The sequence below is a fragment of the Pseudomonas vlassakiae genome, from assembly GCF_014269035.2.
In the GTDB taxonomy this organism is placed as follows: domain Bacteria; phylum Pseudomonadota; class Gammaproteobacteria; order Pseudomonadales; family Pseudomonadaceae; genus Aquipseudomonas; species Aquipseudomonas vlassakiae.
Map to the genome: position 1 here is coordinate 1 of NZ_JABWRP020000023.1, position 57,671 is coordinate 57,671.

The following is a 57,671-nucleotide window of genomic DNA, read 5'->3' on the forward strand; positions in this document are numbered from 1 at the left end:
GTCAGGCCCGCACATACCGCTGGCGCAGCACGTCACTGAAAGCATCCACCAGCAACACCAATACCAGCATTGCCATGATCACCGTACTGGCCTGGGCCTCCTGGAACAGACTCAGGGTGGTATAGAGCATCTGCCCCAGCCCCCCCGCCCCGACAAAGCCCAGCACACTGGCCATGCGAATGTTGTTCTCCCAGCGGTACAGGCTGTAAGCGAGCAACTGCGGCCACAGGTTCGGTAAGGTCCCGAAACAGAACGCTGCCACCTGCCCACCGCCCTGCAGGCGAATGGCCGCAGCGGGCTCTACCGGGGCATTTTCCAGCGCCTCGGCGAACAGGCGCCCCAATACCCCGGACGTGTGCAATGCCAGCGCCAAGGTACCGGCATTAGGCCCCAGGCCCGCCGCCAGTACCGTCAAGGCAGCCCACACAAGCTCCGGAATGGCCCGCAAGGCATTGAGCAGCAGGCGCGCCAGCGAGTGCAGCGGCCAGCCAAAGCGCCCAGCCGCCGGTAACGCCAACAGCATGCCAAGGGCCATCGCCAACAACGTACCCAGCCCAGACATGGCCAGGGTCTCCATGGCGCCCCGCCCTACCGCCTGCAGGTGCTCGATGGACAAGTCCGGATGCAGGAAGCGGCTGGCATACTCGCCCATCTGCCCCAGGCCGCCATCGCCCACCAACGCATGCAAGTCCAGCTGCAGATAACCGAACGACGCCACCACCGCCGCGACGATGGCAACGATCACCAGCAGATTGATCGCCCGGTTCATGCCAGCCTCCCGCGCAGGAAGCGGCTGAGCAGGTCAGCCAGCAGCACCAGGCCGAGGAACGCCAGCAGCATGCTCGCCACCTCGCCCCCGGCGAACATGCGCATCGACAGGTCGATCTGCTGACCCAGCCCGCCAGCACCGACAAAGCCCATCACCACCGAGGCGCGCACGGCACATTCCCAGCGGTAGACGGTGTACGACACCACTTCCGCCGACGCACTGGGCAGAATGCCGTAGAAAAACGCCATCAACCGGCCACTGCCAGCCTGCAGCAAGGCATGCGCCGGGCGCTGGTCGACCGATTCGAAAATTTCCGCATAGACCTTGCCGAGCATGCCGCTGTAGGTGATCGCGATGGCCAGCACCCCGGCCGTCGGCCCCAGGCCAACGGCCCGCACGAACAGCAGCGCCCAGACGATCTCCGGAACGCTACGCAGGAAAATCAACAAACCGCGCACAGGCAAGCGCAGCAGGCGCGACCATGGCCCTGCCCGGCCACCCCGTGATGCCGCGCGCAGTGACAGCGCGCGGCTCGCCAGCAGGCTGGTCGGCACTGCCAGCAACAGCGCCAAGGCCATACCGGCTGTCGCCACGGCCAAGGTCTGCAAGGTTGACTCGTACAGCAACGCGAGGAATTCGGCACTGTGCGCCGGCGGCCAGAAAGCGCTGGTGAAACTGGCGATCTGCTGCCGGTTCTCTGCCTGCAGCAAAACGCCAGGGTTCAGTTCGCTCAATTGCAGCCCAGGCCACAGCACGGCCAACGCCAGCAAGGTCAGCAACAGACGCGGCAACGCAGCCGGGTCACGGGCGTCGGCCTTCAGCATCGTGGAATCTGCACGGTCAGGGTCGGCCCCTGGGCTTGCGCTGGAGAGCCCAGTTGCTCGTTGGCGTACAGCGCATCCAGCAATTGCTCGGTCACCGCTTCGGCCGGGCAGTCGAACGCCACCTGCCCTTCACGAATACCGATCACCCGCGGAAAGTGCGCCAGCGCCAGGTCCACCGCATGCAGGCTGGCCACCAGGGTCACGCCATTGGCCACGGCATGGCGATTGAGCAGTGCCAGGCTGTGGTCGGCCAGCACCGGGTCCATGGCCGACACCGGTTCGTCGGTCAACAGCACTTCCGGGCGCTGATACAACGCCCGGGCAATGCCGACCCGCTGCAACTGCCCGCCAGACAACTGCCCGCACTGGACGAACAGCTTGTCGGCCAGGCCCAGCTCGGCCAACGCCTGACGCGCCCCCGGCACATCGGTCGGATACACCAGGTTGAGCAGCCCACGCAGCAGGCCCCACTGCCCCAGGCGCCCCGCCAGTACGGCCGTTACCACACGCTGGCGGGGTGGCAGCGGCGGTGCCTGGTGCACCAGGCCAATCCGTGCCCGCAGGCGCTGACGCGCCCCGGCAGACAGCGCCCAGGGCTGCTCACCAAACAGTTCCAGATGCCCGCTGCTAGGCTGCACGGCCGTGGCCATCAGGTGCAGCAGGCTGGACTTGCCGGCCCCCGAGGGGCCGATGATCGCTACCCGCTCACCTTTGGCGATGCTCAGGCTGACAGCCTCGAGCGCGCGCACCTGGCCATGGCGCAGGCAGGCGCCGTGTACATGAATAGTCACTTGAGCAGGCCGGCCTCACGTGCGGCTTGCTCGGTGCCTGCGTAGTTTTCAGGCTTGGTCTCGATGAAGCGGCTGGCCGCCTGCAGGTCGAGGATCGCCTTGTGTTCCGGATTGGCCGGGTCGAGGTCGAGGAACGCCTGCTTGATCTTCTCTTTCAGCGCCGGGTCCATGTTGCCGCGCACGGTCCAGTTGTAGTCGTAGTAGGCCGGCGTGGTGGCAAATACCTTGACCTTGCTGGTATCGACCTTGCCGGCATCGACCAGTTTCTGCCAGACGCTGGCGTTGAGCACGCCGCCGTCGACCTTGCCAGCCTGCACCCAGGCCACGGTCGCGTCGTGGGCACCAGAATAGGCCACCCGGCTGAAGTAGCTCTCAGGCTTGATGTTGTCTTCCTTGAGCATGAAGTAGCGCGGCATCAGGCTGCCCGAGGTAGACGAGATCGAACCGAAGGCGAACGACTTGCCCTTGAGGTCGGCCAGGCTTTTCACGGCCGGGTTGGCGGTAATGAACTTGGAGGTGAACTGGGCGTCCTGCTCACGCTGCACCAGCGGCGTGGCGGTCGGGTCCTTCAGGTGGACCTGGACGAAGGTGAAACCACCCAGCCAGGCCATGTCCAGACGGTTGCTGGCCAGCGACTCGACCACCGCCGGGTAGTCCGCCACCGGTACGAACTTCACCTCCATGCCCAGCTGCTTGGACAGGTACTTGCCCAGTGGCTCGAATTTGCGCAGCAGTTCGGTTGGCGCTTCGTCGGGGATGGCACTGACCCGCAGGGTGTCGGCGGCCTGAGCGACGACGGCACAGCAGGACAGCACGAGGCCGGCGGCGAGCGCCAGGGGGCGTTTGAGCATGGGAGTTCTCCGGTTCAATAGCGGGGAAAGAGCCGGCAACGCGCCGACGTTGGGAATTATAAGAGGCACAGGCGCAAAGGCCAGCTTTGCTACAATCGCGCAACAAATTGATCCCCTGAGGTGCATATGAGCGAGCCGATTCGCCTGACCCAGTACAGCCACGGTGCCGGCTGTGGCTGCAAGATCTCCCCCAAGGTGCTGGACGTGATCCTCGCCGAAAGCGGCGCCCAGGCCCTGGACCCGAAGCTGTGGGTTGGCAATGCCTCGCGTGATGACGCCGCCGTGTATGCCCTGGACGATGAGCGCGGGGTGGTCTCGACCACCGACTTCTTCATGCCGATCGTCGACGACCCGTACGACTTCGGCCGCATCGCCGCGACCAACGCGATCAGCGATATCTACGCCATGGGTGGTGACCCGCTGATGGCCATCGCCATCCTCGGCTGGCCGGTCAATGTACTGCCCCCGGAGGTCGCCCGCGAAGTGATCCGCGGCGGCCGCGCCGTGTGCGCCGAAGCCGGCATCCCGCTGGCCGGCGGCCACTCCATCGACGCGCCGGAGCCGATCTTCGGCCTGGCGGTCACCGGCGTGGTCAGCAAGCGCCATCTCAAGCGCAACGACACCGCCACCGCCGGCTGCCGCCTGTATCTGACCAAGCCACTGGGCATCGGCATCCTCACCACCGCCGAGAAGAAGGCCAAGCTGCGCGAGCAGGACCAGGGCCTGGCGCGTGACTGGATGTGCACGCTGAACACCCCGGGCAGCCGCTTCGGCAAGCTCGATGGGGTCAAGGCGATGACCGATGTCACCGGCTTCGGCCTGCTTGGCCACCTGGTGGAGCTGGCCGAAGGCAGCGGCCTGACTGCGCAACTGGACTACGCCGCCGTGCCACGCCTGCCGAGCGTCGACCACTATCTGGCCGAAGGCTGCATACCTGGCGGCACACTGCGCAATTACGACAGCTATGGGCACAAGCTCGGCGCCTTGAGCGACGAGCAGAAGCACCTGCTGTGCGACCCGCAGACCAGCGGCGGCCTGCTGGTCGCCGTGGCCCCGGAGGGCGAAGCCGAGTTCCTCGCAGTGGCGGGCGAACTGGGCCTGAGCCTGTCGCCGATCGGCCGACTGGTCGAGCGACAGAGCCACGCGGTCGAGGTGAACTGATGCGCCCCGACTGCACCGACTTCCGTCAACTGTTCCTCGCCGACGCGCCGATGATGGACATGCGCGCGCCAGTCGAATTCGCCAAGGGTGCCTTCCCCGGCACCGTCAACCTGCCATTGATGACTGACCAGGAGCGACAGAAGGTCGGCACCTGCTACAAGCAGCAGGGCCAGGCCGCCGCCATCACCCTCGGCCACCAACTGGTCAGCGGCGCGACCAAGCGCGAGCGCCTGCATGCCTGGGCCAGCTTTGCCAAAGCCCACCCGGATGGCTACCTGTACTGCGCCCGCGGCGGCCTGCGCTCGCTGATCGTGCAGCAGTGGCTGCGTGACGAGGCCGGCATCGACTACCCACGTATCAAGGGTGGCTACAAGGCCATGCGCACCTTCCTGCTGGAAACTACCCAGCAGGCCGTCGAGCAATGCGACTTCGTGCTGGTCGGCGGCCTCACCGGCACCGGCAAGACCGATGTGCTGCAGCAGCTGAACAACGTGCTCGACCTTGAAGGCCATGCCAACCACCGCGGTTCCAGCTTCGGCAAGCGCGCCACCGCCCAGCCGGCGCAGATCGACTTCGAGAACAAGCTGGCCATCGACGTGCTGAAGAAGCGCGCCCGTGGCATCGAACAGTTCGTGCTCGAAGATGAGGGCCGCATCGTCGGCAGTTGTTCGGTGCCGCTGGAGCTGTACCAGGGCATGCAGCAATACCCGATGGTGTGGCTGGAGGACAGTTTCGAGAATCGCGTGGAGCGCATCCTGCGCGATTACGTGATCAACCTGTGCGCCGAGTTCGTCGACGTGCATGGCGAGGAAGACGGCCGCCTGAAATTTGCCGGGCGGATGATGCAAAGCATGAGCAACATCCATAAGCGGCTTGGCGGAGAACGCTTCCAGCGATTGTCAGCCATCCTGAGCGAGGCGCTGGACGAGCAGCTGCGCAGTGGCGCGGTGGACCTGCATCGGGGCTGGATCGAAGGGCTGCTCAAGGAATACTACGACCCGATGTACGCCTACCAGCGTGAAGCCAAGGCCGAGCGAATCGAGTTTGCCGGGGATGGGGTGCAAGTGCGCGAATACCTCAAGGCCCGCGCCCTGGGTAAACACCGGCATTGAGTCTCACCCTGTGGGAGCGGGCTTGCCCGCGAATGGGCCAGCCCAGGCAAACTCACTGCCCGGGGCTGAGCACCCGCTCCAGCTCCGCCGCCCGCTCGCGGGTCATGTCCAGCACGCACATGCCGCCCTCCAGCTGCGCCATGGTTCCGCCACTGGCTTGCACATGGAACTTGCAGTTGGCGTCTCGATAGGCGATCCACTGGCGCTGCACATCCCGCAGGCTCTTCTGCGGCCCGGCGTCGAGCTTGGTCGCGAGTTGCTTGTAGACCCGGTTCAGGCGCTGATCCTGCAGTTGGGTTTCAGCCTGAATGCAACTGCTCATGGCGACTGTGCTGGAAGCGTTGTCCATGCATTGGCTGTAGGCCGGCGAGTTGTCGTCGGCCTGCGCCAGCGGCGCGAAAAAGGCCATGAGCAGCAGATAACGCGTGTTCATCGCAAATCCCCTCAAAGCGTTTGCACCGGCTCAGGCGGCATCAGCACCTTGCCCGGCTCGAATTGCAGCGCTGGCATCTGGGTGGCCGCATAAGCGGTTACGGCCAGCGCCGCGATCAGGCCGACATCCAGCCAGTGCCACCCCGGCACATCGTCACGGCTGCGCGCCGTGCAGCACTGCCATAGCTGGCCCAGACAAAACACGGCGATCGCTGCCAGCCACAGGTAGAAGCCCGCACCGAAACCGGTGCGCTGGGTGAATTCATAGCTGATGTTGTCCGGCAGGCGTTCGATGCCAAAGCTGCTGGCCGCCAGGTACAACGCACCCAGCCCAAGCAGCAGCGCCAGCCTGCGAAAGCGTCGATGACAAAGAATGGCCACCGCCAGCAGCGGGTTGGCGAACCACTGGAACATGCCAAAGGGGATGCCCCAGGGGCCGTACAGGAACATCTGCAGCGCCGGCATGTGCCGGCCGGCGCTCATCAGGGCGCCGTCGAAGGCCAGGCTGAGCAGGTACAGGGCCAGGCTCAGGGTTAGGTAGCAGGCCGGCAAACGGGCGCCAAGGGTCATGCGACTGGCGGCTCCAGCAGCAGGCCGTAGATACCTGAGTCGGTCAGCTCGCCCGCCACGCACCAGCGCGCCCGCAGCGTACCTTCGAGGACGAAGCCCTGGCGTTCGAGGGTGCGGGCCGAGCCCTGGTTACGTGGGTCGATCTCGCCTTCGAGGCGGCGCATGTGCAGGGTGTGGGCGATGTAGTCGATAAAGCAGGTCAGCGCTTCGTCCATGTAACCCCTGCCCTGCACCGCACTGGCCAGGCAATAGCCGATCTCGCCCCTGCGCGAGACTTCGTCGATGTTGAACAGCTGGACCATGCCAATCAGTTCGCCATTGTCCCGGCGATACATGCCCAGCTTGAGTTGCTCGCCGTTGGTATAGGCTTCGCGGTCGGCGGCCAGGGCGCTTTCGGCTTCAGCCAGGTCCTGCCAGGGGGCATGGTGCCAGTAACGCATGACCTCGGGGTCAGCCATGATCTTCAGCCACTGTGCGGCATCGGCGTGGCGCATCGGGCGCAGCTGCAGGCGCGGGCTGTCGAGGCAGAGGTCGGTGGGGAAACTGCGGGGTGGGGTCACGCCGGATCTCCTGTCCATTGCTGGGGAGATGACAGTTTAACGTTATGTGGGAGGCTGCGGGTGTATGTCTTGGGAAGTGTGGTGGGGCGGAAACCGAGCGCCGCACGCGCGGCGCTCGATCTCAAGAGCGCTGCAACTCTACCGGCGACCCCACCAAAGGGCCGCCACAAGCAGGCGAAAATGGCTCAGGCCACCTCCGCCCCATCATCCGGCCAATGCGGCTCGTTGGCCCCCGGCGGCGTCAACGGCGGCAGCCCATAGGCCGCCCGCGCATCGTCACAGCTGGGGTTATGCACCCCATCCACCCACGACGCCTCGAACTCGCGGCACGGGCTGGAACGGTTGGCGTAGATGGTGCACGCCACCTGTTGGCCAATCTCACCCTGCAGGCTCACGCAGCGGCACGGCTTGGCGTCGGTGCCGATCATCGCAACACGGGTGGGGTTGATCTGTACCACCAGGTCATCCGGCACAACACCGCCGGCAGACTGGCATTCGCCCCAGAAGAAGGACACACGGAAGTACCCGCAGCAGGCGCCGCAGTCAAGGCAAGGGTTGTATTCGGACATGATGGCACGGAAGGAAGGTTGTTGTTATCGGGGCTGGGCCCGCGCGCCATTTGTAATCGAAGCCAGGTCGGCTGAGAAGAGGGGCAATGCAAAAATAGTTTGCCGTTGATCCGCCAGGCCCGAGCCCGCCGAAGCGGGCCCGGGTGGCGCGTTACTTCTGGGTCAATCCGTCAGCTCGGAACATCTGGCGGATGCCGCGGATCGCCTGGCGAATGCGGTCCTGGTTCTCGATCAGGGCGAAGCGCACGTGGTCGTCACCATAGTCACCGAAACCGATGCCCGGCGAGACACAGACCTTGGCTTCAGCCAGCAGCTTCTTGGCAAACTCCAGCGAACCCAGGTGCGCATACTGCTCTGGAATCTTCGCCCACACGTACATCGACGCCTTGGGGTTCTCGACCATCCAGCCCAGTTCGTGCAGGCCCTTGACCAGCAGGTTGCGGCGCTGGCGGTATTGCTCGGCGATATCACGCACACACTGTTGGTCACCTTCCAGGGCCGCGATGGCCGCCACCTGCAGCGGGGTGAAGGTGCCGTAGTCGTGGTAGCTCTTGATTCGCGCCAGGGCGCTGACCAGCTCGGGATTGCCCACCATGAAACCGATTCGCCAGCCGGCCATGTTGTAGCTCTTGGACAGCGTGAAGAACTCCACCGCGATGTCCTTGGCGCCCGGCACCTGCATGATCGACGGTGCTTTCCAGCCGTCATAGACGATGTCGGCGTAGGCCAGGTCGTGCACCACCAGCACATCGTACTGCTTGGCCAGGGCCACCACGCGCTCGAAGAAGTCCAGTTCCACGCACTGGGCAGTGGGGTTGGACGGGAAGCCGAGGATCATCATCTTCGGTTTGGGGATCGACTCGCGAATCGCCCGCTCCAGTTCGTTGAAGAAATCCACTCCCGGCACCAGTGGCACCGAACGCACCTGGGCACCGGCGATCACGGCGCCGTAGATGTGGATCGGGTAGCTCGGGTTAGGCACCAGCACCGTGTCACCATGATCGAGGGTGCCGAGCATCAGGTGCGCCAGGCCCTCTTTCGAGCCAATGGTGACGATGGCTTCACTTTCCGGGTCGATATCGACCTCGTAGCGCTCCTTGTACCAGTTGGAGATAGCCCGGCGCAGGCGTGGAATGCCGCGGGAAGTGGAATAACCATGGGTGTCATCACGCTGGGCGACCTGTACCAGCTTCTCGACGATGTGCGGCGGGGTCGCGCCATCGGGGTTGCCCATGCTCAGGTCGATGATGTCCTCGCCACGGCGGCGGGCAGCCATCTTGAGTTCGGCAGTGATGTTGAAGACGTAAGGGGGGAGACGATCGATGCGCGCGAAACGGCGCGGCGAACCTGGATTGGCCATGGTTTCCTCTGCAGACGTAAGCGCCCGGAACCGTCCGAGCGACGCTGGCCGCTGCGGCGGCCTGGATCAGAAGATAGTGCCGAAACAGGATTTCTGTAAAGGATAATTTCCTGTTTTGTTGGCTTTTTTCAGATTTATTTTATGAAAACCAGAGATTTACGTTTTCAGGCCAGGCTTCTTCGTGGGTAGACCCGCTCCCACAGGGTCCGCACCCACTCAAAGCTAGCGCCGTACCTGTAGGAGCGGGTTTACCCGCGAAGAGGCCGGTACAGGAAAAACAGGCATAAAAAAACCCGGCACAGTGGCCGGGTTTTTTAGTGAAGCACTCGCCTCGATCAGCGCGCGTAGGTCATCAGTACGTCCGCCGCGGTCTGGCTGTCCACACCCATCATCACGCTCAGGGCAGTAACGGTGAGGATGGAGAAACCGAACACCTTACGGGCCCACTTGCTGTCGTCCTCGGCCTTGTAGCCACCCCAGGCCATGTACAGCCAGTACAGGCCCATGGCTGCTGCCACGGCCAGGTAGCCGAGGCCGGCGTAACCGCCGAGGGTGAGCATCAAGGTGGCAAGCAGGAAAGCCAGCACGTACAGCACGATCTGCTTCTTCGCCGCGAGGACGCCGCGCGCCACCGGCAGGACCGGGATATTGGCAGCGCTGTAATCCTTGAAGCGGAAGATCGCGATGGCAAAGCTGTGTGGCATCTGCCACAGGCTGAACATCACCAGCAAGGTCACTGCAGCCAGGTCGAAGCTGTTGCTCACGGCGCAGTAGCCGATCACCGGAGGCATGGCACCGGAGAGGCTGCCGACCAGGGTGCCGTGCACCGATTTGCGCTTCAGCCAGAGGCTGTAGAAACCAACGTAGACGACGAAGCCGATCAGCGCGCAGAACGCCGACAGCGGGTTAGCCTGCACATACAGCAGGCTGAAGCCCGCCACCCCGAGGAGGGTGGCGTAGACCAGCGCGAGGGTCAGCGACATGCCGCCCTGCACCATGACGCGGTTCTTGGTGCGCTCCATCTTATGGTCGATGTCACGGTCGATGCAGTTGTTGAACACGCATCCGGACGCCACCACCAGCGAAGTACCGATCACCACCGCCAGGAACAGGGCGAAGTCCACATGGCCCTTCGAGGCAAGGAAGAAACCGCCTGCCACGGAAAGCACGTTACCGAAAATGATCCCCGGTTTGGTGATTTGGATAAAGTGCTTAACGGACATGCAGTCTTACCTCACTTGGCCATCATTTCGAAGTGGATGCTGAACATGATCCACAGCGACAGGCCGACCAGCAGAGCGATTACCAGGGTGGTGAACAGGAACGTCGACACGTTGGAACGCTGCTCTTTCGAGCGGTCCATGTGCAGGAAGTACACCAGGTGTACCACTACCTGAATCACAGCCATGGCCACGATGATCAGAACGGTCAGGTTCTTCGGCAGGCTTGGCGACATGGCCAGGCCAAACGGGATCGCGGTCAGGATGATCGACAGGATGAAGCCGATCATGTACGACTTGACGCTGCCGTGGTTACCTTCGTGATGAGTGTCGTGTGCGTTAGCCATTACAGAACTCCCAGCAGGTAGACGACGGTGAATACGCAGATCCAGACCACGTCCAGGAAGTGCCAGAACAGGCTCAGGCAGCTCATGCGGGTCTTGGCGGTCGGCGTGATGCCGTGCTTGTTGATCTGGTACATCATGATTGCCATCCAGATCAGGCCGGCGGTCACGTGCAGACCGTGGGTGCCTACCAGGGCGAAGAAGCCCGACAGGAAGCCACTGCGGGTCGGGCCGAAGCCCTCGCCGATCAGGTGATGGAATTCATAGATTTCCATCGCGATGAAGCCTGCACCAAACAGGAAGGTCACAGCCAACCAGCCCAGTACGCCAGCTTTCTTGCCGTCGAACATCTTCAGCATGGCGAAGCCGAAGGTGATCGAGGACAGCAGCAGGAACAGCGTTTCTACAGCTACGAAGTCGAGCTGGAAGATGTCGTGACCCGACGGGCCGCCGGCAAAACTGCCGGACAGCACCGCGTAGGTGGCGAAGAGCGACGCAAACAGGATGCAGTCGGTCATCAGGTACAGCCAGAAACCGAGGACGGTCATCTGGCCCGAGTCGTGGTGGTGGTCATCGTGAGCATGGTCATGACCATGCGCGCCACCGTGGATTACTTGACTGGACATTGATTACACCCGTTCAAACGATTCGACACGTGCGCCGGCAGGCAGAGCACCTGCTTTGGCCAGCGCTTTGAGACGCTCGCCTTCGATGCGCGCCACTTCTTCGGCCGGAACCATGTAGCCCTGGTCGTCACGCGCAGCGTGGCGAACGAAGACCGCGATGGTTGCCAGCAGGCTCGCGCCAACCAGCCACCAGATGTGCCAGATGAAAGCGAAGCCGAAGACAGTCAGGAACAGACCCATGAACAGACCGGTAGCGGTGTTGTTCGGCATGTGGATCGCTTCGTACTTGCCCGGCACCTTGTAGGCGACACCGGCTTCCTTGGCTTCGTTCCAGCAATCCAGGCCGACTTTTTCCGGCATGTGGGCGAAGTTGTAGAACGGAGGTGGCGACGAAGTCGACCATTCCAGGGTACGGCCGCCCCATGGGTCGCCGGTCACGTCCAGGTTCTGCTCGCGATCGCGGATCGAAACGACGATCTGGATCAGCTGGCAGGCGATACCGAACAGGATCAGCACGGCGCCGACAACGGCTACGTACAGGTAGGGTTCCCACAGTGGGTTGTCGGAGTGGTTCAGACGACGGGTCATGCCCATGAAGCCCAGGGCGTACAGCGGCATGAACGCAACGTAGAAGCCGGAGATCCAGAACCAGAATGCAGCCTTGCCCCACTTCTCGTTCAGCTTGAAGCCGAACGCTTTTGGCCACCAGTAGGCGAAGCCGGCGATGTAGCCGAATACCGCACCACCAATGATCACGTTGTGGAAGTGAGCGATGACGAACAGGCTGTTGTGCAGCACGAAGTCAGCACCTGGAACAGCCAGCAGAACGCCAGTCATGCCACCGATCGAGAAGGTGATCATGAAGCCCAGGGTCCACAGCATCGGTGCGGTGAAGCGCACACGGCCCTGGTACATGGTGAACAGCCAGTTGAACAGCTTCACACCGGTCGGAATGGAGATCAGCATCGTCGCCAGGCCGAAGAAGGTGTTGACGCTGGCGCCGGCACCCATGGTGAAGAAGTGGTGCAGCCATACAGCGAAGCCCAGCACGGCGATGGCGCCCGATGCGTAGATCATCGAGTGGTGGCCGAACAGACGCTTGCCGGAGAAGGTCGAAGTCACTTCCGAGAACACGCCGAAGGCCGGCAGGATCAGGATGTAAACCTCAGGGTGACCCCACGCCCAGAACAGGTTGACGTACATCATCGGGTTCCCACCAAGCTCGTTGGTGAAGATGTGGAAGTCCAGATAACGGTCAACAGTCAGCAGAGCGAGTGCAGCGGTCAGGATCGGGAACGAAGCCACGATCAGCACGTTGGCCCAGGTGCAGGTCCAGGTGAAGATCGGCATGTCCATCAGCTTCATGCCAGGTGCGCGCATCTTCATCACGGTGACGAGGAAGTTCACGCCGGTCAGTGTCGTACCCAGGCCTGAGAGCTGTAGCGCCCAGATGTAGTAGTCGACACCCACCCCAGGGCTGTACTGGATGCCCGCGAGCGGCGGATAGGCAACCCAGCCGGTCTTGGCGAATTCACCAACGCCCAGCGAGATGTTGACCAGCAGCACGCCTGCCAGCAGCAGGTAGAAGCTCAGGGAGTTCAGGAACGGGAAGGCAACGTCACGTGCACCGATCTGCAGAGGAACCGCCAGGTTCATCAGGCCGGTGAAGAACGGCATCGCCATGAAGATGATCATGATCACACCGTGAGCGGTGAAGATCTGGTCATAGTGTTCAGGCGGCAGGTAGCCTTCGGAGCCACCGGTAGCGGCAGCCAGCTGGGTACGCATCATGATGGCGTCGGCAAAGCCGCGCAGCAGCATGACCATCGCGACGACGATGTACATCACCCCGATTTTCTTGTGGTCGACGGTGGTCAACCACTCGGTCCACAAGTAGGTCCACTTGCGGAAATAGGTGATAGCACCAACGACAGCAATACCCCCGAGCGCGATCATGGCAAGCGTCACCATGACTATCGGCTCGTGGAAGGGTATCGCCTCCAGGGTTAATTTACCGAACATCTCTTACTCCTCTGCACCGGCAGCTGGTTGCATACTCGATTCCACACCCTTGGTTGTGGCCAGATCTTTGCTGCCTGCTTCTTCGTGGCTCGGACGACCGCGGTTCATGCCTTCGTACTTGTCGACGATGATCTGGAACTGGTCAGGCGAGGCCTCGCTGTACAGCGCGACTGGGTTGTTTTCGCTTGGTTTGGCCAAGGCGTCGTATTCGGCCTTGTCCAGCTTCTTCGGCGACTGCTTGACCTCGGCGACCCACTTGTCGAAGTCCTCCTGGGAGGTGGCAGTGGCCTTGAATTTCATGCCGGTGAAGCCAGCGCCGCTGTAGTTGGCACTGATACCGTCGAATTCGCCGTTTTCGTTGGCGATCAGGTGCAGCTTGGTGGTCATGCCGGCCATGGCGTAGATCTGGCCGCCCAGGCCCGGGATGAAGAACGAGTTCATCACGGCGTCGGAAGTGACGCGGAAGTTGACCGGGGTGTTAGCCGGGAAGACGATCTTGTTGACCGTGGCGATGCCCTGCTCCGGGTAGATGAACAGCCATTTCCAGTCCAGCGCGACCACGTCGATCTGAATCGGCTTCACGTCCGAGTCAAGCGGACGGTAAGGGTCCAGCTTGTGGGTCGACTTGTAGGTGACGTAACCCAGGGCGATGATGATGATGATCGGGATGATCCACACCGCAGCTTCGATCTTGGTCGAGTGCGACCAGTCGGGGGTGTAGGTGGCGGCCTTGTTCGAAGCACGGTACTTCCAGGCGAATGCCACGGTCATGATGATGACCGGAATCACCACCAGCAGCATCAGGCCGGTTGCGATCAGGATCAGGTTCTTTTGCTCAATGCCGACCTGACCTTTCGGGTCGAGCAGGGTCCAGTTGCACCCACTGAGTAAAAGCATGCCTAAAAAGGGCAATATGCCAAACAGTCTGGGGTAACGCTTTTTACTCATCTCACGACCTCTAGATCAGCTTGCTTCAATGCAATTTGTGTTTTGGTAGCCAACACTTCGTCCTGCCAAGTGCGGCATTTCGCGCCCGTACTCGCTCCTGCCCGGGTCCGACTGCAGGACCTTGGCGCAAAGCGTGTTAGCGGTGCTTATGGTTTCGTAGGCAACAGGCCTGTACTTCAGACCAAGTCCATTTGGTGCGGGAAAACGCGGAGGGGGGTCCGCCCGGTATCGCCGTTGGGCGAAACTTGACGAAGTCAGCAAAAAGGAGCGCTGGGGCTTCCTTCAATCCTGCGACTCGCAAGCAGTGCCGAACGGAAATTGGGGGCGATTGTAGATAGGTCGCCAACCCTTGACTATGACTTATTGAGCAACAGTCCTTTACAGAATCCGCAACAATCCGCCCCGAAAAATCAACTTCGCGACAGTTTGTCGCACCCCGCTTGATAGCCCTCGAACCCGCATTTCGCAAGGCTTTGAGGTTGATCTGGATCAAGCGGGGGAGAACATTTCGCTGTTCTCATCCGGTGCAAAAGACCACACCGGAATCGTGACTTTTGTCTAAGACTGGCGCCGGTTGCGGTAGATGCCGAACGGAACCAGGATGGCCGTCAGGACGAATGCCACCAGTGCCCACTGCGCCAGCGACAAACCGAGGATCGGCGGGTACGGCGTGCTGCAGAAGCCGTCGACCTGGAATGCCAGCGGCCAGAGCTTGGCCAGGGGCAAGTCATCGACGATCGGCTGCAGGGTATCGATGCCGCAACTGACCATGGGGTTGGCGAGTATATACACATGGTTGCCAGCCGCAACGATTCCGCCAACGGCACTGAGCACCACCAGGCCCTCGAACAGGGTCAGGCTGCGGCGCCCGGGCATGGCGGCGGCAATGAACGCGAAGATGGCAATAAACAGCAAGGCATAGCGTTGCAGGATGCACAGCGGGCAAGGCGCCTCGCCCAGCACCACCTGCATGTACAGCGCACCGCCGATCAGGGCGAGGCAGATCACCCCCAGCAGTACCAGAAAGCGCCGTTCGCGGTTCAGGCGCGATGTTTGTTCGTTCATTGCCGATTCCTTCGATGGATAGGTGGCAGCGTGGTACGCCCGCCTGGCGCAATTCTACACGCAGGCAGGGCCCTTGGCGTGTCGAGGAGGCGGCGAGACAGCACTGCGCAGGGCTATCCGGAGATGCTGAGACCGGTTGCAGCAAGGTCGGTTCAACGTGCGCCGGTAAAAAAAGCGGCTGCCCGGGTGCCGTGCAGGGACAAGCCCCTCGACACCCGGGAGTGAAGGATACAGTGATTAAAGGAGGATTAAAGATGAAAGGTGCCCGAGGCACCGTTCATCTTTCCTTATATATAGGATGTAGCGGCCCTTTCGCGGCTAAAGGCCGCTCCTACAGGGCCGCCGCCGGCCCGAAGAACTCGTAGCGGCTCTGCTGCTCCGGCACTCCCAGGCTCTTGAGCTGGCGCCTGACTGCTGCCATGAAGCCCTTGGGCCCAAGGAAATAGGCATCCACGTCACGCCCGTGCGGCAGCCACTCGGCCAGCAGGTCCTCGCTCAGCAGGCCCACGGCATCGGCAGCGGCGCCGCCTTCCGGTTCGGCATAGCAGTAGAAGCGTTTGAGCTGCGGATGACGCTCGGCCAAGCCGTCGACCCAGTCGCGGAAGGCATGCACGGCACCGTTGCGCGCGCAGTGGATGAAATGCACCTCACGCGGTGTCTTCAGCGCCGCCTCAAGCATCGCCAACGTCGGGGTGATGCCCACCCCACCGCTGATCAGCACCAGCGGCTTGGCGCTGGCCGCCAGGGTGAAATCCCCTGCTGGCGGGAACAGCTGCAAGGTGTCGCCGACTACCAGTGCATCATGCAGATAGTTGGAGACCTTGCCGCCCTCCTCGCGCTTGACGCTGATGCGGTATTGCCGGCCATCGCACAGGGCAGACAACGAGTAATTGCGCCGCTGTTCGGCACCGTCGATGAACAGTTGCAGGCCGATGTACTGGCCCGGTTCTGCCTTCAGTACCGGCTTGCCATCTACCGGGGCGAAGTAGAACGAGGTGATTTCGCTGCTTTCCTGCTCACGACGGACCAGGCGGAATTCGCGGCTGCCGCGCCAGCCGCCGGCAGCCTCTTCCTTCTGTTTGTAGAGGGTTTCCTCGGCACCGATCAGTATGTCGGCCAGCTGGCCATAGGCAGCAGCCCAGGCCGCGATCACCTCAGGCGTGGCGATTTCCTTGCCCAGCACTTCTTCGATGGCGCGCAGCAGGCAGCTGCCGACGATCGGGTAGTGCTCCGGCAAGATCTGCAGGGCAACGTGTTTGTTGATGATCTGGCCAACCAGGCCACCGAGCTGCTCCAGCTGGTCGATGTGACGGGCATACATCAGCACGCCATTGGCCAGGGCGCGTGGCTGGTCGCCGCTGGCCTGGTGGGCCTGGTTGAACAGCGGGCGCACTTCTGGGTACTCGCTGAGCATCATTTTGTAGAAATGGGTGGTCAGCGCTTCACCACCGGTTTCCAGCAGAGGGACAGTGGCTTTGATGATTGCACGTTGTTCGGCATTGAGCATTTCGACAACTCCTGGGCCTGAGGCTTCACATGGTTGCCCTTGCTGTTACAGCAATCGTGCCAACCTTTTCCGCCAATGAAATCAGGGCATTGGCAGCAATCATGTCAAAATGACCTGGCGTCATGTATAGTCAAATTGACTTACTGGAGTCCATATGACTACGAAGCCTTTGCTCACCACCTTGCTGCCCCTGGTCAGTGACCTGTCCCGCGACTTGCCGGACCAGGAGCGCTACCGCCGCCTGCTGCAGGCCATGCGCGGCCTGTTGCCCTGCGATGCTGCCGCGCTGTTACGCCTGGACGGCGAGTGGCTGGTGCCGCTGGCCGTCGATGGGCTGTCGCCCGATACCTTGGGCCGTCGCTTCAAGGTCAGCGAGCACCCGCGTTTCCAGATCCTGCTCAGCCGACCGGAACCGACACGCTTTGCCAGCGACTCCGGGTTGCCCGACCCATACGACGGCCTGGTCAACGCCCCCCACGCCGACCTTGAAGTGCACGATTGCATGGGCTGCCCGCTGATGGTCGACGAGCGCCCTTGGGGCCTGGTGACCCTCGACGCGCTCACGCCCGGCCAGTTCCAGAGCCTGGAACTCGACGCCCTGCAGGCGTTCGCCAGCCTGGCCGCCGCCACGGTGACCGTGGCCGAACGCATCGAGCACCTGGCCCTGCGCGCCGAAGACGAGCACCATCGCGCCGAGATCTACCGCCAGGCCAGCGGCCAGGGCAAGGAACTGATCGGTCAGAGCCCGGCGCACAAGCGCCTGCTGGAAGAAATCCGTCTGGTGGGTGGCAGCGAACTGACCGTGCTGATCACCGGCGAAACCGGTGTGGGCAAGGAATTGGTCGCCATGGCCCTGCACCAGGCCAGCAACCGCGCCGACAAACCTTTGGTGAGCCTCAACTGTGCAGCCCTTCCTGACACGCTGGTGGAAAGCGAACTGTTCGGCCATGTGCGCGGTGCCTTCACCGGCGCCCACGGCGAGCGTCGTGGCAAGTTCGAACTGGCCAACGGCGGGACGCTGTTTCTCGATGAAGTGGGCGAGTTGCCGCTGACCGTGCAAGCCAAGCTGCTCCGCGTGCTGCAAAGCGGCCAATTGCAGCGCCTGGGCTCGGACCGTGAACACCGTGTCGACGTACGCCTGATCGCTGCCACCAACCGCGACCTGGCCACGGAGGTGCGCGCAGGCAACTACCGCGCCGACTTCTACCATCGCCTCAGCGTCTACCCGCTTCAGGTGCCGCCGCTGCGTGAACGTGGGCGCGATGTGCTGCTTCTTGCTGGCTACTTCCTCGAACAGAACCGATCACGCCTGGGTTTGAACAGTCTGCGCCTCAGCAGTGAGGCGCAAGCAGCGCTGCTGGCGTATGACTGGCCGGGCAACGTGCGCGAACTCGAACACCTGATCGGCCGCTCAGCCCTCAAGGCCATGGGTCAACACCCGAAGCGCCCGCGCATTCTCACGCTCGAGGCCAGCGACCTCGACCTGCATGCTGCCCAGCCGGCCACGGCTGGCCCCCCTCCCCACGCCATGCCCACTGCCCTGCCCCTCCCCGTCGGTGGCCTGCGCGAAGCCCTCGATGAGTACCAGCGCCAGCTCATCGAGGCCTGCCTGCAACGGCATCAGGACAACTGGGCCGCTGCAGCCCGCGAGCTTGGCCTGGACCGTGCCAACCTGAGTCGCCTGGCTCGTCGCCTGGGGCTCCGCTGAGCCAACACACACTAAAGGACTATCCGCAAAGCCATCTGGTGGCAATCCGCTGGGCTGCTATATCTCCCTAATCGCCGGTTACGCGGCCGCTATTCGGCCAGGTTGTGCCAACCAAGGATCGCGCAGACGGTCCTGCGTACCGAAAACCAGCAGGGAGCACTCATGGACAACATCGTCGTCGCCGACAAGCAATCTGCCGTCGCCACCCAGAATGCCTGGGGCAATATCACCCTCAACAGCCCAGGCGTCGTGCAGATGCCCGTTGCTCCCGACCAGGTGGCGACCGTCACCCGGCGTGGCCAGGACCTGATCGTCACGCTCAAGAACGGAGAAAAAGTCACCGTCGGCAACTTCTTTGCCGTGGACCAGGCAGGGGTTGGCAGTGACATGGTGTTCGTCGGCGAAGACGGCACCCTGTGGCACGCCAATTATGACGCGACCGCCTTCACCGGCTTCACGTTCGATGAGGTGAACTCACTCGACGAACTGGTGGCCGGCATCGGCACCGCCGGTAACGAAACCTCGACCTTTGCGATTGCCGGCCTGAGCTTGCTCGGCGTCGGCGGGGTGGCAGCAGCGGCGAATGGTGGCGGCGGCGGTGGTGGTGGCGGCGGTGGCAGCACGCCGGGCGACACCACGGCACCGGCAACCCCCATCGACCTGCTGGTTTCGCCCGATGGCCTGCGCCTGAGCGGGCGTGGTGAAGCGGGCGCCACGGTGAATGTATTCGATGCTGCCGGCAATCTGATTGGCAGCGGCACGGTGAATGCCGATGGCAGCTTCGATATCGCCCTGAACACCCCGCAGGCCAACGGCGAAAACCTGGCTGTCTCGCAGACCGATGCCGCAGGCAACACCTCGCAGGCGGGTACGGTGACAGCCCCGGACATCACCCCGCCTACCGCACCGGCGCAACTGGCGATAGACCCGCAGGGTAATACCGTCACCGGCCGCGCCGAGCCAGGTTCGACCGTTCAGGTACGCGGTGCCGATGGCGCCGTGCTGGGCACTGCCGTGGCCGGCGCCGACGGCCAGTTCAGCGTCACCTTGCAACCGCCGCAGACCGATGGCCAGCCTTTGCAAGTCACGGTCACCGACCCTGCTGGCAATGTCTCCAGCGGCACCACCATCACCGCACCGAACGACGGCGTTGGCAGCGGCGGCGACACCACACCGCCCGCGCCGGCCAGCAATGTGATCATCAGCGCCGACGGGCGCACCGTGTCGGGCCGTGGCGAAGTCGGTGCGACCGTCAACGTGCTGAACGACCAAGGTCAACTGATCGGCACCGGTACCGTGCAACCTGATGGCAGCTTCACCCTGCAACTGACCTCGCCCGTGGTCGATGGCTCATCGCTGCAGGTCACCCTTACCGATGCCGCCGGCAACGTTTCGACGCCAAGCCCCCTGACTGCCCCGGACCTGGTGGCGCCAACGCAACCCAGCGGGCTCAGCCTGGCCAACGGCGTAACCCTGACCGGCAGCGCCGAAGCGGGCGCACGGGTAGAGGTTCGCGATGCCAATGGCAACCTGATCGGCAGCGCCATCGTCCAGCCAGACGGCAGCTTCAGCCTCACCCTCGACCCTGCCCAGGCCAATGGCGAACACCTGGCCATCACCGTCACCGATGCCGCGGGCAACAGCTCGACGCCGCTTGATTACACCGCACCTGACATCACCCCACCGGCAATCATCAGCAACGTCATAGTCGGTGCTGGCAGCCTGGTCATCAGTGGCCGCGGCGAGCCGGGTGCAACGGTGCAAGTGCGTGATGCCAACGGCGCGGTGATCGGCACCGGTGTCGTCGCGGCCAACGGCACCTTCCTGGTCGACCTCAACGGCCCGGTCAGTGCCGCTGACCGCATCGTGCTGGTGCAGACCGACGCCGCCGGCAACGCTTCGCTCGAGCTCACCGTGATCGTCCCTGCCACTGCAGTGCCAGAGAGCCCTGCCGGGCTGGTACTGGCCGCCGACGGCACGTCCATCAGCGGCACCGCCCCGGTGGGCAGCCTGGTGGAAGTACGCGATGCCAATGGCGCGGTGATCGGCAGCGTACAGGTGGGTAACGATGGCACCTTCACCATCGTTCTCACACCGGCCCAGGCCAATGGCGAACTGCTCGACGTGGTGGCCATCGATGCCGACGGCAACAGTTCGTTGCCGAGCCAGATCAACGCCCCGGACATCACCCCGCCAAACCAGGCCAGTGACCTGAACCTGGCGGCCGACGGCATTACCCTCACCGGCCGCGGCGAGGTCGGCGCCACGGTGCAGGTCACCAATGCCCAGGGTACGGTGCTGGGCACCGCTACAGTCGGAGCCAACGGTTACTTCACCGTCACCCTGTCGCCCGCCCAGGTCAACGGCCAGGAGCTCGACGTGGTGCTGCGCGACGCCGCCGGCAACAGCTCCACCGCCACCCTCACCGCGCCCGACCTGGATGGCCCGCTGCAACCTTCGGCGCTGGCCGTCGACGCCACCGGCCTGCATCTCACCGGTGCCGGCCAAGCGGGCTCGATCGTCACCGTGCGCGCCGCCGACGGTAGCGTACTGGGCACGGCCATCGTAGCCGCCAACGGGCAATTCGACGTCACCCTCAACGTGCCCCAGCGCAACGGTGAACAACTGAGCGTCGAAGCCACCGACACACTGGGCAATAGCGCCGGCCCGGTCAGCTTCACCGCCCCCGACACCACGCCGCCGCAAGCCGTGAGCAACCCCAGCATCGACGGCACCGGCAGCAGCGTCTCCGGCACTGGCGAGCCCGGCGCCACCGTTACCGTACGCGGCCCGAACGGCACTGTATTGGGCACTGCCCTGGTCAACGGCGACGGCAGTTTCCAGGTTACCCTGAGCCCCACCCAGACCAATGGCCAGGCCCTGACCGTCGAGCAACGCGACCCGACCGGCAACGTCTCGGCCGCCGTCGACCTGACGGCACCGGACAGCCAGGCGCCGGCCATCACCACAGGCCTTGCGCTGTCGACCGACGGCACGGTGCTCACCGGCAGCGGCGAACCCGGCGCTCAGGTACGGGTGACCGGCGCTGGCGGCGCAGTGCTGGGCACCGCTACGGTCGAAGCCGACGGCAGCTTCCGTGTGACCATCGACCCACCCCAACTCAATGGCCAGGTGCTGACGGTGGTCCAGACCGATGGCGCCGGCAACCCCTCCCCTGCCGAGACCTTGACCGCCAGTGACCGCGAAGCGCCTCTCCCCGCCCAAGGCCTCGGCCTCAGCGCCGATGGCATCACCCTCACGGGTCAGGGCGAAGCGGGCGCCACCGTGGAAGTCCGCGGTGCCGGCGGGCAGCTGCTCGGTAGCGGCGTGGTCGACAACGACGGTACCTTCAGCGTTACCCTGACACCTGCGCAAACCAGCGGTGAAACCGTCTCGGTGGTGCTCATCGACGCCGCTGGCAACGCCTCGCCGTCGGCGCCGTTCACCGCCGACGACAGCAGCGCCCCCGCAGCCCCGGGCGGGCTGCTGGTCAGCGCCGACGGCAGCCTTGTTCAAGGCACCGGTGAGCCCGGTGCCACCGTTGAAGTGCGCAACAGCACCGGGCAGCTATTGGGCAGCGTGGTGGTCCCCGCCAGTGGCAGCTTCAGTGTTGCACTGAGCCCGTTGCAGCTGGACGGCCAGACCCTCAACGTTACCCAGACCGACCCACAAGGCCATACCTCCGGCGCCGCACAAGCGACTGCACCAGACCTCACCCCGCCCGCACAACCCACGGACCTGGCGATCAGCGCCGATGGCCTGGCCCTGACCGGCAATGCGCCCGGCGCGGCTTCGGTCACCGTAATCAGCCCGACCGGCGTCGAGACCACAGTCCTGGTCAACGCCGACGGCAGCTTCAGCGTGCCGCTGTCCCCCGCCCTGATCAACGGCGAGACGGTGACCGTGGTGGTCGCCGATGTCGCCGGCAACAGCACCGAGCCGACCAGCGTCACGGCCGCCGACACCTCACCACCGGCTCCAGCCGCCGACATCGCGGTCAGCCCGGATGGCAGCCTCATCAGCGGTACCGCCGAACCCGGTACCACGGTCATCGTGCGCGACGGCAGCACCGAACTGGGCACCGCCACGGTCAACCCGGATGGCACCTTCCAGGTTCAGGTCAATCCACCGCTGGTTGCAGGCGACGGCGTGCAACTCGTGGTCCACGACACCGGCAACAACGAAACCGCGGTCACCGTCAACGGACCGGACGGCAGCGAAGTCGCAGCGCCCACCAACCTGGCCATCAGCGCCGATGGCTTCCTGCTCACCGGCCAAGGCACGGTCGGTTCGCTGATCACCGTCACCTCCGGCGGCACCACCCTGGGCACCGGCACGGTGGGCAGCGACGGCATCTTCCGCATCTTCTTCGCCAATGCCCAGCTCAACGCCCAGACCCTGCACGTCAGCGCCCGCGCATCGGCCAGCGGCGCCCCTTCGCTGCCGGCGACCATCGTCGCAGCCGACACCACCCCGCCCGATGCGCCGACCCAGGTCGCCATCAACCGCAGCGGCACCACCTTGACCGGCCATGGTGAAGTCGGCGCGAGCGTGAGCGTGACCGACGCCAACGGCACCGTGGTCGGCACCGGCACCGTCGGCAGCAACGGCCTGTTCTATGTCAACCTGGTGCCGGCGCAGGTGAATGCGCAATACCTCACCATCACCCAGGCCGACGCTGCGGGCAACGTGTCGCTCGCTGCCACACAGCAGGCACCTGACCTGCAAGCCCCGGATGTGGCCACCGGCCTCAGCCTGAACAGCGCCGCCACCGTGGTCAGCGGCCAGGGCGAAGCCGGTGCACTGGTGACCGTGCGCGACGCCAGCGGCGCCGTGCTGGCCACCGGTACGGTGAACCAGAGCGGGCAGTTCCAGATCACCCTGCCCAGCGCACAGACCACCGGCAGCGCACTGCAGGTCACCCTCAGCGATGCCGCTGGCAACGTGTCCGGCCCGGCCAGCCTGGCGACCCCAGACCGCACGCCACCGGCAGCCGTTACCAACGCAACGCTCAGCAACGATGGCCGGCAGCTGTCCGGCAGCGGTGAAGTAGGCGCCACGGTGCAGGTCCGCGATGCCAGCGGAGCCGTGCTTGGCACTACCACCGTGGGCGCCGACGGGCGCTTCACCGTCACCTTCGCCACCTCGCAAGCCACTGGCCAGGCCCTCGGCGTGACCCAGCTGGATGCTGCGGGCAACACTTCGCCAGCGGTCACTGTCGTCACTAACGACCTGAGTGCCCCGGCGGCGTTGACCAACGTGGTGCTCAACAACAACGGCCTGACCCTCACTGGCCTGGGTGAAGCCGGCGCCTCGGTGACCGTGCGTGGCCCGGATGGCACCATCATCGGCACCGGTGTGGTGGCCGCCAACGGCAGCTTCACCCTCACCCTCACCAGCGCGCAGCTCAATGCCGAGCGCCTGAGCGTGACCCAGACCGACGCTGGCAACAACACCTCTGCCGCCGTGACGGTGACGGCCCCCGACCATACTCCGCCTGCGGCGCCCACCGCCCTGGCCTTGGCTGGCAGCGGCCTGCAACTGAGCGGCAGTGCCGAACCCGGCAGCACGGTCACCGTGCGCGATGCGGCGGGCAATGTGCTGGGCACCACGGTGGCTGCCGCCAACGGCACCTTCCAGGTCACCCTGAGCAGCCCGCAGACCAACGGCCAGGCCTTGCAGGTGACCGCCACCGATGCCGCCGGCAACGTCTCGCCCGTGGCCGCCTACACCGCTGCCGACACAACGCCTCCAGCCGCTGTCGCCCATTTGGCCGTCTCGGCCGATGGTGCCACCCTGACCGGCACCGGCGAGGCCGGCGCCACGGTCACCGTGCGCGCACCGGACGGCACCGCGCTGGGCACGGCCCTGGTCGGCAGCGACGGCCGCTTCTCGGTCACCCTCGCCCCGGCTGCAACGGTGGGTGAGAACCTCGCGGTGGTGCAGGTTGACGCCGCCAACAACACCTCGCCGGTACAAAACGTCACCGCGCCGGGCAACACCGCACCCGATGTTCCCGGCAGCCTGGTGCTCTCGGCGGACGGCCTGGTCATCACCGGTATCGCCACACCGGGCAGCACGGTCAGCGTGGTGGGCCCCAATGGTGTGCTGCTGGGCAGCGCCCCGGTCAACAATGACGGTACCTTCAGCGTCACCCTCGGCAGCGCCCAGGCCAACGGCGAGATCCTCCAGGTCAGTGCCACCGGCACGGACGGCAGCACGTCGCTGCCGGCCGAGTTGCAGGCGCCGGACACCACTGCGCCGCAACCGCTGAGCAACCTGGCGCTGTCCAACGACGGCCTGGTGCTCACTGGCCACGGTGAGCCAGGGGCCACCGTGACCGTGCTCGGTATCGGCGGGGTCGGCCTGGGCACTGCCGTAGTGGGCGCCGACGGCAATTTCAGCGTCAACCTCTCCGCCGCCCAGCTCAACGGCGAACAACTCAGCGCCGCGCAGACTGACGTCGCCGGCAACGAGTCCAACAGCGTCAGCCTCACCGCACCGGACATCACTGCACCGGCTGCGCCGGCCAATTTGGCATTCGCCGGTGGCGGCAGCCTGCTCAACGGTACCGGTGAAGCCAATACCGCGGTGAAAGTCATCGCCGCCGACGGCACCGTGCTGGGCACCGCCACGGTAATGAGCAACGGCAGCTTCCAGGTCACCCTCAACCCGCCACAGGCCAACGGCCAGGCCGTGCAGGTGGTGCTGACCGATGCCGCCGGCAACCAGTCCAGCGCCAGCCCCATCACCGCACCCGATACCACACCGCCGACTGCGCCCAGCGAACTGGCCATCTCCAGCGATGGCGTGACCATCACCGGGCGTGGCGAAGCCGGGGCCACGGTGATCGTGACCAACCCGGCCGGCCAGCAGATCGGCACGGCCCTGGTCGACGCCAGCGGCCACTTCACCCTGACCCTCAACCCGGCCCTGGGCAACGCCGAGGTGCTGAGCTTCACCCAGACCGACGGCGCCGGTAACCTGTCGCCGGTCGCTACCCTGCAGACCCCGGACTTCACGCCGCCAGACGTGCTGACCAACGTGGTCATCAATGCCGACGGCAGTGTGGTCATTGGCCGCGGTGAGCCTGGCGCGACGGTCACCGTGAACAACGCAGCCGGCGTGCTGCTGGGCACTACCACGGTGCTCGCCGACGGCAGCTTCCGGGTCGAACTCAGCCCTGCACAGATCAACCAGCAGGTGCTGTCGGTGCAGCAGGCCGACCCACCCGGCAACATCAGCGAGCCAGTCACGATCAACGCCCCGGACCTGACGCCGCCAGCCGCGGCGCTCGACCTGCGGCTCAACGCCGCTGGCGACCAGCTCGGCGGTACCGGTGAAGCGGGCAGCACCGTGCGTGTCTATGCCGGGACCACCGAAATCGGCACTGCCACGGTCGGGCCCAACGGCACCTTCGTGGTCAACCTCAGCGCGCCCCAGCTCAACGGCCAGACCCTGCAGGTCACCCTCGCAGACGCCAGCGGCAACGTCTCACCGATCAGTACCGTGATTGCGCTCGATAGCACGCCGCCGGCCACCGTGGTGGCGAGCCTCAACGGCAGCGGCACCCAGCTGGTCGGTACCGGCGAGGCCGGCGCACGGGTCAGCGTGATGGACAGCCAGGGCAATTTGCTCGGTCAGGGCACCATCGACCCCGATGGCACCTTCGTGCTCAACCTGACCTCAGCGCAAATCAACGGCCAGGTGCTCAGCGTGATTGCCCAGGATGCCACCGGCAATCCTTCTGCAGCGCTGCAACTGACCGCACCTGACCTGACCCCACCTGCTCAGCCGGCCAACCTCACCCTGACCGGCAACGGTACCTTGCTCAGCGGCACCGGTGAGGTGGGCAGCGTCATCAGCGTGCGCGATCCGTCCGGCACGGTGGTCGGTACCGTCACCGTGCCAGTAGGCGGCAACTTCACCGTGACCCTGAGTTCGGCGCAGAACAACGGCCAACTGCTGACCGTGATCGCCACTGACAGCGCCGGCAACACCTCGACCCCGGCGCAATACCAGACCACCGACACGTCGCCGCCCGCAGCAGTGACCAACCTTGCCGTCAGCAACACTTACGACATCCTCACCGGGCGAGGCGAAGCCGGCGCGCGCGTGACCGTCAGCCTGGGCGGCGTGGTCATTGGTACCGGCCTGGTCGACGCCGGCGGCAACTTCTCGATCAACCTGCAACCGGCAGCGGGTTCGGCCGCTTCCCTGGCCGTCACCCAGACCGACGCAGCCAACAACACCTCCGCCGTGGCGACCTTTGTGACACCGCTGGTGCCGCCACCGGAGCCACCCCTCAACGCGACACTGGCCGCCGACGGCCTGACTCTCACGGGGACGGCCGCCACCGGCACCTCCATCCGTGTCTACGACGCCGCCGGCAACCTGATCGGCAGCGGTCTGGCCAACATCGGCAACGGTGGCTTCTCCATCACCCTGAGCGCCGCCCAGCTCAACGGGCAGCATTTGTCGGTGACGTCGGTATCGCTGCTGGGGGGTGAGTCGCAACCGGTGTTCGTCACCGCAGCCGACATCACCGCGCCGGCCAACCCGGTGGTCAGCGCGCTGTCGGCCAACGGCCTGGTGCTGACCGGTACCGGTGAAGCCGGCGCCACGGTGACGGTGCGCGATGCTGCCGGCAACGTGCTCGGCAGTGGCCTGGTCAACGGCGCGGGAGCGTTCAGCATCAACCTCAGCAGCGCCCAGCTCAACGGCCAGGTACTGAGCCTGACCCAGGCTGACGCCGCGCTGAACGTCTCCGGCGCTACCAGCTACACCGCGCCGGATACACAGGCGCCGCTGGCACCCACCAACCTGGCGATCAATGGCGCAGGCACCGTGCTCACCGGTAACGGCGAGCCGGGCGCGACCGTCACCGTGCAAGGCCCCAGCGGCACGGTCGGTACCGCCATCGTGCAAGGCGATGGCACCTTCAGCGTCACCCTGACCAGCACCCAGAACAACGGCCAGGCCCTGGTCGTGCGCCAGACGGACGCCGGCAACAACGTATCCGGCAGCGCCGCCATCACCGCGCCCGACACCACTGCGCCGACCGCTCCAGTGGCGGCCATCAACGCCAACGGCACCTCGGTCAGCGGCTCCGGCGAAATCGGCAGTACAGTGACGGTTCGCAACAGCGCCGGTACCGTGCTCGGCACCGCCACGGTGGGCAGCAACGGCCTGTACGTGGTCAGCCTGAACACGGCGCAGGTCAACTTCCAGGCGCTCACCGTCACCCTCACCGATGCCGCGGGCAACACCTCCACCGCCACAGCACTGACCGCCCCGGACCTGACCCCACCGGCCAACGCCAGCAACCTGGTGATCAGCGCCGACGGCACCACCCTCACCGGTACCGGCGAGGTCGGCGCCACGGTGACCGTGCGCAGCGCCAGCGGGACCGTGCTGCAAACCGCCGTGGTGCAGGCCAACGGCACCTTCACCGTGACCCTGAGCCCAGCCCAGGACAACGGCCAGGTGCTGTCGGTGACCTTGACCGACCCCCGCAGCAACGTCTCCGGCAACGTCAACATCACCGCACCGGACGTCGATGCCAACGCCCCGGTCATCGCCAGCAACAACCTGGCCACCGCCACCGTCAACCTGGCGCCGGTCACCGCCACCACCACCTACACCGACAGCTTCACTACCTTGCTGTCGGGCTTCAGCAAGACCTACACCTGGACAGTGGCGGCTGGCACCACGGCCGATCCGACCCTGACGCTGACCACCAACAGCGTGCTGGCGCTGCTCAACAACTCCACCTTCACCCTGCAGGTGAAGAACGCCAGCGGCGCCTGGGTGACCATCGCCACCGGCAACACCCAGGGGCTGCTCGACCTGATCGTGCTGCCGCTGGGGCTGCAGGTGGACATCGGCAAGCTGCAGGCCGGCGACTACCGCCTGACCGTGGCCAGCGGCGGCATCGGCCTGGTGACCCAGGTCACCACCAGCCTGGACATCGACGCCACCAGCCTGACCCAGTTCACCGGCACCGGCACCGCCGCCTCGGGCAACGTCATCACCGACCCGGGCACCAATGGCGCGGTCGACTCGCTCGGCCCGGACAGCGGCGCCGTGCTGAAGATCCTGGTCAACGGCAGCTACGTGAACGCCGCCAGTGGCGCGGGCACCACGGTGCAGGGCCAGTACGGCACCCTGGTGATCCATGCCGACGGCAGCTACACCTACACCCCCAACGGCAGCCCGGCGAGCGTCGGCAAGGTGGACGTGTTCAGCTACGAGCTGGTGCACCCGAACGGGCTGACCTCCGCGGCCAACCTCTACGTGCGCATCGACAGCCCGCAGGCCACGGAAACCTGGAACGACAGCAACCTCAGCGCGCCGGCCACGGTGGTGGATGCGGTCAATGACGTCGACAGCAGCAGCATCACGCTGGCCAACCGGGTTGACAGCAGCAGCGCCACCCTTGGCTCGCTGACCCTGCCGCTGGTCGGCTCGCGCTCGGCCACCTACACCACCACGGTGGCCGCCGACACCACGGCCAACCTGCAAGTGGTGGTCAACTCCGCCAACCTGTTGAGCCTGCTCAACGGCACCACCATCCAACTGCTCAAGCTCAACACCACCACCGGCCAGTATGTGGTGGTGCAGACGGTCGGCGGCAGTTCGCTGGTCAGCCTGCTTGGCGGGGGCGCAGGTTATACCTTCCAGAACCAGGGCGCCGGTACCTACCATATCGTGGTCAGTGCCGGTGGCATCGGCCTGGCCAGTTCGATCACCACCAGCCTCAATACCACCACCACGCACCTCACCGAGTTCGTGGTCAGCAGCGCCACGGTGGCCAGCGGCAACCTGATCACCGACCCGACCGGTACCGACAACCTGGGTTCGGCGTTGACCGTGCTGAGTGTACTGACGGCCGCCGGCACCTATGCCATCCCCGGCTACAACGGGGTCAGCGTGGCCGGTACCTACGGCACGCTGCTGGTGCATGCAGACGGCAGCTACACCTACACCCTCAACAGCGGGCTGACCTCGGCAGTGATCGGCCAGCACGACACCTTCACCTATGAACTGACCCACCCTAACGGCACCACCGATACCGCCACGCTGACCGTCAACCTGGACAACGCCGCCAGCGTCACCACCTTCTCGGCACTGGTGGCCGACACCAGCGACGGCAGCGGCGCGGTGGCCAGCGTTGCGGCCGCTGCATCCAGTGAAGTGCTCGCCGGCACCGATGGCAACGACCACCTGGTCGGCAGCCAGGGCGGGCACATCAGCCTGGAAGGCGGCGCAGGCAACGACACCCTCGAAGTGGTCGACCAGAACTTCGCCAGCGTCGATGGCGGCAGCGGTACCGACACCCTGCTGTGGGGCGGCGGCGATGCCAGCATCGACCTCGGCAACCTGGCCAGCCGTATCCACAACATCGAGGTGATCGACCTCAACGACACCAGTGCAGTGGCGCTGACCCTCAACCTGGCGGACGTGGTGGCAATCACCGAAGCCGGTAAGGACACGCTGATCATCAAGGGGGATGACAAGGATTCGGTGCACCTGACGGACAACTGGACCCTGGTCGGGAACCAGACCGCAGACGGCATCGACTATAACCAATACACGGCCCAGGAAGATCCGAGCCATCACCTGTGGGTGCAGAACGGCATCCATGTCGTTTGAGGCCGCTGCAATCCGCCGGGCACATCGCCCGGCGGCAAGGATGAACAGCAGTAAGGGAATTTCGTGAAGCGACGCAGTCCGCTGTCACCGCTGTGGCTGGGGGCCTTCGGGCTCCTGGCGTTGAACCTGAACCCGGTTGCCCTGGCAGCCGACGACATAGACCCCAGACTGCGCACCATCGGGCCGTCATTGATGCGCGACGCGCCCGATGCCATCACCGCTCGCCCGCCTTCCGGCCAGGCCGCCAGCAATGGCGACCGCCTCGGGCTGGCCGAGGCCGTGCTGACTGCGGCGCAGTGGCACCCGAGCATCGCCGAAGCGGTCGGTAACCTCTACAAGCAGGGCGAAGGCATCAACGTCGCCCGTGCCGGTTACTACCCACAGATTTCCGGCGGTCTGCGCACCGGCTATGACACCGGCTACGGCGGCGACCGCAACAGCCAGGCATTGAACCTGTCGTTGAAGCAGATGCTTTACGACTTCGGCAAGGTCGACAATGCCGTCAGCGCCGCCCAGGCCGCCGCCACGCGGGCCCAGGCCAATATCCTGCTGGTGGTCGACGACCTCGCCCGCGACACCGCCTACGCCTGGATCGAAACCCGCCGCTACGAACAGTTGATGGCCATCGCCCGTGACCAGATCCGCGGCGTCGGTGACATCGCCGGCATGGCCCGCCAGCGCAGCGACATGGGCGCCAGCACCCGCTCCGATGTGGTCCAGGCCGAGTCGCGGGTCGAGGGCGCCCGCGCCACCCTCGAGGAATACCAGTCGCAGTACGAACGCTGGCGTTCGACCCTGGCCGAACTGCTCGGCCGCGTAGCACCACCGGCCTTGGCCGAGCAAACGCCACCGGAGCTGAACCAGGCCTGCAAGCGTTCTTCAGGCAGTAGTGACCGGCTGCCAGCCGTACTGATGGCCCTGGCCTTGCGCGCCCAGTCACAGGCCGAACTGGCCCAGGCCAAGGCCGAAGCCTACCCCACGCTATCGCTGCAACCGCAGGTCAACCATTACCTGGACAACGACTACAACCGCGACAACCGAAGCCTCGACCGCACCCAGGCGGGCATCTACCTGAACGTCGAGGTACCCATCTACCAGGGGGGCGCGATCAGCGCCCGCAGCCGCGCCGCCGGCCATGCCCTGAGCGCCGCCGACTCCGCCGAAGACGCGGCGCGCCTGCAGGCCCGCCGCGGCCTGGCCGAGGCCATGGCGCAGACCTCCGGCCTGAGCCGGCGCCTGACTTCGCTGGAGGCGCGCCAGGCCAGCATCCAGGAAGCCCGCGAACTGTATGGCAGGCAGTACCTGGACCTGGGCACCCGCCCCTTGCTCGACCTGCTCAACGCCGAGCAGGAGATCTACCAGTCACGCTTCGAACTCGCCGGCACCCGCTCCGACCTGCTGCGCCTGGATGTCGACTGCCTGTACAACTCCGGCGCCCTGCGTACCGCCTTCGGGCTGGAAGGGCGCAACCTGCAAGGGGTGGAAATCGAGCCATGAACGACACCGTCAAGCTGACCCAGGCCGGTCAGGCGCAGAATCCGCACCCGGCTGCGCCGCATCGCCCTGATCTGGGCCCCTGGCTGGAAGTGATGCTGCAGGTCGCTCATCACTATCGCCTGGACGTCTCGCCCCAGCGCATCCGCCTGGCGGCAGCCGAGGATGCGCGCCCGCTGGATGAAATCCTCCGGCACATGGCGCGCCAGGCCGGGCTGACCTTGCGCTTCGTGCGCTACGACGCCAAGGCCCTGCGCCAGTGGCGCACGCCGCTGGTGCTGGAGCTGGACGATGGCCAGTTGGCCACGGTCGAGGCAGTGACCGAGGAAAACGAGCTGGCGGTGGTGTTCGCCGGCGACCAGCGCCTGACTTCGCGCCTGCCCCGCGAAGCGCTCGACGGGCGCATCAACCGCGTGGCCTTGATGCGCCCGGCACGGCCGCTGCGCGATGTGCGCACCGACGACTACACCGCACCCTACGATCGCCACTGGTTCACCCGCATCGTGCTGCGCGACCTGCGCCCGTACGGCCAGGTGATGGTCGCCTCGTTGGTGGCCAACGTGCTGGCCCTGGCCGGCGTGCTGTTTTCGATGCAAGTGTACGACCGGGTGATCCCCGCCGAGTCCCTGCCAACCCTGTACGTGCTGTTCGGCGGCGTGGTGCTGGCGCTGGTGTTCGACTTCAGCATGCGCCTGCTGCGGCTGAAGGTCACCGACCTGCTGGGCAAGCGTGCCGACCTGCGGGTGTCGGACCTGGTCTACGGCCATGCGCTGCGCCTTCGCAATTCGGCACGGCCGAAATCCACCGGCTCGTTCATCTCGCAGCTGCGCGAGCTGGAGTCGATCCGTGACCTGATCACTTCGAGCACCGCCACCGCGTTGGCCGACCTGCCGTTCTTCCTGCTGTTCCTGCTGGTGTTCTGGCTGATCGGCGGGGTACTGGTGTTCATCCCGCTGGTGGCACTGCTGGCCATGGTCATCCCGGGCCTGCTGGCGCAGCGGCGGCTGGCCGCCCTGGCCAATGCCTCGATGCGCGAGTCGTCGCTGCGCAACGCCATGCTGGTGGAAAGCATCCAGGGCCTGGACGAAATCAAGGCGCTACAGGCCGAGGCACGCTTCGAGCGCCAGTGGAACCAGTACAACGCCGCCTGCGCGCACACCAGCCTGCACCTGCGCACCCTGACCAACGGCCTGGTCACCTGGACCCAGAACGTGCAGGGGGCGGTATTCGCCGTGGTCATCGTGATCGGTGCGCCGATGGTGATCGCCGGCGACCTCACCACCGGTAGCCTGGTGGCCGCCTCGATGCTGTCGTCACGGATGATGGCGCCGCTGGCGCAGCTGACCCATGTGCTGACCCGCTGGCAACAGGCCAAGGTGGCCCTGCAGGGCCTGGACAAGCTGATGCAGTCGCCGGTCGACCATCCGGAAGGCGAGGCCCGCGTGCACCTGCCAGCGATCCGTGGCGAATATGTGCTGCGCCAGGCCACCTTCCGCTACAGCCCGGAAGCACCACCGGTGCTGAGCATCGGCCAGCTCGACATCCAGCCTGGCGAACGCATCGCCGTGCTCGGGCGCAACGGCGCCGGCAAATCGACCCTGTTGCAGGCGCTGGGCGGCGCCATGGACCTGAGCCAGGGCGAAGTTAGCCTCGATGGCATCGCCATGGCGCACCTCGACCCGGCCGACCTGCGCCGTGACGTCGGCCTGCTGGCCCAGTATGCCCGGCTGTTCCACGGCACCCTGCGGGAAAACCTCACCCTCGGCGCCGGCCAGGCCAGCGACCAGGAACTGGTCGCCGCGCTGGCGGCCACCGGTGCGCTGGAGTTCGTCCGCCACCTGCCCAAGGGCCTCGACCACCTGATCCTCGAAGGCGGCCAAGGCCTGTCCGGCGGGCAGCGCCAAGCCCTGGTGCTGGCGCGCTTGCTGGTTCGCCAACCGCAGGTACTGCTGCTCGACGAGCCCACCGCTTCGCTCGACGACGTCACCGAACGCAAGTTGCTGGATAACCTCGACCGCTTCTGCCAGGGCCGCACCCTGGTGATCGCCACCCATCGCCTCAGCGTGCTGCAGCGTGTGGAGCGCATCATCGTGCTCGACGGCGGGCGCATCGTCATCGACGACAAACGCGACGCTGCCCTGGCCAAGCTACAAGGAGCGCAGGCATGAGCAACCACCCACTCCCCGCCTCGTACCTGGACGGTCAGGACGACCAGGCGGTGCTGCGCGCCGGGCGCATCATCACAATTTGCGCACTTATGCTCGCTGCGTTCCTGGCCTGGGCGGCCTGGTTCGAGGTGACCGAAGTGTCCACCGGCACCGGCAAGGTGATCCCCAGTTCACGCGAACAGGTGATCCAGTCGTTCGAAGGCGGCATCGTCGCCGAGATGAACGTGGCCGAAGGCGACCTGGTGGAACGCGGCCAGGTGCTCGCCCAGCTCGACCCGACCAAAACCGCCTCCAGTGTTGGCGAGAGCGAAGCCAAGTACCGTGCCGCCAAGGCCAGCGTGGCGCGCTTGCGTGCCGAGGTCACCGGCAAGCCACTGAGCTTCCCGGAAAGCCTGCGCGATTCGCCCGAGCTGATCGACGCCGAGACGGCGCTGTACGAAACCCGCCGCCGTGGCCTGGAGCAGACCCTGGCCGGCATCGAGGATTCGCTGCGGCTGGTGCGCGCGGAGCTGAAGATCACCGAGAACCTGGCCAAGATGGGCGCCTCCAGCCGGGTCGAGGTGATCCGCCTGAACCGCCAGCGCTCGGAACTGGAGCTCAAGGCCAACGAGGCCCGCTCCGAGTACCTGGTGCGCGCCCGCGAGGAGCTGGCCAAGGCCAGTGCCGAGGCCGACAGCCTGTCGGAAGTGATCCGCGGGCGCAGCGATTCGCTGACGCGCCTGACCTTGCGTTCGCCGGTGCGCGGCATCGTCAAGGATATCGAGGTCAACACCTTGGGCGGCGTGGTGCAACCTGGCGGGCAGGTGATGAAGATCGTGCCGATGGATGAGCGACTGCTGATCGAAACCCGCATCGCCCCACGGGACATCGCCTTCATCCACCCCGACCAGGCGGCCAAGGTCAAGATCAGTGCCTACGACTACTCGGTGTATGGCGGGCTGGACGGCAAGGTCGTGGGGATATCGCCGGATACCCTGCAGGACGAGGTGAAACCGGAAATCTATTACTACCGGGTATTCATCCGCACCGAACAGGACAGCCTGACCAACAAGGCCGGCAAGCACTTCGCGATCGTGCCGGGGATGATCGCCACGGTGGATATCCGCACTGGCGAGAAAACCATCCTCGATTACCTGATCAAACCGCTGAACCGCGCCCGCGAAGCCCTGCGCGAACGCTGACCGGAGCCTTCACGCGCCTCCCTGTGGGAGCGGGTTCGACACCTCGCTCCCACAGGGGCTGCATCGACCTGCTGATCGGTGCACTGACCAAAGGGCTAAAGAGCCGCCAAATCAGGCCGATAACCCGGCATTCCCCGTTTCCCACGAAGGTCACCATGGCCACGCAAAATGCCCGCGCGGACTCGCTGTCGCTGCTGCTGTTCACCCTGCGCAGCGGCAAGCTGATGGCAATCAACCTGCTCAAGGTCAGCGAGATCATTCCCTGCCCGCCACTGACCAAACTGCCCGAGTCGCACCCGCACGTGAAGGGCGTGGCGACCCTGCGCGGCAACCCGTTGTCGGTGATCGACCTGTCCCGGGCCATCGGCGAACGCCCGCTGGCCGACCCGGACGGCGGCTGCCTGATCGTCACCGAGATCAGCCGCTCGCGCCAAGGGCTGCACGTGCAAGCGGTAAGCCGCATCGTCCATTGCCTGAGCACCGACATCAAGCCGCCACCGTTTGGCTCGGGCAACCGCTCATTCATCACTGGCGTGACCCGGGTCGACAACACCCTGGTGCAGGTGCTGGACATCGAGAAGGTCATCCACGGCATCGCCCCGCCCGAGCCGGAGCCACATCCGGGCGAGCTGAGCGAGGAAGACGCCAGCCTGTTGGCCGCCGCCAACATCCTGGTGGTCGACGACAGCCAGGTGGCGCTGCAACAGTCGCTGCACACCTTGCGCAACCTCGGCATCGACTGCCACACCGCGCGCAGTGCCAAGGATGCGATGAACGTGCTGCTGGAGCTGCAGGGCACCGCGCAGGAGATCAACATCATCGTCTCGGACATCGAAATGTCCGAGATGGACGGCTACGCCTTCACCCGTACCCTTCGCGAGACCCCGGACTTCCAGCACCTCTACATCCTGCTGCACACCTCGCTGGACAGCGCCATGAGCAGCGAGAAAGCCAAGCTGGCCGGGGCCAATGCCATCCTCACCAAGTTCTCCTCGCCCGACCTGACCGACTGCCTGGTGACTGCGGCGCGGACCGTGGTGTTTGCCGAGCGCTGAAGCTCGTGTTGTCATATTCAGCGACAAACTCCCTGGCTTGCCGCCAGGGATGACTCGGGCATAATTCGCGCCCCTCGGACCCATTGCCGGAACCGCGTATGAAGTTTTTCAACTCTCTTCTGATCGCCTGCGCCCTGTTCAGCGGTGTCGCCCAGGCCTCCAGCAGCCAGGCCTGGAACGAGCAGCGCCAGCAGATGCTCAAGGCCTGCCTCAAGGCCAGCCAGTTCAAGGATCCGCACGCCCGCGGCAAACCGGCCGAGTTCGATGACCAGGTCGGTTTCAGTGCCCTGCTGATCGAAGGGGTTTATCCACAGAAGCACATGCAGCAACGCATCGGCACCGAGCTGTGCCTGTACGACCGCAAGCAGCAGCAGGCCTTCATCAGCGAATGGAACCCGGACGCCAAGTGAACGACAGCCTGCAGTTTGCCTGTACCGGTTGTGGCAAGTGCTGTACCGGCCACCATGTGCCATTGACCTTGGCCGAAGCCCGCCAGTGGGCTGCAGCGGGTGGCCAGGTGATCGTCTTGATCGAGGGCTTCGTCACCGATGGGCCGGGTATGCCGGCGGACCAGCGCGAGCATGTGCTGCGTCGCTCGTATCCGGTGCCTTGCGGCGGCAGCGAAGTGCGCGTTTCGGTAACTTTTGCTGCATTCAACCCGGGGCGCTGTCGAAACCTCGACGACAACGACCTGTGCACCATCTATGAAAGCCGACCGCTGGTCTGTCGCATCTACCCGGTGGAGATCAATCCGCATATTCCGCTGCGGCCAGAGAACAAGGACTGCCCACCCGAAGCCTGGGAACAAGGGCCCGAGCTGATTCATGGTGCGCTGCCGGTGGACCCCGCGCTGCTGGCGCTGGTGCAGGCTTCGCGGCAGGCGGATCGGGATGATATTGCGGCCAAGGTGGCCATTTGCGAGGCGCTGGGGATGACCACCAGCGCGCTCAAGGGCAATGGGTTTACTGCTTATCTGCCAGACATGACGGTGTTTGCCGGGGCGCTGGCTCAGGCGTCATCCGTGACCGGAGCTGAGTGGATGCTGCATGTGGAGCAGCCTGAGCTGGTGAATGAGTTGCGGGCTCGGGGGTTGCGGACCACTGCTGAAGCGCCGATCTACTATGCCTTCATTGGATTCTAGGTAAGCAGGTCCGGCCTCTTCGCGGGTAAACCCGCGAATGGGCCGCAAAGCGGCCCAACAACTGTCAGGCGCTGCGATTCAGGCCCATTTCCATATCATTGATCAGCGCCTTGGCCATGGCACTGAGAATCCGCGCAGCACTGCCTGCGATCAGGTTGCCTTCCATCTTAGATTGCGTCAGGGCCACCAGGTGCTTGCCACAACATCTTCAGCGCCTATGAGATCGAGCGCCGCCCGCGCGGCGCTTCGCGGGGCAAGCCCGCTCCCACAGTCTGTTTCGGGCCAATCTGTCCTGTGCAAGTACCAGCGCCTGCCTTGGTGCATGACTGAAGACAGATGAAAGCAACTGTGAATGACTGAAGACAGGTGAAGAGCAACTGCACCACCTCAGATATCAAAGGGGACAAACAAGGCGGACACTGGAGATCTCATAGGAGGGACTGGCCCGAAACAGACTGTGGGAGCGGGCTTGCCCCGCGAAGCGCCGCGCGGGCGGCGCTCGATTTAAGCATCACCACAGCACTCAAGGCAGGCACCCCAAAGCCACAACTACCTCCAGCCAAGCGCCAGGACCTCATTCCAGACCCACCCCAACCTGTCAGCGCTGTCAGCTAGCTGTCACGCTGCCGACCGGGTCACCGCGCTATAAACTCCAATACACAACTCCGTCCCAACCCCTTGGCCAAGGTGCCCGCGCCGATGCGACGTCCTTCCCGTTCCGTACTCCTCGCCGCGTTGGCACTGCTCGCCCTGGCAACCGCAGGCGTCTGGTATGCCCAGCGCCAGCCGGCCACCACACCGCGCGCCCAAACGGCGATCCCGGTGCGCGTGGTCAGCGTCGCCCAGCAGGACGTGCCGCGCTACGCCAGCGCCATCGGCTCGGTACTGTCCCTGCATAGCGTCGAAGTGCGACCACAGGTCGAAGGCGTGCTGACCCAGGTACTGGTCAAGGAAGGTCAATGGGTGAAGGAAGGCGACCTGCTCGCCACCCTCGATGACCGGGCAATCCGCGCCAGCCTCGACCAGGCCCGTGCCCAGCTCGACCAAAGCCAGGCGCAGATCCAGGTCGCCGGCGTCGACCTCAAGCGCTACCGCCTGCTCAGCACCGACGACGGCGTGTCCAAGCAGACCCTCGACCAGCAACAGGCCCTGGTCAACCAACTGCAGGCCACGGTCAAGGGCAACCAGGCGGCCATCGCCAATGCCGAGGTGCAGCTTTCGTACACGCAGATCCGCTCGCCCGTGACCGGACGAGTCGGCATCCGCAATGTCGACCCCGGCAACCTGGTGCGCAGCACGGATACCCAGGGCCTGTTCAGCGTCACCCAGATCGACCCGATCGCCGTCGAATTTGCCTTGCCACAACAGATGCTGCCAACCCTGCAGGCTTTGCTCAAGGCGCCAAGCCCGGCGCTGGTGCAGGCCTACATGGACGCCGATGGCGAACGCAACCTGCTGGGCGAAGGCCACCTGGCGTTGATCGACAACCAGATCTCGGCCAACACCGGCACGGTGCGGGTCAAGGCTGAGTTCGACAACAAGGACGGCCACCTGTGGCCGGGGCAACTGGTCACCATCCACCTGCGCACCGCGGTCGATGAAAACGCCCTGGTAGTGCCGCCGCCAGTGGTGCAGCGCGGCGTCGACGGGCACTTCGTCTACCGCCTGGACGGTGACAAGGTCACCAGCGTGCCGGTCAAGGTGCTGTATCAGGACAGCAGCCTGACGATCATCGCCGGGGTCAACCAGGGCGAGCGGCTGGTGCTCGACGGCCAGTCCCGGCTCAAGCCCGGTGCGCGGGTCGAGGTTACTCCGGACGCCCCACCACCGGCGGAAATGGCTGAGCACAGGAGCCAGCCATGAATACCCGCAACGGTCTATCCGCCTGGTGCATCGACCACCCGATCGCCACCCTGCTGCTGACCTTCGCCCTGGTGCTGCTGGGCGCCATCGCCTTCCCTAGGCTGCCGGTGGCACCGCTGCCCGAAGCGGATTTCCCGACCATTCAGGTCACCACCCAGCTGCCCGGAGCCAGCCCGGAAACCATGGCATCGTCGGTGGCCACGCCACTGGAGGTGCAGTTCAGTGCCATCCCCGGCATGACCCAGATGACCAGCAGCAGTGCGCTGGGCTCGACCACGCTGATCCTGCAATTCACCCTCGACAAGAACATCGACACCGCCGCCCAGGAAGTCCAGGCGGCGATCAACACCGCCACCGCACGCCTGCCCCGGGACCTGCCCAACCCGCCGACCTGGCGCAAGGTCAACCCAGCCGATAGCCCGGTCCTGGTGCTCACCGTCAGCTCCGCGCAGATGCCCGGCAATGACCTCAGCGACTACGCCGAAACCCTGCTGGCGCGCCAGCTCAGCCAGATCGAAGGGGTAGGCCTGATCAACATCACCGGCCAGCTGCGCCCGGCCATCCGCGTGCAAGCCCAGCCGGAAAAACTCGCCGCCATCGGCCTGACCCTGGCCGATGTGCGCCTGGCCATCCAGCAGACCAGCCTGAACCTGGCCAAGGGCGCGTTGTACGGCGAGCACAGCGTCTCGACCCTCGCCGCCAACGACCAGCTGTTCCACCCCGAGGACTACGCGCAACTCATCGTTTCGTACCGCGACGGCGCACCGGTGCACCTCAAGGACGTGGCCAAGGTCATCAAAGGCGCCGAGAACGCTTACGTCAAAGCCTGGTCCGGTGACCAGCCGGGGCTCAACCTGGTGGTGTTCCGCCAGCCCGGGGCGAATATCGTCGACACCGTCGACCGGGTGCTGGCGGCGCTGCCCAAGCTGCAGGAAATGCTCCCGGCCTCCATCGAAGTGTCGGTGCTGCAGGACCGCACCCAGACCATCCGCGCCTCGTTGCACGAGGTGGAGCTGACCCTGATGATCGCCGTGGCCCTGGTGATCGGGGTGATGGCGCTGTTCCTGCGCCAGTGGTCGGCGACCCTGGTGGTGTCCAGCGTGCTCGGCGTGTCGCTGATCGCCAGTTGCGCACTGATGTATGTGCTGGGCTTCAGCCTCAACAACCTCACCTTGGTGGCCATCGTCATCTCGGTGGGCTTCGTGGTGGACGACGCCATCGTCGTGGTGGAGAACATCCACCGCCACCTGGAGGCCGGTGACGACAGCCGCACGGCGGCGCTCAAGGGCGCGGGGGAAATCGGCTTCACCGTGGTGTCGATCAGCTTCTCACTGATCGCCGCGTTCATCCCGCTGCTGTTCATGGGCGGCGTGGTCGGCCGGCTGTTCAAGGAGTTCGCCCTGACCGCCACCTCGACCATCCTGATCTCGGTGATGGTGTCGCTGACCCTGGCGCCCACCTTGTGCGCGCTGTTCATGCGCCGCCCGCCCGGCGAGCACCACGGTGGCTTCGGCGAGCGCCTGGTGAAGTGGTACGAAAAAGGCCTGGACCGTGCCCTCGCCCACCAGCGCCTGACCCTTGCCGTGTTCGGCGTGACCCTGGCCCTGGCGGTGGTCGGTTACGTCGGCATCCCCAAGGGCTTCTTCCCGCTGCAGGACACCGGTTTCATCCTCGGCACCACCGAGGCGGCGGCGGATGTGTCGTACCCGTCGATGGTCGAGAAGCACCTGGCGCTGGCGAAGATCATCGGTGACGACCCGGCAGTGCAGGCGTACTCGCACTCGGTGGGCGTCACCGGCAGCAACCAGACCATCGCCAATGGCCGTTTCTGGATCGCCCTCAAGCCACGCGGTGAGCGTGACGTGTCGGCCAGCGAGTTGATCGACCGCCTGCGGCCGAAACTGGCGCAGGTACCGGGCATCGTCCTGTACATGCGTGCCGGCCAGGACATCAACCTCAGTTCCGGCCCGTCGCGCACCCAGTACCAGTACGTGCTCAAGAGCAACGACGGCGTGGCCCTGAACCTGTGGACCCAGCGCCTGACCGACCGCCTGCGGGAAAACCCGGTGTTCCGCGACCTGTCCAATGACTTGCAACTGGGCGCCAGCGTCACCCGCATCGACATCGACCGCCAGGCTGCGGCGCGTTTCGGCCTGACCACCACGGATGTCGACCAGGCGCTGTACGATGCCTTCGGTCAGCGGCAGATCAGCGAATTCCAGACCGAGACCAACCAGTACAAGGTGATCCTCGAGCTGGACGCCAGGCAGCGCGGCAAGGCCGAGAGCCTGAACTTCTTCTACCTGCGCTCGCCGCTGACCAACCAGATGGTGCCGCTTTCGGCCCTGGCGCATGTCGCGCCACCCAGTACCGGCCCGCTGTCGATCAGCCACGACGGCTTGTTCCCGGCCGCCAACCTGTCGTTCAACCTGGCCCCCGGCGTGGCCTTGGGCGATGCGGTGACGATCCTCGAACGCACCCAGCGCGAACTGGGCATGCCCGACTCGATCAGCGGCAATTTCCAGGGCGCGGCCCAGGCCTTCCAGAGTTCCCTGGCAAGCCAACCCTGGCTGATTCTCGCCGCGCTGGTGGCGGTGTACATCATTCTCGGCGTGCTCTACGAGAGCTTCGTCCATCCCCTGACCATCATCTCCACCCTGCCCTCGGCCGGGCTCGGGGCGTTGATACTGCTCTGGGGCATGGGCCAGGACTTCAGCATCATGGGCCTGATCGGCGTGGTGCTGCTGATCGGTATCGTCAAGAAGAACGGCATCCTGCTCATCGACTTCGCCCTCGAAGCCCAGCGCCACCAGGGCATGACACCCGAGCAGGCGATACACCAGGCGTGCCTGACGCGCTTCCGGCCGATCATCATGACCACCCTCGCCGCCCTGCTCGGCGCGGTGCCGCTGATGTTCGGCTTTGGCGCCGGCGCCGAGCTGCGCCAGCCACTGGGCATCGCCGTGGTCGGCGGTTTGCTGGTGAGCCAGGCGCTGACACTGTTTACCACCCCGGTCATATACTTGGCCCTGGAGCGCCTGTTCCATCGCCGCCAGGCCGCCCGTGCGGCGGCGCCAAGTGCCAGCTAGGACAAGACCATGCGTGTGCTGATCATCGAAGACGAAGAAAAAACCGCCGACTACTTGCACCGCGGCCTGACCGAGCAGGGCTTTACCGTCGACCTTGCGCGCGATGGCATCGATGGCTTGCACCTGGCCCTTGAAGGCGACTACGCAGTGATCGTGCTCGACGTGATGCTGCCGGGCCTGGATGGCTACGGCATACTGCGCGCACTACGGGCGCGCAAGCAGACGCCGGTGATCATGCTCACCGCCCGCGAGCGCGTCGAAGACCGCATCCATGGCCTGCGCGAAGGCGCCGACGATTACCTGGGCAAGCCGTTCTCTTTCCTTGAACTGGTCGCCCGGCTGCAGGCCCTGACGCGCCGCAGCAGCACCCACGAACCGTTGCAGATCCAGGTCGGCGACCTGTGGATCGACCTGATGGCGCGCAAGGCCAGCCGCGCCGGCCAGCGCCTGGAACTCACCGCCAAGGAATTCTCGCTGCTCAGCGTGCTGGCCCGGCGCCAGGGCGAAATCCTTTCCAAGACCGCTATTGCCGAGCTGGTCTGGGACATCAACTTCGACAGCGACGCCAATGTCGTCGAGGTGGCGATCAAGCGCCTGCGCGCCAAGCTCGACGGGCCGTTCGACAACAAACTGCTGCACACCATCCGAGGCATGGGTTATGTCCTGGAAAACCGCGCCGCTTAACTCCATCGCCCTGCGCCTGTCGGCGCTGTTCATCCTGGTGGCGCTGGGGGTATTCGTGCTGATCGGCTCGGCGCTGTACCGCCAGGTCGACCGCAGCCTCGACCTGCTGCCGGCGGCCGAACTGGATGCGCGTTTCAGCGTGCTCGAGTCCACCCTCAACCGCTTCGGCACACCTGAGCACTGGGCGAAGATCAACAACAAGCTCAACCTGCTCAGCGAGGAAGACAAGCGCATCCGCTTCTGGGTGGTCAGCAGCAACCCGGCCTACGAGTACGGCCAGCCCAGCGAGTTGGTCCGCGCCTTTGCCGAAGGCCCGCAGGGCATGCGCGACCTGCACCTGCCCGACCACCTCTACCCGTACAAGGTGCTGGTCAGCGAACTGCCGTCCCTGGGCGAGCGCCCGCCGCTGCGCTTTCTGATCGGCATCGACACCGAGACCTTCTGGCAGGCCCAGCACAGCCTGCTGGTGGCCATTGTCGGCCTGGCCGTGCTCGGTGTGCTGCTGGCTTCGGTGCTGGGTTACTGGGTGGCGCGCATCGGCCTGCGGCCGCTGCTGGCGCTGTCCAATGAAGCCCAGGCACTGGCACCGCCGCGCCTGGATGGCCGCTTGCAGACGCACAACCTGGCACCGGAACTGGCGCAGTTCGCCGGTGCCTTCAATGCCGCCCTGGACCGGGTAAGCCAGGCCTATTCGCGGCTGGAAGCCTTCAATGCCGACGTTGCCCATGAACTGCGCTCACCGCTGACCAACCTGATCGGCCAGACCCAGGTCGCGCTCACCCGTGGGCGCAGTGCGGAGCATTACTTCGAAGTGCTGCAATCAAACCTGGAAGAGCTGGAGCGCCTGCGCAGCATCATCAACGACATGCTGTTCCTCGCCAGCGCCGACCAGGGCAGCAAGGCCACCGCCCTGACCCAGGCCTCGCTGGCCGAGGAAGTGGCCACCACCCTCGATTACCTCGACTACATCCTCGAAGATGCTCAGGTCAGCGTCACCGTCAGCGGCGACGCCTATGCCCCCATCGAAAAGGCCCAGCTGCGCCGGGCGTTGATCAACTTGCTGAACAACGCCGTGCAGCACACGGCGCCAAACCGGGTGATCGAGGTGCAGATCGAGGCCGGGCCTGAACAGGTCTGCATTGCCGTAAGCAACCCGGGGCCGGCCATTGATGCTGAGCACCTGCCGCTGTTGTTCGAGCGTTTCTATCGCGTGGATGCGGCGCGCAGCAATAGCGGCGGTAGCAACCATGGGTTGGGGTTGGCAATCGTCAAGGCGATCGCGTTGATGCATGGCGGGGAGGTTTTCGTGCGTAGCGCTGCCGGTGCCAACACCTTTGGCATTCGCTTGCCAAGTGCTCAAGGACGCGGGTTTCCGGCCAAAGTCTAATTGCTTTTCGCAGCGATCATTACTTTTTGCGCAACAGTGCTTATCGCCAAACACGCTGTTTCCTGGGCATTAAACGGACTAACTTTATCCCCGTCCTCATAGCACTTGCCCCGCAAGAAGGTAGTTTTAAACATGTCCAACAGTATGGGTATTGCCAGCGTTTTCGTTCTGTCGTCCCTGTTGTTGTCGCCCCTGGCCATGGCCGAAGAATCCCCGGCTTTCGTTGCTCGCACTGCAGAACTTGCCGCTGTTCATCAAGACGCCCGCGAAGCCGTGGCACACAAGGCTGACGCCGGAAAAGACGCAGAACAGACCGCTTCGAAAGTTTCCAGCGACGCCAATGTCGACAGCTGATCGCACATCGCACTCGCTCCCGTTTTCCCTTGGCTACGCCATGGGCACCGTTGGTGCCGATATGTTAGCCTTTTAAAGCCGCTGCCGATCAGCGGCTTTTTTTATGTGCGCTAACTCTCAGCCCCGCTGTAACGTACCCCTATAAAAAGATGCACATTCAAAAATAACAATCGCCCCACCGCCAGACCAAAGGAGCTAGTACCGGTGCCTTCCGCGTTTCGTTTGACCCCGCTGTTCATTGCATTGACTGCAACGATCCCCTTCGCCGCCCAGGCAGATGAAGACAAGGCTGATGGCTTCATCCAAGGTTCATCCTTCAACCTGCATTTTCGTAATGCCTACTTCAACCGCGACAACCACAACGCCGACGTGCGCGACACCCGCGAGTGGGGCCAGGGCGCGGTAGCGCGTTTCGAATCCGGCTACACCCCGGGCGTGGTCGGCTTCGGCCTCGACGCCCACGCCATGCTGGGCCTGAAGCTCGACGGCGGTGGCGGCCATGCCGGCACCAGCATCCTGCCCGAGCACATCAAGGACAACGGTGAACTGGGCGCTGCCCCGCACTCGTTCTCCACCGCTGGTGCAGCGGTCAAGCTCAAGGCGTTCGACACCGAGTTGAAAGCCGGTGACCTGTTCATCACCAACCCGGTGATCGCGGGCGGTGAAACCCGCATGCTGCCGCAGACCTTCCGCGGCGTGAGCCTGACCAACCACAGCATCGATGGCCTGCTGCTCGAAGGCGGCCAGGTCAGCTTCACCCACCCCTATAACCAGAGCGGCCACCGTCGCATCGACACCTATTACGGCTCCCTGGACGAACACGACAAGAGCAAGCACCTGAACTGGGCGGGTGCGTCGTGGAGCGGTACCGAGAACATCACCACCAACCTGTACGCGGCCGAGCTGAAGGACATCTGGAACCAGTACTACGCTGACTTCGACTACACCTACGTGGTCAACGACCTGGTCAGCCTCAACCCAGGCGTGCACTTCTATCACACCCAGGACACCGGCCAGGCGCTGCTGGGCAAGATCGACAACAACACCTACAGCGTGCACTTCACGGTCAACGCCGGTTACCACAGCGTCACTGCCGCCTACCAGCGGGTCAACGGCAACACGCCGTTCGACTACATCAACCTGGGCGACAGCGTGTACCTGGACAACTCGCGCATGTATTCGGACTTCAACGCCCCCAACGAGCGGTCGTGGAAGCTGCAGTACGACTACAACTTCGCCGGTATCGGCATCCCGGGCCTGAGCACCTCGCTGTCGTACTCGCGCGGTGAGGCAGACCTGACCAAGGCCACCCAGGACACCAGCCACTACGACTACTACCGCGCCGATGGCAAGAACGCCATGCACTGGGAGCGCGACCTGGATGTGAAGTATGTATTCCAGCAAGGCGATCTGAAGGACCTGGCGGTGCAGCTGCGCTACGCCACCCACCGTGGTAGCCAGGGCTATGCATCGATCGACAGCAACAGCGACAACGACGAACTGCGAGTGATCGTCGATTACCCGCTGAACATTTTCTGACCTGAAATCGCAGTCCTCTGTGGGAGCGGGCTTGCCCCGCGAAGCAGGCAACGCGTTGCATGGCACCGGCTCTGCCGGTGTTCGCGGGGCAAGCCCGCTCCCACAGTACAACTCACCGCCACACGATTCCGTCGGACAAATCTTGTTCGACAATCCGCGCTTGCCTAGAATGTCGACCGCCGCAAATGGCCCTGCCCCAGCAGTAGCGCGCATGCCCACTCGATCTTCGCGTTTCGCACTCTACAGGTCGCACCCCGAGCTGACCCTCAACCTGGGCAGTTGCCTTGCCGTGCTCGCCATCGTGACGATCGTCAGTTACTTGCTGGCCCGCGAACGCGACAGCGTCGAGCAGTCGGCGATTCGCTCGTCGAACAACATCGTGCAGTTGATCGAAAGCGACATCCTGCGCAATGTCGAACTCTACGACCAATCGTTGAAGGGCCTGATCTGGGCCGTCAACCGCAAGGAACTGCAGGAGATATCCGGCCCCCTGCGCCAGCGTCTGCTGTTCAATGAAGCCTTGGTCGACCGCAAGCGCGGCGATGTATTGTGGCTGGACAAGCAAGGCAATGTGGTCGGTGATTCCATCAACGCTGTGCCACGCAAGGCCAACCTGGCCGGCACTCGGGTGTTCCAGGCGCACCTGCAGGATCCCAACCTTGGCTTGCTGGTAGGGCCGCCTTTCAAGGACCATTTGGGCGCAATGGGCTGGTGTATCAGCTTCAGCCGCCGTATCAATGGGCCTCAGGGCGAATTTGCCGGTCTCGCCATCGGTGCCTTGCGCCTTTCCTATTTCAGCGAGCTGTTCCGCCGCCTGGATATCGGCGAAGAAAGCAGCATCAACCTGTTCAATGTCGACGGCCTCCTGCTCGCCCGCGAACCTTCGCGGCCACTTGATCCGGATATTAATGCGAACTACCGGGAGCGGCCGAATTTCCAGCGCATTCTCAGCGAGCACAGTGGCAGCTTCACCGCCCGATCCGGCAGCACCCGTTCCGCCCGCATCTACACCTTCGCCAGGGTCGCCGACCTGCCGCTGATCGTGCTGGTGGTGCATTCCGCCGACGAGGTATTCCAGTCCTGGCGACGGACCGCGATTCTGGTCAGCGTCGCGACCGGTGGGCTGTGTATCGGCATTCTCTGGCTGACCTTGCTGCTGGGACGCGAATTGCGCCGTCGGCACGAGGCCGAACTAGGCCTGGCGACCCTTGCCGCCACGGACAGCCTGACCGGGCTGGCCAACCGTCGCCGGCTGGATCAGGTGCTGCGGCAGGAATGGTCACGTGCCCTGCGCAACCGCAAACCGTTGGCAGTGCTGATGGTGGATATCGATCATTTCAAGGCATTCAACCAGCGTCACGGCCACGCCGGCGGCGATCACGCGTTGCGCGAGGTGGCCCATACGCTGCAACAGTGCATCCGCCGCCCTGCTGACCTGGCGGCACGTTACGGCGGAGAGGAATTCCAGGTGGTCTTGCCTGAAACCGGATTGAGCGGCGCATTACTGCTGGCTGAAAGCATCCGCGTCCGCGTGGAAGGGTTGGCGCCATTCGGCGACGATGCGCGCTCGGTTACCGTCAGCATTGGGGTCAGTGTCTTCATCCCCGGCACCCAGCAGGACCTGGCGCAGGTGCTGGGTGCTGCGGATGAAGCCCTCTACCGGGCCAAGGCCAATGGCCGTAACCGGGTAGAAGGGCCACTCGATTAGGAGCGTGCGCGGGCCGCGTTACGCAGCGCCTTCACCTGGTCATGGTTGCGCTGTACGCCCTGCAGTTGCTTTTCCACCAGCGCGTAGCTCTGATCGCTGGCCTGGCGGCCCAGCTTGACCAGTTTCTCACGGGCTTCCTTGTAGGCCTTGAGGGCATGGTCTTCGCCGCGCTCGACTTCATTGAGCACCGCTTCCTCATCCTTGCCGGTGACCAACGACTTGAGATTGACCCAGCCGCGGTGCAGATCACCGCTGATGCTGGTGGAGGTTTCCGGGTCACCGCCCAGGCGGCGCACTTCACTCTGCAGCTCGGCTGCGGCATTGGCGCACTCACCGGCACGCTGGACGAAGAACGCCTTGAGTTCGGGGTTCTTCACATCATCGGCCGAGGCCTTGAAGCCCTTTTCGCCATCCTTGCTGTACTCGACCAGGTCGTTGAGCACGTCGATCACGTCTTTGTTGGGGTTGCTCATGGCACAAACTCCTTGGCAGGTGATAGTCACCATTACCAGAGCAGCCTTCATGCCAAGCCAAGCAATGAAATTAAGCCCTTCAAAATCAGTAAGTTACTAATTAGCCAGGGAAGGAGCGAAACGGCGTTATGCATGATTGCCGCTTGGGTGGTCGTGCAGATTGCAGTATGGTCGCCGCACACTCATAGCCAGGCTTCGTCGATGAAACCGGAAATGCTTGAACTGCTGGTTACCCGCAGCATGCCTTTTGGCAAATACCAGGGACGGATCATTGCCGACCTGCCAGGGGATTACCTGGCGTGGTTCGCACGCAAAGGGTTTCCGCCGGGGGAGCTGGGAGGGCTGCTGGCGTTGATGCACGAGATCGACCATAACGGCCTGGGCGATCTGCTGGTGCCGTTGCGGCAGAAGCATCGGCGCTAGCCTGTCATGGCCCTTCGCGGCTAAAACCGCTCCTTCGGGGATAACGCTAATCCCTGCAGGAGCGGCTTTAGCCGCGATAAGGCCGGCAAAGCCAATGAAAGGCCCTAGCCTTTCACCGGCGCAACAGCCAACTCCACCCGCTCGCTCTTCTTGATCACTGCGTACACCACAGCCGTCACCAGGCTACCCGCGACAATGGCCAGCAGATACAACAATGCATGGTTGATCGCGTTAGGGATCAGCAACACGAACAGCCCGCCATGCGGTGCCATCAGCTTGCAGCCGAAGTACATCGACAACGCGCCGGTCAATGCACCACCGGCAATGCTCGCCGGGATCACCCGCAACGGGTCCTTGGCCGCGAACGGGATCGCCCCTTCGGAGATGAAGCACAGCCCCAGCGCCAACGCCGCTTTGCCCGCCTCGCGCTCACTCTGGGCGAACTTGCGCCGCGCGAGGAAGGTGGCGATGCCCAGGCCGATCGGCGGGACCATGCCAGCGGCCATGGTCGCCGCCATCGGTGCATAGCTTGAAGAGGCCAGCAGCCCCACCGAGAAGGCATAGGCGGCCTTGTTGATCGGCCCCCCGAGGTCCACGCACATCATGCCACCCAGCAGCAACCCGAGCAGGATGGCGTTGGTGGTGCCCATGCTGTCGAGGAACTGCGTCAGCCCTTCGAGCATCGCCGCCACCGGCTGACCGACCACATAGATCATCACCAGGCCAGTGAACAGGCTGGCCAGCAGCGGGATGATCAGGATCGGCTTGAGTGCCTCCAGGCTGCTCGGCAGGCGCGCCCAGCGGGCGATGGCCTTGGCGCTGTAGCCGGCGAGAAAGCCGGCAACGATGCCGCCAATGAAACCGGCACCCAAGGTGCTGGCCAGCAGCCCGCCGATCATGCCCGGCGCCAGCCCCGGGCGGTCGGCGATGGACCAGGCGATGTATCCGGCAAGCAGCGGCACCATCAACTTGAATGCTGCCTCGCCTCCGATCTGCATCAGCGCGGCCGGCAGGGTGCCCGGCTGCTTGTAGGCCTCGATGCCGAACACGAATGACAGGGCAATCAGCAAGCCACCCGCAACCACCATCGGCAGCATGAACGAGACACCGGTGAGCAAGTGCTTGTAGACGCCGCTTTTCTCAGCCTGGGCCGGTGCCGCTGCTGCTGCATCCCCAACACTTTCAACCTTGGCTTCTACCAAGGCCTTTTCCAGGGTCGCATGCGCCTGCTTGAGAGCGATACCGGTGCCGCAACGGTAGATGCGCTTGCCCGCAAAGCGTGCCGTCGGCACCTCAATGTCCGCCGCCAGCAGCACCACATCGGCCTGCGCGATGGCCTGGGCCGACAGCGGGTTACGCGCACCGACCGAGCCTTGGGTCTCGACAGTAAGCTGGTAACCGCATTGTTGCGCCGCCTGTTGCAAGGCTTCGGCAGCCATGAAGGTATGAGCCACGCCGGTCGGGCAGGCGGTCACCGCGACAATCCGTACAGCCGCTGAAGGGGCGACGCCAACCGGTTGCGCGGCCAGCACCGTGGCCTTGCCTGCCGCCTCCTCGAGAAAGCCCTCGCGGTCGGCCAGGGCCTGGGCCGGGGTACTCTGGTACACGCGCTTGCCGGTGAAACGCGCGAGGTCGACCGGGCCGGTGCTGACCACCAGCACCCAATCGGCCTCGGCGATCTGCGCAGGCGTCAGTTGGCGTTCAGGATGTTCGGCATCCTGCACTTCGACACTGGTGCTCCAGCCGCGGCGCTGGGCGGCAGCCGCCAGCAGGCGGGCACTGAGCACGCTGGACACCTGCCCATTGGGGCAGGCGGTGACGATGGCGATGTTCATCGGCAACCCTCTTGTTGTTCTGTCAGTTGCACGGCGGCTTCAAGGCGCACCAGCTGCTCGTGGTCGCAGATGCCGAAGCCGACCTGGGTCACCGCCTGTGCGGCGATGGCGGTGGCGCGGCGCAAGGTCTGCTGCGGGCTTTCCGCTGCCAGCAGGCCATGGACCATGCCCGCGACCAGCGAATCTCCCGCGCCCACGGTACTGGCTACCCGCACCTGCGGCGGCCGCGCCTGCAGCGCGTGGCCAGCGGCGAACCAGCTCACGCCCTGCTCGCCCGCCGACACCACCACATGCTCGACACCGCTGGCCAGCAGTTGCTGGGCCGCGGCACGTTGCTCGGCGGTGGTTTGCACGGCCAGACCGAGCACTTCGCCCAACTCTTCGGTATTGGGTTTGACCAGCCAGGGGGCACTCTGCAGGCCAGCACGCAATGCCTCGCCACTGCTGTCGAGCGCCACCTTGAGCCCTTGCTGCCGCAGCTGTTCAAGCAGCTGGCGGAACCACTCGGGGCTGACCCCGCGCGGCAGGCTGCCGGCGACCACCACCGCGTCGTGCCCGGGCGCGACCTGCTGCAAGCGGCGCAACAACTCGGCGCGGTCGGCATCGTCGACCTCCGGCCCCTGGCCGTTGATGTCGGTGACCCGGCCATCGGCCTCGACCAGCTTGAGGTTGCTGCGGGTTTCGCCGGCCACCCGCACGAAGCAGTCGGCAAACCCGCGCCGGGCGATCAGCGCTTCGAACGGTTGCAGGTTGTCGCGGCCCAGAAAGCCCCCGACGGTAACGCTGTGGCCCAGATCAGCCAGCACCTGGGCCACGTTCAGGCCTTTGCCTGCAGCGTGGCTTTGCTGGGCCTGGGCACGGTTGACGTGGCCTGGGCGCAAGGCGTCGAGGCTGACGGTAATGTCCAGCGCCGGGTTCAGGGTCAGGGTGAGAATCTTGGCCATCAGTAACGCTCCACCAGCGCGCGAACCGCCGCAGCGCTGTCCTGTTGCAAGGCCTCGCGCGCCAGGGCGCGGGCCGTCTGGTGATCCACCTGGCGCACCAGGGCTTTGACTTCGGCAATGCTGCGGGCGGCGACGCTCAGCTCGTCGACATCCAGGCCCAGCAGCACGGCAACCGCTTGCGGGTCGGCAGCCAGTTCGCCGCATACGCCCACCCACTTGCCTTCGGCGTGGGCAGCGCGCACGGTCATGTCGATCAGGCTCAGCACCGCCGGGTGCAGGCCGTCGGCCTGGGCAGAAAGGCTCGGATGGCCACGGTCGATAGCCAGGGTGTACTGGGTCAGGTCGTTGGTACCGATACTGAAAAAGTCCACTTCACGGGCCAGCTGCGGCGCCAGCAAGGCGGCGGACGGCACCTCGACCATGATCCCGACCTGCAGGTCGGCAACCGGGATTTCCAGGCGCAGGCGCTCGACCATCGCGCGCGCTTCGCGCCATTCGTGGATCTGCCCGACCATGGGGAACATGATGCGCAAGGGAAGCTGATCGGCGGCGCGCAGCAAAGCGCGCAGCTGGTCTTCCATGATCTGCGGGCGTTGCAGGGTCAGGCGCACGCCGCGCACGCCGAGGAACGGGTTTTCCTCGGCATCGATCGGCCAGTACGGCAATGGCTTGTCGCCCCCCACATCGAGCGTGCGCACGACCAGTGGCCGGCCGCCGAGGCCATCGAGCACGCGGCGGTATTCCGCTTCCTGGGTAGCCACGTCGGGTGCCTGCGAATGGGCCATAAAGATCAGCTCGGTACGCAGCAGGCCAACGCCTTCGGCACCTTGGTCCACCACCTTGTCGATGCCACTGCTCTCGCCGATATTGGCGAACACTTCGACGGCATGGCCATCGCGGGTTACCGCCGGCTCATGGCGCTGGGCCCAGGCGGCTTGCAGGCGTTGTTCGCGCAGGTCACGCTCTGCCAGGGCGCGCTGCAGCTGGTCGGCGGGCGGCGCGATGCTGACCGTGCCACGCTGGCCGTCGAGCAACAGCGGGGTGCCGGACGCGAGCAGCAGGATCGCCGGGCCCGCGCCGACTACCGCCGGGATACCCAGGGCACGGGCCACGATCGCGCTGTGCGCGGTGGCGCCGCCGTAGGCGGTAACGATGCCAGCGACACGGGCCGGGTCCAGGCGGGCGACATCGGATGGGCCTACCTCGCCCATCACCAGCACATAGGGTTGCTCCGGCTCGGCCTGGGCCGGCACGCCACACAGCTGGGCCAGTACCCGGCGGCCAATGTCGCGCAGGTCGGCAGCACGCTCGGCCAGCAGGGCATCGTGCAGCGCTTCCTGCTGGCGCGCTGCCGCTTCGATCACCGCCATCCAGGCGGCCGCCGCGCTCTCGCCCTGTGCCAGGCGAGCGTCGACATCGTCGCTCAGGGCCGGGTCGGCGAGCATTTCCTGATGGGTGACGAAGATCTCGCCAATCGACGGGTCGCTGCGCTGCACCAGCGCCTGCAATTCGCCGTTCACGGCCTCCAGTGCATCGCGGAGTTTCAAGCGCTCCTGAGCGGGCGACTCGCCACGCAGTGGGTAGTCGATTTCGCGTTCGACGCAGACATGCGCCGGCCCGCTGGCAATCCCGGGGGATGCACTGACCCCCTGGACGCGGCTGCCGGCAGCAGGCGCCTGAAGCGGTGCGGCCGCACTGGCGACCACTGCACCAGGGGTGGTTGGCAGCAGCGGCTCAACCGCTTCGCCCAGGCCCTGCTCGATCGCGGCCAGCAGCACTGGCAAGGCATCGGCGGCGATCGACGGTTCAGCGATCAACTCAAGTTCCTGACCGCGGCGGGCGCCGAGGCTGAGCAGTTTGCTCAGGCTCTTGATCGACACCGCCGGCTGCGCGCTGTCGAGCACACGCACACGGATATCGCCCTCGAAGCCCTTGGCCAGTTGCGCCAACACCTTCGCCGGGCGAGCGTGCAGCCCATGCGGGTTGGCCAGCACGATCCGCACACTGGGCCAGTCAGCCGGAGCCTCGCCGCCCAGCACCTCCAGCACGGCGCGGCTGCTGGTGGCCTGGTAGAGGGTTTGCCCACGGCCTTCGATGAGCACTTCGCACAGGCGCTCAAGCAGCGCCTGATGGGCCGCACCGAGGCTGGCCAGGCAGAACAGGCCATTGAGCGGCTGGTCGCGATAACGCAGGGGCTGCTGCGGGGTGATGAAGGCAAGGCCCGGTTGACGCACCTGGCGCTCGCTGTGCAGCCACCACAAGCCCTCACCCAGTGGCAGGGGGTCGGCCTGTTGCAGCACGGCAGCGAAGCCGCTGTCGACACAACCGGCGCGCTGCAGCAGACGCGCACCGCGCCAGGCCAGCTCGTCGAAATCTTCGGCCGGCAGGTTCAGGCCGACCAGCTGCGCATCCAGCGCCAGTTCCTGCGGCGCACCTTGCAACAGTTTGAGCAACGCTTCGGCAGAGCTGGCCCGGCGCAACGCCTCGGCCAGGTCGGTTTCACCGAGGGCACGGGTCAGCAGCTGCAGCAGGCGCAGATGTTCGTCGGAACGGGCAGCAATGCCAATGGCCAGGTAGACGATCTGGCCATCCCCCCAGTCCACACCTTCAGGGAACTGCAGCAGGCGCACGCCGGTGGCGAACACCAGATCGCGCGTTTGCGGGGTGCCATGCGGGATGGCGATGCCCTGGCCAAGAAACGTCGAGCCTTGCGCTTCACGCGCCTGCAGGCCGTCGAGATAACCGTCGGCAACCAGGCCGTCGGCAACCAGCTGCTCCGCCAGCAGGCGCAGCGCCGCTGACTTGTCGGCGGCCTTCTGGCCCATGGCTATCTGCTCTTTGGCGAGCTCGAGCATGACCTTCTCCTTTTGCAGCCCCGGCTTGGTTTTGGTGCCGGGTACTGAGGTATTGTTGTGATATTCACGGAATCAGCCAGTTCGACAGCCTTGCAAGGCCGACAGTCGAGGCAGAAAAATTAATAGCTGAAACGTTTAATCTGACCAAGCGGCCACGTTACTCGATAATCTTCCGAGGCAAAAGCCCCATCCTGTCGGACAATTGCGACAATGGTCGTCTGCGCGTGGCGGCCAACCCGGGTCAAACTACCCGGTCCTGGTTCCGTAGCCAGTCCCGGTAATAACAAGGAAAATTCGGTGAAACTCAGCGATATCGCCCGTCTGGCCGGTGTGTCAGTGACCACTGCCAGTTATGTCATCAATGGCAAGGCCGAACAGCAGCGCATCAGCAACAGCACTGTCGAGCGGGTGCGTGCGGTGGTCGAGGCCCATGGCTTCACGCCCAACCCGCAAGCCGCCGGCCTGCGCAGCCGCCACACCCGTACCCTGGGCTTCATTCTCCCGGATCTGGAGAACCCCAGCTATGCCCGCATCGCCAAACAGTTGGAACAAGGCGCCCGCGCCCGTGGCTACCAGCTGCTGATCGCCAGCAGCGACGACCAGCCCGACAGTGAGCGCCAGCTGCAGCAGCTGTTCCGCGCCCGGCGTTGCGATGCCCTGTTCGTCGCCAGCTGCCTGCCGCCAGAGGACGACAGCTACCGTGAGCTGCAGGACAAAGGCCTGCCAGTGATCGCCATCGACCGGCGCCTGAACCCGGCGCACTTCTGCTCGGTGATCAGCGACGACCGCGATGCCAGCCGCCAACTGGCCGACAGCCTGCTGGCCACCGCGCCGAAAAGCATTGCACTGATCGGTGCCCGCCCGGAACTGTCGGTCAGCCAGGCCCGCGCCGGTGGTTTCGACGAAGCGATGCAAGGTTTTGCCGGCGTAATCCGCCGCTACCAGGGCGAGGCCTTCAGCCGTGAATGCGGCCAACGCCTGATGCAGCAGCTGATCGACGAGCATGGCGGCCTTCCGGACGCCCTGGTGACGACCTCCTATGTGCTGCTACAAGGGGTGTTCGACACCTTGCAGACGCGCCCGGCCGATTCGCGCCAGTTGCACCTGGGCACGTTCGGCGACAACCAGTTGCTCGACTTCCTGCCGCTGCCGGTCAACGCCATGGCCCAGCAGCACGGCCTGATCGCCGCCACCGCACTGGAGCTGGCCCTGGCCGCCATCGAGGAAAAGCGCTACGAGCCAGGCGTGCACGCCATTGGCCGAACTTTCAAGCAACGCATCAGCGGGGCCTGACCATGCGCCTGATCGACACCCACACCCACCTGGACTTCCCCGATTTCGACGCCGACCGCCCGCGCCTGCTGGCCAACGCGGCGGCGCGCGGGGTGGAACGCATGGTGGTGTTGGGGGTGTACCAGGCGAACTTCCAGCGGGTGTGGGACCTGGCCTGCGCCGAAGACGGTGTGCATGCGGCCCTGGGGTTGCACCCGGTCTACCTGGAGCAGCACCGGCCGGAGCACCTGACGCAACTGCGCGAGTGGCTGCAGCGCCTGCATGGCGACCCACGGCTGTGTGCGGTTGGCGAGTTCGGCCTGGACTACTACCTCGAAGCGTTGGACAAGCAACGCCAACAGGCGCTGTTCGAAGCCCAGTTGCAGATGGCCTGCGACTTCGCTCTGCCTGCCCTGCTGCATGTGCGCCGCAGCCATGCCCAGGTGATCGCCACGCTCAAGCGCTACAAGCCGGCGCGTGCAGGGGTTATCCATGCCTTTGCCGGCAGTTACGAAGAGGCACGCGAGTACATCAAGCTGGGCTTCCGGCTTGGCCTGGGCGGTGCAGCGACCTGGCCGCAGGCGTTGCGCCTGCACAGGACCCTGCCGCGCCTGCCGCTGGATAGCATCGTGCTGGAGACCGATTCGCCCGACATGGCCCCGGCGATGTATGCCGGCCAGCGCAACAGCCCGGAGCATCTGCCCGAGATTGCCGAAGCGCTGGCCGAGCTCATGGGCATCGAGGCCGAGGCACTGGCTGAGGCCAGCAGCCGGAATGCCTGTGAGCTTTTTGGCTGGTAGCACTGGCCTCTTCACGGGTAAGCCCGCGAAGAGAGCGGCACCGATTACACAAGGCCGGCATCAGACTCTGAATGCCCCGATCAGGCGTTTCAACTCCACCACCTGCGACGAAAGCACCCGGCTGGCATCCTCGGCCTGGCAAGCGCCTTGGGTCGTATCCTGCGACGCCCGGTTGATCGCGATGATGTTGCGGTCGATGTCATGGGCGACCGCCGTCTGCTGCTCCACCGCCGCGGCAATCTGTTGGTTCTGCTCGACAATGCCTGCCACTGCCCCCAGGATGTTGCCCAGCGCCTGCTGGACCTGGCGTGCTTCATCCACAGTACCCGCTGCCATTTCATGGCTGCTGTGCATCGCTCGCACCGCCTGCTCCACGCCGTCACGCAGACGCTGAATCATCTGCGCGATCTGCGCGGTGGAGTCCTGGGTACGCCGGGCCAAGGTACGTACTTCATCGGCCACCACGGCAAATCCCCGACCCTGCTCACCGGCCCGCGCCGCTTCGATGGCGGCGTTCAACGCCAGCAGGTTGGTCTGCTCGGCAATGCTGCGGATCACCTCGAGCACCTGGCCAATGGCCTGGCTGTCATCGGCCAGCCGATTGATTGCCAGCACGGTCTGGTCGATTTCCTCGGCGAGGCGACCGATGCTCTGTTGCTGGCTGGCCACCAAGGTACCGCCGCTGACGCTTTCCAGGTTGACCTGCTGCGCGCCGGTGGCCGCCAGCGCGGCACTGCGCGCCACCTCCTGCGCGGTGGCGCTCATCTGGTTCATCGCCGTGGCCACCTGCTCGATCTGTTCACGCTGGCCACTGACCGCCTGATTGCTGCGCACCGACACCGCCAGCACCTGCCCGGCCTGCTCTTCGACGGCCACCACGGTGCGCCCGACCTGGTCGATCAGGCTGCGGATACGCCGCACGGTTTCGCTGAAACCCTGGCCCAGTTCACCGAGTTCATCACGGCTGTGCGCCTGGAAGCTGACCGTCATGTCGCCCGCCGCCACTTTGTCCATGGCACCTCCCAGGCGGCGCAGGGTTGCCCGGGTCGAGACATAAAAACCGCCGTACAAATACAGGATCAACACGAAGACACCGGCCAGGACCGTGCCCAGGGCAAGCATGCGCAAGCGCTGCTCGGCCAAGCGTTGCTGAAGCTGCGCCTGCAGGTGCCCGAGCACGGCATCATTCAGGCGATACGTCTGTGTCATCAGCTCGCTGACCTGCTGATAGAACCCCGGCCATGGGGCATCGAGGGTCTGCGCCACCACCACTTGCTCTTCAAACAACGCCGCGGCCTGTTTGAGTGTCGCC

Annotated in this window: 41 protein-coding genes and 2 pseudogenes (1 of these 43 running past the window's edge); 20 read left to right on the forward strand and 23 right to left on the reverse strand. The window is 65.0% G+C overall.

The genetic code is table 11. From position 1 onward, the window contains the following. Position 1 precedes the first annotated feature (1 nt). From phnE to HU738_RS22740, 4 genes are read right to left on the reverse strand one after another with little or no spacing between them, the layout of a single operon-like run. On the reverse strand, positions 2–769 hold the full coding sequence (phnE, locus tag HU738_RS22725) for a phosphonate ABC transporter, permease protein PhnE (RefSeq protein ID WP_186604282.1): 768 nt from the start codon (positions 767–769) through the stop codon (positions 2–4). Then, positions 766–1,593 carry a PhnE/PtxC family ABC transporter permease gene (locus HU738_RS22730; RefSeq protein ID WP_186604285.1) on the reverse strand — a complete coding sequence of 276 codons (828 nt, stop codon included), beginning with the start codon at positions 1,591–1,593 and terminating at the stop codon, positions 766–768. The genes phnE and HU738_RS22730 overlap by 4 nt, the downstream gene beginning before the upstream one ends. Beyond that, positions 1,587–2,384, reverse strand: coding sequence for a phosphonate ABC transporter ATP-binding protein (locus tag HU738_RS22735; protein WP_186604287.1), 798 nt, complete (start codon positions 2,382–2,384; stop codon positions 1,587–1,589). The genes HU738_RS22730 and HU738_RS22735 overlap by 7 nt, the downstream gene beginning before the upstream one ends. Then, positions 2,381–3,235 carry a putative selenate ABC transporter substrate-binding protein gene (locus tag HU738_RS22740; protein WP_186604289.1) on the reverse strand — a complete coding sequence of 285 codons (855 nt, stop codon included), beginning with the start codon at positions 3,233–3,235 and terminating at the stop codon, positions 2,381–2,383. Before HU738_RS22740 ends, HU738_RS22735 begins: the two co-directional genes overlap by 4 nt. Before the next feature lie 126 nt (positions 3,236–3,361). Here HU738_RS22740 and selD point away from each other — a divergent pair, with 126 nt between their 5' ends. Both selD and mnmH read left to right on the forward strand, forming a co-directional pair. Then, the gene (selD, locus tag HU738_RS22745) at positions 3,362–4,396 is read left to right on the forward strand and encodes a selenide, water dikinase SelD (protein WP_186604291.1); all 1,035 of its coding nucleotides are present in this window, start codon (positions 3,362–3,364) and stop codon (positions 4,394–4,396) included. After that, positions 4,396–5,508: a tRNA 2-selenouridine(34) synthase MnmH gene (gene mnmH / locus HU738_RS22750; protein WP_186604293.1), complete on the forward strand. Its 1,113-nt coding sequence runs from the start codon at positions 4,396–4,398 to the stop codon at positions 5,506–5,508. Before selD ends, mnmH begins: the two co-directional genes overlap by 1 nt. Positions 5,509–5,560: 52 nt before the next feature. On the opposite strand, the gene HU738_RS22755 is transcribed toward mnmH, so the two are convergent. The 12 genes from HU738_RS22755 to hmpA all read right to left on the reverse strand — a co-directional run bounded on the left by HU738_RS22755 (position 5,561) and on the right by hmpA (position 16,731). After that, positions 5,561–5,941, reverse strand: a complete 381-nt coding sequence (locus HU738_RS22755; protein ID WP_186604295.1) for a lysozyme inhibitor LprI family protein — start codon at positions 5,939–5,941, stop codon at positions 5,561–5,563. Between the two features lie 11 nt (positions 5,942–5,952). Further along, on the reverse strand, positions 5,953–6,492 hold the full coding sequence (locus tag HU738_RS22760; protein WP_186604352.1) for a hypothetical protein: 540 nt from the start codon (positions 6,490–6,492) through the stop codon (positions 5,953–5,955). 14 nt (positions 6,493–6,506) lie between these two features. After that, positions 6,507–7,070: a GNAT family N-acetyltransferase gene (locus HU738_RS22765; protein WP_054887542.1), complete on the reverse strand. Its 564-nt coding sequence runs from the start codon at positions 7,068–7,070 to the stop codon at positions 6,507–6,509. Between the two features lie 185 nt (positions 7,071–7,255). After that, the gene (locus tag HU738_RS22770; RefSeq protein ID WP_176510079.1) at positions 7,256–7,639 is read right to left on the reverse strand and encodes a YkgJ family cysteine cluster protein; all 384 of its coding nucleotides are present in this window, start codon (positions 7,637–7,639) and stop codon (positions 7,256–7,258) included. A 151-nt stretch (positions 7,640–7,790) separates the two neighbouring features. Beyond that, positions 7,791–8,999 carry an alanine transaminase gene (gene alaC / locus HU738_RS22775; protein ID WP_054887540.1) on the reverse strand — a complete coding sequence of 403 codons (1,209 nt, stop codon included), beginning with the start codon at positions 8,997–8,999 and terminating at the stop codon, positions 7,791–7,793. Between the two features lie 335 nt (positions 9,000–9,334). Continuing rightward, the gene (cyoE, locus tag HU738_RS22780; protein ID WP_060511463.1) at positions 9,335–10,222 is read right to left on the reverse strand and encodes a heme o synthase; all 888 of its coding nucleotides are present in this window, start codon (positions 10,220–10,222) and stop codon (positions 9,335–9,337) included. Positions 10,223–10,233: 11 nt separating this feature from the next. Further along, positions 10,234–10,566 carry a cytochrome o ubiquinol oxidase subunit IV gene (gene cyoD / locus HU738_RS22785; RefSeq protein WP_054887538.1) on the reverse strand — a complete coding sequence of 111 codons (333 nt, stop codon included), beginning with the start codon at positions 10,564–10,566 and terminating at the stop codon, positions 10,234–10,236. Next, on the reverse strand, positions 10,566–11,189 hold the full coding sequence (gene cyoC / locus HU738_RS22790; protein ID WP_027920308.1) for a cytochrome o ubiquinol oxidase subunit III: 624 nt from the start codon (positions 11,187–11,189) through the stop codon (positions 10,566–10,568). Before cyoC ends, cyoD begins: the two co-directional genes overlap by 1 nt. Positions 11,190–11,192: 3 nt before the next feature. Then, positions 11,193–13,211 (reverse strand): cytochrome o ubiquinol oxidase subunit I, encoded by a 2,019-nt coding sequence (cyoB, locus tag HU738_RS22795; protein WP_054887537.1) that lies wholly within the window; start codon positions 13,209–13,211, stop codon positions 11,193–11,195. Between the two features lie 3 nt (positions 13,212–13,214). After that, positions 13,215–14,159, reverse strand: a complete 945-nt coding sequence (cyoA, locus tag HU738_RS22800; RefSeq protein ID WP_054887536.1) for a ubiquinol oxidase subunit II — start codon at positions 14,157–14,159, stop codon at positions 13,215–13,217. A 558-nt stretch (positions 14,160–14,717) separates the two neighbouring features. Further along, a complete protein-coding gene (locus HU738_RS22805; RefSeq protein WP_054887535.1) occupies positions 14,718–15,224 on the reverse strand; it encodes a disulfide bond formation protein B in 507 nt (168 codons plus the stop codon). A gap of 331 nt (positions 15,225–15,555) precedes the next feature. Next, the gene (hmpA, locus tag HU738_RS22810) at positions 15,556–16,731 is read right to left on the reverse strand and encodes an NO-inducible flavohemoprotein (RefSeq protein ID WP_186604297.1); all 1,176 of its coding nucleotides are present in this window, start codon (positions 16,729–16,731) and stop codon (positions 15,556–15,558) included. A gap of 154 nt (positions 16,732–16,885) precedes the next feature. Between hmpA and norR the strand changes: the two genes are divergently transcribed. The 8 genes from norR to HU738_RS22850 all read left to right on the forward strand — a co-directional run bounded on the left by norR (position 16,886) and on the right by HU738_RS22850 (position 37,133). Beyond that, the gene (norR, locus tag HU738_RS22815) at positions 16,886–18,439 is read left to right on the forward strand and encodes a nitric oxide reductase transcriptional regulator NorR (RefSeq protein WP_186604299.1); all 1,554 of its coding nucleotides are present in this window, start codon (positions 16,886–16,888) and stop codon (positions 18,437–18,439) included. Between the two features lie 162 nt (positions 18,440–18,601). Further along, a complete protein-coding gene (locus HU738_RS22820; protein WP_186604301.1) occupies positions 18,602–30,094 on the forward strand; it encodes a BapA/Bap/LapF family large adhesin in 11,493 nt (3,830 codons plus the stop codon). 63 nt (positions 30,095–30,157) lie between these two features. Beyond that, positions 30,158–31,591, forward strand: coding sequence for a TolC family outer membrane protein (locus tag HU738_RS22825; protein WP_186604303.1), 1,434 nt, complete (start codon positions 30,158–30,160; stop codon positions 31,589–31,591). Then, positions 31,588–33,756 (forward strand): type I secretion system permease/ATPase, encoded by a 2,169-nt coding sequence (locus tag HU738_RS22830; protein WP_186604305.1) that lies wholly within the window; start codon positions 31,588–31,590, stop codon positions 33,754–33,756. Before HU738_RS22825 ends, HU738_RS22830 begins: the two co-directional genes overlap by 4 nt. Then, on the forward strand, positions 33,753–34,937 hold the full coding sequence (locus HU738_RS22835; protein WP_176509541.1) for an HlyD family type I secretion periplasmic adaptor subunit: 1,185 nt from the start codon (positions 33,753–33,755) through the stop codon (positions 34,935–34,937). The genes HU738_RS22830 and HU738_RS22835 overlap by 4 nt, the downstream gene beginning before the upstream one ends. Before the next feature lie 155 nt (positions 34,938–35,092). After that, complete coding sequence (locus tag HU738_RS22840; protein ID WP_186604307.1) at positions 35,093–35,992, forward strand: chemotaxis protein; 900 nt, start codon at positions 35,093–35,095, stop codon at positions 35,990–35,992. Positions 35,993–36,090: 98 nt separating this feature from the next. Further along, positions 36,091–36,402, forward strand: a complete 312-nt coding sequence (locus tag HU738_RS22845) for a hypothetical protein (protein ID WP_186604309.1) — start codon at positions 36,091–36,093, stop codon at positions 36,400–36,402. After that, complete coding sequence (locus tag HU738_RS22850) at positions 36,399–37,133, forward strand: YkgJ family cysteine cluster protein (RefSeq protein WP_186604311.1); 735 nt, start codon at positions 36,399–36,401, stop codon at positions 37,131–37,133. Before HU738_RS22845 ends, HU738_RS22850 begins: the two co-directional genes overlap by 4 nt. A gap of 64 nt (positions 37,134–37,197) precedes the next feature. Here the strand turns inward: HU738_RS22850 and HU738_RS26435 are convergent. Then, positions 37,198–37,335, reverse strand: a pseudogene (locus HU738_RS26435) (DUF3077 domain-containing protein); the annotation flags it as partial. Positions 37,336–37,832: 497 nt separating this feature from the next. On the opposite strand from HU738_RS26435, the gene HU738_RS22855 reads away from it, so the two are divergent. From HU738_RS22855 to HU738_RS22885, 7 genes are all read left to right on the forward strand, one after another. Continuing rightward, complete coding sequence (locus HU738_RS22855) at positions 37,833–38,996, forward strand: efflux RND transporter periplasmic adaptor subunit (RefSeq protein ID WP_186604313.1); 1,164 nt, start codon at positions 37,833–37,835, stop codon at positions 38,994–38,996. Next, positions 38,993–42,085, forward strand: coding sequence for a multidrug efflux RND transporter permease subunit (locus HU738_RS22860; RefSeq protein WP_186604315.1), 3,093 nt, complete (start codon positions 38,993–38,995; stop codon positions 42,083–42,085). The genes HU738_RS22855 and HU738_RS22860 overlap by 4 nt, the downstream gene beginning before the upstream one ends. Before the next feature lie 9 nt (positions 42,086–42,094). Beyond that, positions 42,095–42,769 carry a heavy metal response regulator transcription factor gene (locus HU738_RS22865; RefSeq protein WP_186604317.1) on the forward strand — a complete coding sequence of 225 codons (675 nt, stop codon included), beginning with the start codon at positions 42,095–42,097 and terminating at the stop codon, positions 42,767–42,769. Next, positions 42,744–44,156, forward strand: coding sequence for a heavy metal sensor histidine kinase (locus HU738_RS22870; protein ID WP_186604319.1), 1,413 nt, complete (start codon positions 42,744–42,746; stop codon positions 44,154–44,156). Before HU738_RS22865 ends, HU738_RS22870 begins: the two co-directional genes overlap by 26 nt. A gap of 132 nt (positions 44,157–44,288) precedes the next feature. Next, entirely contained in the window at positions 44,289–44,510 is a 222-nt protein-coding gene (locus HU738_RS22875) for a hypothetical protein (protein ID WP_176506823.1), read from the forward strand. A gap of 204 nt (positions 44,511–44,714) precedes the next feature. Beyond that, positions 44,715–46,049: an OprD family porin gene (locus tag HU738_RS22880; RefSeq protein ID WP_186604321.1), complete on the forward strand. Its 1,335-nt coding sequence runs from the start codon at positions 44,715–44,717 to the stop codon at positions 46,047–46,049. A gap of 211 nt (positions 46,050–46,260) precedes the next feature. Continuing rightward, entirely contained in the window at positions 46,261–47,757 is a 1,497-nt protein-coding gene (locus HU738_RS22885) for a GGDEF domain-containing protein (RefSeq protein ID WP_186604324.1), read from the forward strand. On the opposite strand, the gene HU738_RS22890 is transcribed toward HU738_RS22885, so the two are convergent. Beyond that, on the reverse strand, positions 47,754–48,230 hold the full coding sequence (locus HU738_RS22890) for a ferritin-like domain-containing protein (RefSeq protein WP_176506826.1): 477 nt from the start codon (positions 48,228–48,230) through the stop codon (positions 47,754–47,756). The genes HU738_RS22885 and HU738_RS22890 overlap by 4 nt on opposite strands. Before the next feature lie 201 nt (positions 48,231–48,431). Here HU738_RS22890 and HU738_RS22895 point away from each other — a divergent pair, with 201 nt between their 5' ends. After that, positions 48,432–48,653, forward strand: coding sequence for a DUF3820 family protein (locus HU738_RS22895; protein WP_186604353.1), 222 nt, complete (start codon positions 48,432–48,434; stop codon positions 48,651–48,653). A 104-nt stretch (positions 48,654–48,757) separates the two neighbouring features. Here HU738_RS22895 and HU738_RS22900 read toward each other — a convergent pair whose 3' ends face one another. From HU738_RS22900 to ptsP, 3 genes are read right to left on the reverse strand one after another with little or no spacing between them, the layout of a single operon-like run. After that, complete coding sequence (locus HU738_RS22900) at positions 48,758–50,488, reverse strand: PTS fructose-like transporter subunit IIB (protein ID WP_186604326.1); 1,731 nt, start codon at positions 50,486–50,488, stop codon at positions 48,758–48,760. After that, entirely contained in the window at positions 50,485–51,432 is a 948-nt protein-coding gene (gene pfkB / locus HU738_RS22905; protein ID WP_186604328.1) for a 1-phosphofructokinase, read from the reverse strand. Before pfkB ends, HU738_RS22900 begins: the two co-directional genes overlap by 4 nt. Next, the gene (gene ptsP, locus HU738_RS22910; protein ID WP_186604330.1) at positions 51,432–54,287 is read right to left on the reverse strand and encodes a phosphoenolpyruvate--protein phosphotransferase; all 2,856 of its coding nucleotides are present in this window, start codon (positions 54,285–54,287) and stop codon (positions 51,432–51,434) included. Before ptsP ends, pfkB begins: the two co-directional genes overlap by 1 nt. Before the next feature lie 297 nt (positions 54,288–54,584). Here ptsP and cra point away from each other — a divergent pair, with 297 nt between their 5' ends. Then, positions 54,585–55,580 carry a catabolite repressor/activator gene (gene cra, locus HU738_RS22915; protein ID WP_186604332.1) on the forward strand — a complete coding sequence of 332 codons (996 nt, stop codon included), beginning with the start codon at positions 54,585–54,587 and terminating at the stop codon, positions 55,578–55,580. A 2-nt stretch (positions 55,581–55,582) separates the two neighbouring features. Continuing rightward, entirely contained in the window at positions 55,583–56,359 is a 777-nt protein-coding gene (locus tag HU738_RS22920) for a TatD family hydrolase (RefSeq protein WP_186604334.1), read from the forward strand. 60 nt (positions 56,360–56,419) lie between these two features. On the opposite strand, the gene HU738_RS26440 is transcribed toward HU738_RS22920, so the two are convergent. Next, positions 56,420–57,133: a methyl-accepting chemotaxis protein gene (locus HU738_RS26440; protein WP_437182037.1), complete on the reverse strand. Its 714-nt coding sequence runs from the start codon at positions 57,131–57,133 to the stop codon at positions 56,420–56,422. A 144-nt stretch (positions 57,134–57,277) separates the two neighbouring features. Continuing rightward, a pseudogene (locus HU738_RS26445) lies at positions 57,278–57,671 on the reverse strand (HAMP domain-containing protein) (its annotated part continues 908 nt past the right edge of the window); the annotation flags it as partial.

Coding starts and splice junctions, on each gene's coding strand:
- phnE (WP_186604282.1), bottom strand. CDS start 769: ATGAACCGGGCGATCAATCTGCTGGTGATCGTTGCCATCGTCGCGGCG.
- HU738_RS22730 (WP_186604285.1), bottom strand. CDS start 1,593: ATGCTGAAGGCCGACGCCCGTGACCCGGCTGCGTTGCCGCGTCTGTTG.
- HU738_RS22740 (WP_186604289.1), bottom strand. CDS start 3,235: ATGCTCAAACGCCCCCTGGCGCTCGCCGCCGGCCTCGTGCTGTCCTGC.
- selD (WP_186604291.1), top strand. CDS start 3,362: ATGAGCGAGCCGATTCGCCTGACCCAGTACAGCCACGGTGCCGGCTGT.
- mnmH (WP_186604293.1), top strand. CDS start 4,396: ATGCGCCCCGACTGCACCGACTTCCGTCAACTGTTCCTCGCCGACGCG.
- HU738_RS22755 (WP_186604295.1), bottom strand. CDS start 5,941: ATGAACACGCGTTATCTGCTGCTCATGGCCTTTTTCGCGCCGCTGGCG.
- HU738_RS22770 (WP_176510079.1), bottom strand. CDS start 7,639: ATGTCCGAATACAACCCTTGCCTTGACTGCGGCGCCTGCTGCGGGTAC.
- alaC (WP_054887540.1), bottom strand. CDS start 8,999: ATGGCCAATCCAGGTTCGCCGCGCCGTTTCGCGCGCATCGATCGTCTC.
- cyoE (WP_060511463.1), bottom strand. CDS start 10,222: ATGTCCGTTAAGCACTTTATCCAAATCACCAAACCGGGGATCATTTTC.
- cyoD (WP_054887538.1), bottom strand. CDS start 10,566: ATGGCTAACGCACACGACACTCATCACGAAGGTAACCACGGCAGCGTC.
- cyoC (WP_027920308.1), bottom strand. CDS start 11,189: ATGTCCAGTCAAGTAATCCACGGTGGCGCGCATGGTCATGACCATGCT.
- cyoB (WP_054887537.1), bottom strand. CDS start 13,211: ATGTTCGGTAAATTAACCCTGGAGGCGATACCCTTCCACGAGCCGATA.
- cyoA (WP_054887536.1), bottom strand. CDS start 14,159: ATGAGTAAAAAGCGTTACCCCAGACTGTTTGGCATATTGCCCTTTTTA.
- HU738_RS22805 (WP_054887535.1), bottom strand. CDS start 15,224: ATGAACGAACAAACATCGCGCCTGAACCGCGAACGGCGCTTTCTGGTA.
- hmpA (WP_186604297.1), bottom strand. CDS start 16,731: ATGCTCAATGCCGAACAACGTGCAATCATCAAAGCCACTGTCCCTCTG.
- norR (WP_186604299.1), top strand. CDS start 16,886: ATGACTACGAAGCCTTTGCTCACCACCTTGCTGCCCCTGGTCAGTGAC.
- HU738_RS22820 (WP_186604301.1), top strand. CDS start 18,602: ATGGACAACATCGTCGTCGCCGACAAGCAATCTGCCGTCGCCACCCAG.
- HU738_RS22830 (WP_186604305.1), top strand. CDS start 31,588: ATGAACGACACCGTCAAGCTGACCCAGGCCGGTCAGGCGCAGAATCCG.
- HU738_RS22835 (WP_176509541.1), top strand. CDS start 33,753: ATGAGCAACCACCCACTCCCCGCCTCGTACCTGGACGGTCAGGACGAC.
- HU738_RS22840 (WP_186604307.1), top strand. CDS start 35,093: ATGGCCACGCAAAATGCCCGCGCGGACTCGCTGTCGCTGCTGCTGTTC.
- HU738_RS22845 (WP_186604309.1), top strand. CDS start 36,091: ATGAAGTTTTTCAACTCTCTTCTGATCGCCTGCGCCCTGTTCAGCGGT.
- HU738_RS22855 (WP_186604313.1), top strand. CDS start 37,833: ATGCGACGTCCTTCCCGTTCCGTACTCCTCGCCGCGTTGGCACTGCTC.
- HU738_RS22860 (WP_186604315.1), top strand. CDS start 38,993: ATGAATACCCGCAACGGTCTATCCGCCTGGTGCATCGACCACCCGATC.
- HU738_RS22865 (WP_186604317.1), top strand. CDS start 42,095: ATGCGTGTGCTGATCATCGAAGACGAAGAAAAAACCGCCGACTACTTG.
- HU738_RS22870 (WP_186604319.1), top strand. CDS start 42,744: ATGTCCTGGAAAACCGCGCCGCTTAACTCCATCGCCCTGCGCCTGTCG.
- HU738_RS22875 (WP_176506823.1), top strand. CDS start 44,289: ATGTCCAACAGTATGGGTATTGCCAGCGTTTTCGTTCTGTCGTCCCTG.
- HU738_RS22885 (WP_186604324.1), top strand. CDS start 46,261: ATGCCCACTCGATCTTCGCGTTTCGCACTCTACAGGTCGCACCCCGAG.
- HU738_RS22890 (WP_176506826.1), bottom strand. CDS start 48,230: ATGAGCAACCCCAACAAAGACGTGATCGACGTGCTCAACGACCTGGTC.
- HU738_RS22895 (WP_186604353.1), top strand. CDS start 48,432: ATGAAACCGGAAATGCTTGAACTGCTGGTTACCCGCAGCATGCCTTTT.
- HU738_RS22900 (WP_186604326.1), bottom strand. CDS start 50,488: ATGAACATCGCCATCGTCACCGCCTGCCCCAATGGGCAGGTGTCCAGC.
- pfkB (WP_186604328.1), bottom strand. CDS start 51,432: ATGGCCAAGATTCTCACCCTGACCCTGAACCCGGCGCTGGACATTACC.
- ptsP (WP_186604330.1), bottom strand. CDS start 54,287: ATGCTCGAGCTCGCCAAAGAGCAGATAGCCATGGGCCAGAAGGCCGCC.
- HU738_RS22920 (WP_186604334.1), top strand. CDS start 55,583: ATGCGCCTGATCGACACCCACACCCACCTGGACTTCCCCGATTTCGAC.
- HU738_RS26440 (WP_437182037.1), bottom strand. CDS start 57,133: ATGAACCAGATGAGCGCCACCGCGCAGGAGGTGGCGCGCAGTGCCGCG.